Below are 54,792 nucleotides of genomic sequence, written 5' to 3' on the forward strand. Positions count from 1 at the left end.
CGCATCGGGCACATCCCGGAGGGCTGGACGCCCCCGGCCGCCGGCTGACCGGCGGCCGGACCGTCACCGGGCGGGGCAGCGCAGCCCCTCCCGGGGGACGGTGAGCGAGATCAGGTACGCGTCGACGGCCGACGTCACGCACGACGTCTGCGGGTAGGCGGTGTGCCCCTCGCCCTCCCAGGTCAGCACCCGCCCCACACCGAGCATGGACGCGAGCGCGGGCGTCTGCTCGTACGGCGTGGCCGGGTCACCGGTGGTGCCGACCACCAGGATCGGCGGCGCGCCGTTCGCCCGGCCGGTCGGGTACGGATCCCGCTCGCCCGGCCACTCCACGCAGCCCAGCATGCCCACCGCCAGGGCGGGACCGAACAGCGGATACTTCTGCCGCCACTGCGACTGCAACGAGCGGACCTGCTCGCGGGTCGGCTTCTCGGTCTCGTCGGCACAGTTGACCGCCAGATTGGCGTCGAACAGGTTGGAGTAGTGCCCGCCGGGCTCGCGGCCCGCGTACGCGTCGGCCAGCTTGAACACGCCGTCCGGGTCGCCGCCCTGCAGGTCGTCGATCGCCCGGGCCAGCTCCTGCCAGCCCTGTTCGGTGTAGAGCGACGAGATCACCGCGTAGAAGACCCACCCGGCGGTGGCCTTGCGGCCGTCCTGCGCGCGTACCGGGGAGGCCTTCGCCTTGGCGATCGCGTCCGTGACCGCACCCCGCGCGTCCGGGGCGATCGGGCAGCGGCCGGCGTTCGCCGCGCACCACCTGGTGAAGTTGTCGAACGCCCGCTCGAAGCCCTTCGCCTGGCTCTCCGACCCGGCGATCAGCTTCTGTTGCGGGTCGACCGCGCCGTCGAGCACCAGGGCGCGCACGCGCTGCGGGTAGAGCTGCGCGTAGGTGGCGCCGAGCAGCGTGCCGTAGGAGTAGCCGAGGTACGTCAGTTTGTCGTCGCCGACCGCCGCGCGGACCGCGTCCATGTCCCGCGCGGCCTGCTCGGTGCCGTAGAGCGGGAGCTGGTCGCCGTACTTCGCGCCGCACCGCTCGCCGATGCGCCGGTTGAGGCCGACGAAGCCGTCGAACGACGACTGGCTCTCCGGGTCGGGGTCGTAGCCGAAGCTGGCGTCCAGGTCGGCGTCGGAGATGCACTTGACCGGGCTGGACCGGGCCACCCCGCGCGGGTCGAAGCCGACGATGTCGAACCGGTCCGTGATCGCCGTCGGCAGGCCGCCGAACGCCGGTCCGAAGGACAGGTAGACGGCGGTGTCGACGCCGGACGCACCGGGACCACCCGGGTTGATCACCAGCGAGCCGATCCGGTCGCGCTGCTTGGTCGAGCGGGCCCGGATCAACGCGATCTCGAACGTCTCGCCGGCGCCCGGCCCGGCGGTCGCGCCGGTGGTGGCCCCGCTGCCCCAGTTACGCGGCACGGCGATCCGGGCGCAGTCGTAGCGCATGTCCGCCGCTCCCCGCCCGACCAGCTCGTCGGGCACCTCCGGGCAGGCCCGCCACTGCGGCGCGGTGCCCGGCGGGGCAGCCTCGCCCTCGCTCTCGGCGCGCGGGGCGAACGCCGGCAGCGTGCAGCCGGCGGTGAGCACCACCGCCGCGACGAACGCGGCCAGGACGGGCCGGAACCGGCGGGTCCGGTCGGGGAAGCGGGTCACGTGGGCGCCCTCCATGATCGTGTCGACCGTCAGGCTACGCCCGGCCGCGGGTGTCACCGACCGTCGCCGCCGGATCGCCGCGCAGCACCTCGTCGACGTCGTAGCGGATCGGGCGGTCGAGCTGGCCGTAGTCGCAGGAGCGGGGATCACGGTCGGGACGCCAGCGCAGGAACCGGGCGGTGTGCCGCAGCCGGTCGCCCTCCATCGCGTCGTACGCCACCTCGACCACCAGCGCCGGGCGCAGCGGCTCCCACTCCAGGTTCTTGCCGCCGGTCCACCGGCTCACCCCGCCCGGGATGCGCTGACCCCGCTCGTGGTCGCCGTGCACCCACGGGTGCTCGCCGCCGACGTCGCGGTAGGGCTCCAGCTCGTCGAGCAGCTCCTTGCGGCGGGCCATGGTGAACGAGGAGCTGACGCCGATGTGGTGCAGCACGCCGTCGTCGTCGTAGAGGCCGAGCAGCAGCGAGCCGACCACCGGACCGGACTTGTGCCAGCGGAAACCGGCCACCACCGCGTCCATCGTGCGCGCGTGCTTGACCTTGAACATGAGCCGCTTGCCCGGCTCGTACGGCAGGTCGGCCGGCTTGACGATGAGCCCGTCCAGCCCGGCGCCCTCGAACACGTCGAACCAGCGGCGGGCCGTCTCCGGGTCGGTGGTCACCTGCGTCACGTGCACCGGCGGGCGCACCCCCGACAGCGCCTGCTCCAGCCGCTCGCGGCGCCGGGGATAGGGCTGACCGGTGAGCAGCTCGTCGTCGATCGCCAGCAGGTCGAACGCGACGAAGTCGGCCGGGGTGGTCTCGGCCAGCAGCTTCACCCGGGAGGCGGCCGGATGGATCCGCTGGGCCAGCAGCTCGAAGTCGAGCCGCGGCTGCCCGCCCGGGCCGTCCCGGCGGATCACGATCAGCTCGCCGTCGACCGCGCACCGGGGCGGGAGCTGCCGCCGGGCCTGCTCGACCACCTCGGGGAAGTAGCGCGTCATCGACTTGCCGCCCCGGCTGGCCAGCTCGACCTCGTCGCCGTCGCGGAACACGATGCAGCGGAAGCCGTCCCACTTCGGCTCGTAGGTCAGGCCGTCGTCGGTGGGCAGCTCGGCCACGCTCTTGGCCAGCATCGGCTCGACCGGAGGGTTGATCGGCAGGTCCACGGCGACCAGTCAACCAGACCCCACCGACAGTGGTGAGGCAGATCACCGCCGGTGGCCGGGCGGCGTGTCCTGCCACGGCCGCGTTCGTCACCGCCGCCCGAATGGTGAAACCGCAGGTCAGAGCTACCGTCGCGGCGTGCCGGAGTGGAGTTGCGGATGCTGCGGGCGCTGGCGGGTCAGCGTCGAGTTGATTCACGGCCGCTACCGCTACCGGCTGGCGCACCGCTACCCGCCCGAGCACGGCGGCGGCGCGAACGTCCTCGGCGAGGTCGGCTCGGTAGCCGAGCTGGAACGCCTGCTGAAGCGGTACGCCCCGGTCACCCTGGCCGACCTCCACGAAGCCGCCTGACCCACGCGCCGCCTCCGGGCCCCCCGCGGGTCGGTTGCGGCCGGACGGCGGAACACCCGGCCCTGCATCTCCGCGGCCCCGCGAGCCGCCGATCTTGGAGTTGTGGCACCTCGCAAAGGTGGCGAGCGGGACATCCTGGGCACCACAACTCCAAGATCGACGAACGCGGGCGAGCGGGCGACGGGCGACGGCGGGCGGGCGGCGGGCGAGGGACGACGGGCGGGCGCTCGGGGCGGCGGCGAGGTGAAGCTCGGGCATAGGCTGAGTGGACCGTCCACGGGGGAGGGAAAAGCCCATGCGGTTCGCCGAGTCCGTCGAGATCGCCGCCGACGTCGACCGGGTCTGGGAGGTGCAGACCGACGTGGAGCGCTGGCCGGAGTGGACGCCCTCGGTCACCGCCGCCCGCCGGCTGGAGCCCGGTCCGCTGGCGCTCGGTTCGACCGCCCGGCTGGAGCAGCCACGGCTGCGCCCGTCGGTGTGGCGGGTCACCGAGATCGAGCCGCCGTACTCGTTCGTCTGGGAGTCGGCGGGCCCCGGTGTGCGCAGCCGGGGCGAGCACCGGCTGGTGCCGCTGGAGGACGGGCGCACCCGGGCCGAGCTGGTCCTGGTGCAGACCGGTCCGCTGGCCGGGTTGATCGGGTTGCTGGCCGGCTCGATGATGCGCCGCTACCTGCGGCAGGAGGCGGACGGGCTCAGGCGTCGCTGCGAGGCCCGCTGACCGGAGCCGGAGCGGACGCTCAGGCTCCGCCGGGAGACCCGGGGGCCGTCTTCTCCAGCACGGCGAGGCGGTTGCCGTTCTCGTCCGGCCGGTGCGACACCACCCGGTAGCCGCGGCCCGCGTACAGGGACAGGTTCGCCGCGCTGTCCGCGCCGGTGAACAGCGCGAACCGGGCCACCCGGCCGGCGCAGGCGTGCTCGACGGCGTCCAGCAGCCGCCCGCCGACGCCCCGGCCCTGCTGGTCGGGCGCGACCGAGAGGCGGCCGACGTGGGCGGTGTCGCCGTCGAGGCGGGCGCGTACCGAGCCGACCAGGCGGGTGCCGCGCCGGGCGGCGAGCACCACGTCCGGGCCGGCCAGCGCCGCCCGTACCTCGTCCAGCGTCTCGGTCAGCGGGGGCAGGAACACGTCCCGGTAGCGCTGCGCCTCCACCAGGTACGCGGCACGCTGCACGGTGAGGATCTCACCGGCGTCGGCGACGTCTGCGGGGGCGATGGTCACGTCGGTCACCGGCTCAGCTCACCACAGCGCTCCCGGGCGGCCGTACGCTGGCGGGGATGTTCCCATGAGCGTGGAGGTGGCCGCCGTGCCCGAGCTGACGTACCCGGAGGTGGGCGCGACCCGCGACGGCGGCCTGCCGGCGGGTTACCACCACCTGCGCCACCGGGTCCGGCTGCCGGACGGCGGTTTCCCGGTGGCGGCGGACGCGGTGCTGGGCTGGCGGCTGCACCGCGCCGCGGGCGTGGTGATGCGCGCGGACGCGCCGCGCGCCGCCCCCGGGGTGCGGGTCACGCCGGGGGTCGGTGTCGGCCCGGTGCGGCTGTGGGGCCCGACCGAGGTGGTCTGGACGGTCGACGAGCCGGACCGGGCCGGGTTCGGCTACGGCACGCTGCCCGGGCACCCGGAGGTCGGTGAGGAGGCGTTCCTGGTGACCCGGGGCGCCGACGGCGTCTGGTTCGAGGTGACCGCGTTCAGCCGCCCGGCCCACTGGTACGTGCGGGCCGGCGGGCCGGTCGTGCTGGGCTTCCAGCGGGCGTACGCCTGGTGGCTGGGGAGGACGCTGCGGCGGCTGTGCCGGCGGCGCTGAGCGGTCAGTAGCGGGCGAAGGAGCGGATCGGGGCGCGAGGGCCGTACTTCGGCGCCTGGACGCCGGCCGCCTCCAGCAGCACGCACACCCGGCCGCGGTGCCCCCGGAACGGCTCCAGCAGCGCCAGCATCCGGGCGTCGTCGCCGCGCGGCTCCCCGGCGAGCGCCCAGGCCACGGTGTTCGGCACGTGGTAGTCGCCGACGCTGACCGCGTCCGGATCCCCGTACGCGATGCGCACCACCTCGGCGGCGGTCCACGGGCCGATCCCGGGGATCGCGGTGAGCCGCCGGGTGGCCTCCGCCGAGTCGGCGCAGCGTTCCAGCCGGTCCGCGACGGCCGCCGCGCGGCGCAGCGTGTCGGCGCGCCGCTGCTCGACCCCGAACGGGTGGAACACCCAGTACGGCGTGGCCGCCACCGCGGCGGGCTCCGGCGGCAGCAGCAGCGGTTGCAGCGGGCCGGGCGCGGGCTCGCGGAAGTGCCGCACGGTGGCGGCGTACGCCCGGTACGCCTCCTTGCCGGTGACCTTCTGCTCGAAGACGGCCCGCAGCAGCCGGGGGAAGACCTGCCCGGTCGCGGGCATCCGCAGCCCGTGGTGCGTGTGGGCGAGCCGGGCCACCAGCGGGTGCGCGGCGGCGAGGGCGGCGAACCCGGTCAGGTCGTCGCACAGCCCGGCGATCCGGTCGGCCCGGTCGACCACCCAGGCCGCACCCGGGCCGTACCCCTCGGCCAGCAGCTCGCCGGCTTCCGGGCGCAGCGCCAGCGTGGCCGGGCCGTCCGGGGTGCGGGTGGCCCACCAGAACGTGCCGGCGGCGATCCGCGCGCACGGGTCGTACGGGCTGAACGTGAGCGCCCGCACCGAGGCGGCCAGCCGGTAGCCGGCCGGCGGGCGCAGCGTACGGCGGGCGTCGGGCGAGGTCACCCGGCCACTCTGCCACGCGGCCCGGCCGTGACGCCGGGCACGCCCCGCGTGCCGGGAGGCGGGCCGATGCCGGTACGCCCCGCCTCCCGGGTCCGCGACGATGACCGGCCGCGCCCTCCCCGGCGGCGACCGGTCACCGTGTTCTGGTGCGTCAGTACGAGTAGTCCGACCCGCCGCCGGAGGAGCTGTTCGCCGCGGGCGGCGCGACCGCCTTGGGCGTGCCGGTCGGCAGGCAGGTCAGGTTCTTCTTGCCGTTCGGGTCGACCACGAACCAGGTGCCGCCGACGCCCTGGCCCTTCCACTGGCCCGGCTTCTTGTCGCCGATGTAGCGGTAGACCGGCCAGCCGCCGATGGTGAGCTGCCGGGTGCCGTCCTGGCGGGTGATGGTGCCGACCTTGTCGTCGGAGACGCCACGCAGCTGCGGGTTGCCGTCGGTGAGCGACGGCGGCCACACCTCGGCGCACTTGTCCACGCAGTTGGACTGCGGCGGGTCGGCGGAGTCCTTGTCGAACCGGTACAGCACCCAGCCGTCCTGGTCGGTGACGACGCGGCCCATCCGGGGCAGCTTCTTGCCGACCAGCTCGTCGGTGATCTTCACGTTGGCCGGGGGCGCCTTGTCCGCGACCGGCTTCTCCTCGGGAGCCGCCGACGCCTCCGGTTCGGCCGCCGCGGTGGGTTCGGCCGCGGCGACGGCGACCGGCTCGGCCGCGCCCGAGTTCGCCCCGTTGTAGCCTGCTGGGGCGCAGGCCGTAAGTGCGACCATCGCGCTCGCGACGATGACGGTCGTCCGCTTGTGGTGTGCCACGTGCCCTCCTCGTTCTTGGCAGTTCGCCGAGTAGTACGGGCGCGGCACTGTCAAGGTTGAACCCGAAACGGTGGCACATTTCACAGTGGACCGATTGAACCGTTGGGCGCCGGCGTGCGTGCGTCAGCACGAGGGGGTCCGCCGGCCGGGCACGACACGACGGCGCCGGGTGGCCCAGCCACCCGGCGCCGTCGGCACACCCGGTCAGATGTCGTCCACCGTCACCAGCGGACTCGCCACGCCGTTCGCGTCGACCGACTGCACCTGGAGCTTGTCGATGTCGCGGACCGGCGCCGAGGTGGACGCGCTCAGCTCCAGCGGAAGCTGGTTCTGGTTCGTCCCGTAGCCGCCGACCGGCACCGACCAGGTGGAGATCACCTCGCTCGTGGCGTTCTTGCGGACCACCACCAGCCGGCACGTGCGCGGCCCCGGCAAGCGGCTGAGCTGCACCGCGATCTGCGTGCCGTACTCCTTACGGGCCAGCCACATCGTGGTCTGCACCCCGGTCGCCGGGTCGGTCGCGTTGTGCTTCTCGCCCTCGATGTCCTGTGGCCCGCCGACGGCCGGGTCGTTCGGATCGCCCGGCTCGCCGCTGGGTGCCACGGACGGCGCGCCCTGCGTCGGCACCGCCTGCGGCGGCGCCGGGTCGTCGCCGAGCATCCCGGCCGCCGCCGCGCTCGCGCCGCCGAACACCACCACGGCCGCCGCCGTCGCCAGCAACTGCCGCACCCGGGTACGACGGCGGTCCCGCCGCACCGCCATCAGCGTCCGGTCCAGCAGCGCCGGATCGGTGTGCGTCTGCTCCAGAGCGGCCATCGCCTCGCCGTCGATGCCGGAGAGCAGCCCCACCACCGGGACCATCGTCTCCAGTTCCGCAGCGCAGGCCCAGCAGGTGGCCAGATGCTCCTCGAACCGCTCCGCGTCCTGCGCATCCAGCACGCCGAGCGCGTACGCGGCGACGTCCATGTGATCGGCCCGGCTCATTCGGTCACCCCCCTCTCCTGCAGAGCCGTGCGCAGCGCGCGCAGCGCGTAGTAGACCCGCGACTTGGCGGTACCGAGCGGGAGCCCCAGCTCCTCGGCCGCCTCCGGCACGGTGCGCCCCCGGAAGTACGTCGCCACCAGGATCTCCCGGTGCGACTGGCTCAGCGTACGCAGCGCGTCCGCGACGGTCATCGTGCGCAGCACACGGTCGGTGCTGTCCGACTCGGCGAACATGGTCAGATCCCGGTCGTACGTCTCGGGCGGGCGGGCCTGCTCGCTGCGGTGCTCGTCGATGGCGATCCGCCGGGCCACCGTGACCAGCCAGGGGCGCAGCGAGCCCTGGCCCTGCACGCCGAGGCGGTGCGCGTTGCGCCAGGCCCGCAGCAGCGTCTCCTGCACGATGTCCTCGGCGCGCTGCCGGTCCCCGCCGGTCAGCCGCATCACGAACATCAGCAGCGGGCCGGCGTGCTCGGCGTACAACAGGCGGATCAGCTGGTCGGAGTGGCTGGTCTCGGCGGAGGTCGCCTGGTGGCGTCCGGGAGCGGGTCGCGGCGGCACCGGGTCATTCTGGCGATCCGTGGACCGGGCGTCGACCCCCCGGCCCGAACGCGAGGCGCGCGAGTGTGGTTGTGCCCGGGCGAACATCCACTCGGGCCGCGCCACCTCGCCGTGCCAGCCGGCCGCCACCGCATGCATGCAGACCTCCGCTGTCCAATGACATCAGCCGGCCCCCCACGGGCATGGCCGCCCGGTGATACGCAGCGACCAGCCGATCGGATCAACGTTTGACCGAAAAAATTCCCGGCGGTGGGGGAGTGGAGTCGACGGCGTCCGCGTCGTGGACCACCGCCGCGCCGCCGGTGAACCGGTCCAGCTCGGCGCCGGCCAGCACCCGGCCGGGGAACCAGTCGCCCGCCGCCCGCCGGGTCAGCTCCGGCACCGGCGGCTCCACCCGGGACGCCACCAGCACCAGGTTGCCGTAGCGCCGGCCGCGCAGCACCGCCGCGTCGCCGACCAGGCAGGCCCGGGGCAGCACGGTCCGCACGGTCGCGACCTGCGCGCGGGCGTGCCGCAGCGGCGGGCCGTCGGCCACGTTCGCCAGGTAGCTGCCGCCGGGCGCGAGCACGCGGGCCACCTCGGCGGCGTACTCCACCGAGGTCAGATGCGCGGGGGTACGGGCGCCGGCGAACACGTCGGCCACGATCACGTCGTACGCGCCGTCCCGGCTCGACGTCAGCGTCGCCCGCGCGTCGGCCACCCGTACCCTCAGCCGCGGATCCGACGGCCAGGGCAGCTCCCGGCGGACCAGCTCGACGAGTGCGCCGTCCACCTCGGACACCCGCTGCGTCGAACCGGGCCGGGTGGCCTGCACGTAGCGGGGCAGGGTCAGCGCGCCGCCGCCCAGGTGCAGCACCCGCAGCGGCGTCCCGGCCGGCGCCACCAGGTCCAGCGCGGCGGCCAGCCGCCGGACGTACTCGAACTCCAGGTGCGACGGGTCGGTCAGGTCCACGTGCGACTGCGGCGCGCCGTCCAGCAGCAGCGTCCACGAGCCCGGACGGTCGACGTCCGGCACCAGCTCGGCCCGGCCGGTGTCGACGTCGGCCACCACCCGGTCGGAGTCGCGTCGCCGGCCCATCAGTGCCGCATCCCGCGCGCCGCGGCGGTGAGCCTCCGGTGCAGCAGCCGCGCGTCGCCGAGCATCCCGCGCAGCCGCCGTTCCAGCCCGGCGATCGGCACCAGGTTCTGCGGGGCGCGCGGATCCTTGTACGGGGTGGAGGCGAACCGGGGCAGCGTCACCAGCGACAGGTCGGCCAGCGCGATCGCCTCCGGCACGGTCAGGTCGGCCGAGCACTCCACACGTACGATGCCCGCCCACGGCGCGCCGGCGCGCACCGGGAGCCGCAGATACCACGACCAGCCGCCCCAGGCCGTGCCCAGCCGGAACACCGGGCACCGCTCACCCGGCGCCAGCCCGGTCACCACGGCGGTCAGCCGGGCGTCCAGGTATTGGCTGTGCTGCGTCTTGATGTACCCGAGCGTGCGCGGCAGGTTCCGCCGGCTGCGCAGCGGGCCGTCCACCACCAGCAGGTCGCCGTCGGTGCGTACCGCGTCGGAGACGGCCACCTCCAGCGCGGTCAGCGGGGCCTGCACCGCGGCCGGCAGCTTGCTCAGCTCACCGGTGCCGCTCACCCGGTGCACCGGATAGCGGACCGTACCGGCCACCACGTCCTGCGCCGACGGGCTCGCCGTGAACAGGCCCCGGCCCACCCGGGCGCCGGCCATCTCGGCGGCGCCCCGGTCGAGGTCGCAGCGCACCACACCGGCCGCGTACGAGGCGGCGATGCCGGGGAACGAGCCGCCGTCCTCCTCGGCCGTCCAGACGCTGGCGTCGATCCGGCGTACCCCGTCGACGAGCAGCACCACGTCCGGCGCCCGCACGCCCGCGCGGGGGCCGATCGCCCGCCAGTCGGTGGCCGGCAGCTCGACGTCGGCGTCGACCTGGGCGCTGCTCGGCGCGGCCGGCCCGGACCCGCCCGCCGCCTCGAACGACGCGCCGTACGCCGGATCCCAGGCGTCGACGAAGAACGCCGGCGACGGCCCGGTCACGCGGCGCTCCGCCGGGAAGCGCCGGTCACAGGCCGGTCCGTTCCACGCGGGCCGTCCGCGCGTCCTTGCGGACCTCGAACCGGACCGGGATGCGCTCGGCCAGCGCCGGCACGTGGGTGACCACGCCGACCATCCGGTCGCCCCGGGCGGCCAGGTTCTCCAGCGTCGCCGCAACCGTGTCCAGCGTCGCCGCGTCGAGCGTGCCGAAGCCCTCGTCCAGCACGATCGACTCCAGGCTCGCGGCGGTGGTGGACATGCCGGCGAGCTGCTCGGACAGCGCCAGCGCGAGCGCCAGCGACGCCTGGAACGTCTCCCCGCCGGACAACGTGCGCACCCCGCGCCGCAGCCCCGCGTCGTGGTGGTCGACCACGAAGAACTCACCCTTGTCGTGCACCAGGTCGTACTGCCCGCCGGACAGCTCCCGCAGGATCCGCGACGCGCCGTCGACCAGCAGGTCCAGCGCCTCGGTGAGCAGCCAGCGCTCGAAGTTGTTGGCCCGCAGGTGCGAGGCGAGCGCCCGCGCCACCCGCGCCTCGTGCTCGTGCCCGGCCCGCTGCTCCCGCAGCCCCGCGGCCTGCTCGCGGCGCTCGTCGAGGCGGCGCAACTCCGCCTCGGCCCGCTCCACCGCCACTGCCACGTCGCGCGGCGCGTCCTGCGGCGCGTCCAGCCCGGCGGCGGTGAACAACGCGGCGATCCCGTCGGCGACCTCGGCCGCGGCCCGCTGCGCCGCCTCCACCGAGGCGGCCAGGCCGTCCCGCTCCGCACGTCGCGCCTGCGCCTGCTCGCCCGCCCAGCCGGCCAGCGCCGCCCACGCGGCCGCGACGTCGTCCCGGTCGGCGGCCGGTGGGCCGAACCGGGCCAGCCCGTCGCGTACCGCGTCGAAGTCACGCCAGGCCCGGCGCAGCCGCTCCTGCGCGGCATCCAGCGTGCCCCGCGCCCGCCGGGCCGCCTCCCGGCCGGCCCGCACCGCGCCGGCCGCCTCCTCCAGCGCGGTGCGCAGCCGCGCGTGCTCGGCCAGCGACTCGCGCAGCCGCTCCGGCGCGGGCGCGTCCGCGAGCTGCTCGTCCAGCTCGGCCAGGCGCGCGCCGAGCTGGTCGTGCTGGGTCCGGGCGCGCAGCAGCACCCGGTCCAGGTCACGCGCCGCAACGTCGCGTTCCTGCACCACCCGCTTGGCCGTCTCGCTCGCCGCCCGCGCCGCCTTGCCCGCCTCGATCGCCCGGCTCACCGCCGAACCCTTCGGTACCGCCGGCACGGAGGTGACAGTCTGCTCGCACACCGGGCACGGCGCGCCGTCGACCAGGTGCGCCCGCAGCGCCACCGCCTGGTCGGCGGCCTTCGCCTCCTCGTGCGCGCGGAACGCCGACTCCAGCTCCACCTCGGCCCGCTGCGCGTCCGCCCGCGCCGACGCCAGCGCCGCCACCGCCGCGTCGTGCTCGGTGCGCGCCGCGTCCACCGCGGCGCGGACCGTCGCCGCCTCCGCGGTCAGCCGGTCCCGGTCCGCGTACGCCTTCAGGTGCAGCCGGAGCGCGCTCTCGTCACCGGCGGCGGCCAGCTCCCCGCGCAGCTTCTCCTCGCGCTCCTCGGCCAGCCCGACAGCGGCCGCCGCCTCGTCGGCGGCGACCCGGGCCTGAGCCACCGCCCGCGCCAGCTCGGCGGTGCCGTCCGGCGGCCGGACCCCGGCCAGCACACCCAGCTCGGCGTCGAGGGCGGCCAGCGCCGCGGCCCGCTCACCCGCAGTGGCCCGGGCCCGCTCCCATTCGGGTACGGCGGCAGCGACCGCGGCGGCCAGCTCCCGCATCTCGTCCACGCGCTCCCGGGCGGCGGCCAGGCTCTCGTCGTCGACGTCGGCGAGCCCGCCGAGCATCTTGTCGACCGTCTCCAGCTTCGCCTCGGCCTGCGCGGCCCGCTCGACCGCCTTCTTCTGCACGTCCTCGTAGACGCCCAGCCCGAGCAGGTTCACCAGGATCTGCTGGCGGGTGGCCGGCTTGGCGTGCAGGAAGTCGGCGAACTGCCCCTGCGGCAGCACCACGCAGGAGGTGAACTGCTCGTACGGCAGCCCCACCGCGTCGAGCACCGCCTGTTCCATCTCGGCCGGGGTGCCCGCCACCACCTCGCCCAGATCCTCCGGGCTGAGCCCGGTGTCGAGCTTGGTGACGTCGAACCCCGGCGGCATGAGCTGGAGACCGGCGTTCGCGGTCTTCACAGTGCCCCGGCCGTCGCGGCGCACCACCCGGGTCGCCACGTAGCGGTCCCCGGCGGACTCGAAGACCAGCCGGACCCGCGCCTCGGTGGCCGACGGCGCCAGCGCGTTCGCCAGCCCTCGCGTGCCGCCCCAGCGCGGCACCGTGCCGTAGAGCGCGAAGCAGATCGCGTCGAGCACCGTCGACTTGCCCGAACCGGTCGGCCCGACCAGCGCGAAGAAGTCGGCGTCGGTGAAGTCGACAGTGGTCTCGTCGCGGAACACCGTGAACCCGGCCATGTCCAGTCGCATCGGCCGCATCAGTGCTCCACCTCCTCGAGCAGCTCGTCGAAGAGTTCCCGGACACCCTCGTCGGCGTGCCCGCGGCTGTCCAGGTAGTCGCCGAACAACTCGCCCGGCGACCGGCCGGCCCGCTGGGCCGTCCGGGTCCCGCTGCCCGGCGCGGGCACCATCTCCGGGTCGATCCGGATCTCCAGCGCCCGGGGCAGCAGCTCCTGCACCTCCTCGCGCAACCCGGCCCGGGGCTGCTCCCGGACGTAGACGCGCAGCCAGCCCTCCGGCGGCTCGATCTCGGCGAGCTGCGCGAGCGTGCCGCGTACCGTGCGCAGCGGCACCGCGCCCGGCACCGGCACCTCGCGGATGCGGGCGGCCGTGGTGGCGGTCACCTCCACGACCGTCACCGAGCTGACGTTCTCCTGCTCGCCGAAGTCCACGGCGAGCGGGCTGCCGCTGTAGCGGATCGGGCACGGGCCGATGACCCGCTGCGAGCGGTGCAGGTGACCCAGCGCCACGTAGTGCGCGTTGCCGGGGAAGACGGTGGCCGGCACGGCGTATCCGAGCACCGTGTGCGCGTCCCGCTCGCCGCCGCCGGTGCTCGCCCCGACCACTGTGAGGTGCGCGGTCACCAGGTGCACACGATCCGGCTCGGTGAACCCCTCGGCGAGCCGCTCCAGCACCCGGCCCAGGTGGTCGGCGTACGTCTGGTTGGCCTCGGCCGGGGTGAGCGTGTACATCTCCACCGCGCGCACCGCGTACCGCTGGGACAGGAACGGCAGCGCGGCGACCCGCCAGCGCTCCCCGCCGGCGGTGACCCCGTCGACGACGTGTTCGTCCGGGTTCTCCCGGACGCTGCCGCGCAGCGTGATCCCGGCGGCCTCGGCCCACGGGCGCAGCGCGTCCAGCGCCGCGCCGTTGTCGTGGTTGCCGCCGATGGCCACCACGTCGGCCCCGGTACGCCGCAGCGCGGTGAGCGCCCGGGTGACCAGCCGGGTCGCCTCCGGTGTGGGCGCGGCGGTGTCGTACAGGTCACCGGCGACGATCACCAGGTCGGGCCGTTCGCGCTGGGCGATCTCGATCACCTGGGCGAGGACCTGCTTGTGCTCCTCGGCCCGGGACTGCCCCTTGAGGACCTTGCCGACGTGCCAGTCGGAGGTGTGCAGGATCTTCATGTGGGTGCCGCCTAGAACGGGATGTCGTCGTCGGAGGAGCCGGAGCCGACCACCGCGAACGGATCGGCGGCCTGGGTGATCGACCGTAGCGTCTCCGAGGGCGCGCGGCCCGCCTCCGAGACCCGGGTGGCCCACGCCGGGAACGGGAACTCCAGGCAGAGCGGCACCGGGATGTCCGGCTGGTTGACGAACATCGTGCCCGGCTTGGCCAGCAGCGCCCGCTGCCGCTGGGCGGGCGGCAGGAAGCCGTACTCCGGGCGGGACGCCTCGGCCGGATCGAGCCGGCCCACCACCCGGATCGCCGAGTTGGTGACGATCCGCCGTTCCACCTCGCTGGCGGTCTGCTGCGCGCCGACCAGGATCACGCCCAGCGAGCGGCCCCGCTCGGCGATGTCGAGCAGCACCTCCTTGATCGGCGACGAGCCCTCCCGCGGCGCGTACTTGTTCAGCTCGTCCAGCACGACGAACAGCAGCGGCTTGGCGGTGCCGGCCTTCTCCTTGCGCTCGAACTCGCTCTTGAGCGTCACGCCGACCACGAACCGCTGCGCGCGATCCGGCAGGTTGTGCAGGTCGACCACCGTGACCTGGGCGCTCTCCGCCGTGTTGATCGAGTGCGGGCGGCGGGTCGCCAGATCGCCCCGGATCAGCCGGCCCAGGTCCTTCTTGCTGCCGATGAGCCGGCGGGCGAACGCGTTCACGGTGCCCAGCCCGACCGCGCTGCCGGCCCACTCGCCGCGCGTCTCGTCGTCGTTCAGCTGCTCGACCACGTGGTCGACCAGGTCGGCGTACGAGCCGAGCCGCACCCCGTCGATGCTCACCCCGCCGTCGGCGGGCTGGGCGTAGCGGGCCAGGTGGGCGGCGACCGAGTGGACCACCATCGTGTACTGCTGGCGCTCGTCGTCGGCGTCGGCGAACACGTACGGCAGGAGCCGGTCGGCGCAGAACTCGGACAGCGTCCAGTAGAAGCTGTCGACACCGGTGAGCCGGCTGCTCACATCGGGCGTGCCGGAGGAGTCGCCGACCCGTGGCGGGGCGTACACCCGCACGTCCGGGAACGCGCCCGCGTCCAGGCCCAGCTTCGCATACGCCGCCCGGGTCGGGTCGTCGAGCCGGCTGTTCGGGTGGTCGAGGAAGAGCAGGTCCTCGCCCTTGACGTTGAAGATCAGCGCCTTGGCGTTGACCGCGTCGCCGCCCAGCACGCCGGAGCGGAACACCGAGTAGAGCAGGAACGTGGCGAAGCTCGTCTTGGTGGCGACACCGGAGATGCCGGAGATCGACACGTGCGCGCCCCGGGTGCCGTCGAGGAAGTCGGCGTTGAGGTAGACCGGCACGCCGTCGCGGCCCATCCCCATCGGGATCCGCCGCTCCATCCGGTCGAAGTGCAGGGCCCGTGCCCGCGCGTCGCCCTCGGCCCGGTGCACCACGGCGCCCGGGGTGGGCGGCACGTAGAACTCCGGGTCGACCCGCGTGGTGGTCACCTCGGCGGCCTCCTGCACCTGCGCCGGCAGCGTGCCGTCGGCGATGGCGAAGACGTCGGAGTCGAACTGCGCCCCCTCGTGCCGGGCGCGCACCTGGGTCACCACCCCGGCGATCGTCACCGGCTCACGGTCGGGCAGGTCGCGGCGGGTCACCACCACGTCGTCGAGTTGCAGGTAGCTGCCCGGGGCGACCGCGGTCCAGAAGGTGAGCGGGGTGGCGTCGGCGGTGCCGAGCACCCGGCCGACACCCTCGCCGGGCCCGTCGAGCTGGTCGTCGGTCATCGGCGGTCTCCGGTCGGCTGGTCGTACCGTTGGCGGTGCACGTCGTGCATCCTGCCCGAGGGATGCGACAGGTTGCCACGCGACGCGGCGGACGCCACGTCACCGGTGCGCCGAACGGTAGCCACCCGGATCCGCCCGATCACGATGCGTGCGTTTCCTCCACGTTCGCCCGCCCGCCGCCCTCCGCCCTCCGCCCTCCGCCGTGCGCCGCCCTCCGCCGCCCGCCGCCCGCCCGCAGCGCCGGCACCGCCGGCTCCCGGGCGGCCCCGCCCGATGGCCGCCAGCGGTGCCGTCGGGCGGTCCGAGATGCTGTCCGGCGCGGCGCGGCGCGGCGAGGCGCGGCGAGGCGAGGCGCGGTGCTGTCCGGCCCGGCCCGGTCGCTCGGTGGAACACCACGGGTGTCTCGGCGGGCCTATGACACCCATGGAGTTCCACCCGTCGCCTGCCCACCCGGGATTCGCCGCTTCCGATACGTACCGTCCCGAGCAGCAGGAGTCGTGTCCCGCGTGTCAGGACGATGCGGAGATCTTGGTACGAAAGGGCCCCTATGGGGGCCGTCTGCTACCAAGATCTCGCGTGCCTGGGGTCGGGGGCCCGAGGGGCGGGAGCGAGAGTGGGTCAGGCGGCGGGGGCGGAACCGGCGGGCGGGGTCTCGGCGGGCTCGCGGGCGTAGCGCAGCATCAGCACGCCGTCGTCGGCGGCCAGCACGTGCCGCAGCGGCAGGTGACGCGGGACGCTGGTGTCCCCGGCGGTGATCCGGCCCGGACCGGCGCCGGCGAGCAGCGGCGCCACGGTCAGGCACAGCTCGTCGACCAGGTCGGCTGCGGTGAGCGCGCCGAACAGGTGCGGACCGCCCTCGCAGAGCAGTTGGTCGAGTCCGCGCCGACGCAACTCGGCCAAGCCGGCGACGAGATCGACCCGTCCGCTGCGGTCGACGCGGCCGGTCCCGTCGGCCCGTCCGCTGCCGTCGACCGGCCCGGTGGCGTCGGCCTGCTCGCTGCCGTCGGGCGACGCGGTGCCGCAGCGGACCACGTCGGCGACGTCGGTCAGCCCGGGCGGCGGTACGGCGTCGGCGTGGGTGAGCACGATCGGCCGGACCGGGGCGTCGGCGAACGCGGCCTGCGCCGGGTCGAGGTCGAGCGAACCGGAGACGACCACCAGCGTCGGGAACTCGGCCAGCCCCTGCTCGCGCCGCCAGGCCCGGCGCTCCGGGCTCAGCCGCACCGCCCGGTAGCCCTCGTGCCGCAGCGTGCCGGCGGCCACCACGAGACCGTCGCAGAGCATCCGCAGCAGCCCGAAGACCCGCTTGTCCGGCTCGCCGGAGAGCCCGGCGGAGTAGCCGTCCAGAGTGACCGCGCCGTCGGCGCTGGCGACGAAGTTGACCCGCAGGTGAGGGCGGGCCGCCCGGCCGTAGAGCGCGGTGAGCTGCGGATCGGTGAGCGCACCGGTGACGGGTGCGGGCCAGATCCGTTCGATCGGGGTTCCGACGGTCATTCGCCGGCCGGACCGGTGACCGGAGGGGTGGGTTCGGGGGTACGGTGCTGGCAGTCGCACCACTTCCGGCCAGGACAGTCGTCGTGCCGCCGTTCCCGGCAGGCTCGGCAGATCATGCAGGCAGCCTATGCCCAGGAAGGATGGGACGTCGTGTCGCGTCAGATCTTCCAGCTCATGGTGTCGCTGGCCGGCGTCCGGCCGACGGTGTGGCGGCGGGTGCTGGTGCCCGGCGGCTACACGCTGGACCGGCTGCACCGGGTGATTCAGCACGCGATGGGCTGGCGCGACTGCCACCTGCACTCGTTCGACGTCGACGGCCGGCAGTACGGCGAGCCCGACCCGGGCGGCGAACTGGCGTTGCGCGACGAGCTGGACGTCCGGCTGGACGCGCTCGTCGGCAAGGGCGACCGCTTCCGCTACACCTACGACTTCGGCGACTGGTGGGAGCACGACCTGGTGGTGGAGGACTGCTGCGCCGCCGACCCGGACGAGCGCTACCCGCTGTGCCTGGACGGGGAGCGGGCCTGCCCGCCGGAGGACGTGGGCGGTCCGGCCGGGTACGCGGTCCTGCTGGCCGCGCTCGCCGACCCCGAGCATCCGGAGCATCCGACCATGCGGGAGTGGGCCGGCCCGGCGTTCGATCCGGCCGTGTTCGACAGCGACCGCGCCACCGTCCTGCTGCGCCGCTGCTGCTGACCGGGCGACCGCCGCGCTGCTGCTGATCGAGCGACCGCTGCGCTGCTGACGGGAGCGACGCCGCACTGCTGATCGCGCGGCCCGGGGGAGGGGTCGCGCGCCCGCGCGGTAACGAAATGGGAACGCTCCCAACGGTCTATTGACACCCCTGTCACCTCCCGGCAACCTCATGGGAGCGCTCCCGGGAGTGGCGCGGATCTCGTTCCTGCCCGCTCCGGCCCGCGCGACACGCACCCCCCACCACACAGCAGATATCGCCTCACCACCGAAAGAGGGGTCTCGGATGAGCGTCCCAATCCGTCGTCGGCGCTTCGCGGCCATCGCGCTCGCGTCCGTCGTCGTGCTCGGCACCACCGCCGCCTGCGGCGACGACTCGGACAGCGGCGACAGCGGCAGCGGCGGCGGCCCGATCACCCTGGTCGTCGACGTCTTCGGCGACCAGGGCTTCGGCTACGAAGAGCTGTACAAGCAGTACGAAGCGGAGCACACGAACGTCAAGATCCAGGAGCGGGGCAAGGGCCTCGGCCTCGGTGACTACAACACCCGCCTGACCCAGCAGATCACCGCCGGCTCGGGCGCCGGCGACGTGGTGGCCCTGGAAGAGGGCACCATCGTCCAGTTCTACGCCCAGGCCGACAAGTTCGTGAACCTCGCCGACCACGGCGCGAACGACCTCAAGGGCAACTTCCTGCCGTGGAAGTGGGAGCAGGGCACCACCCCCGACGGCAAGGTGCTGGGCCTCGGCACCGACGTCGGCTCGATGGCGCTGTGCTACCGCAGCGACCTGTTCAAGGCCGCCGGGCTGCCCACCGACCGCGAGCAGGTCGGCGCGCTCTGGCCGACCTGGGACGAGTTCATCGCCACCGGCCAGAAGTTCGCCGCCGCCGACAAGAAGCACAAGTTCGTCGACTCGGCGACCAACTTCTACAACGTCGTGCTGATGCAGATCGCGGGCCAGGGCACCGGCTACACCTACTACGACAAGAGCAACAAGCTGGTCATCGACCAGAACCCGGACGTGCAGGCCGCGTACCAGCTCACCACCAAGATGATCTCGGCCGGGCTGTCGAACAACCTCCAGTCGTTCTCCAACGAGTGGAACGCCGGCTTCAAGAACGGCACCTTCGCCACCATCGCCTGCCCCGCCTGGATGACCGGTGTCATCAAGGGCCAGGCCGGTGACGCGGCGACCGGCAAGTGGGACATCGCCAAGGCGCCGGGCGCCGGTGGCAACTGGGGCGGCTCCTTCCTCGGCGTGCCGAAGTCGAGCAAGCACCAGAAGGAGGCCGCGGAGCTGGCCAAGTTCCTGACCAGCGCCAAGGGTCAGATCGGCGCGTACAAGGCGGTCGGCAACCTGCCCTCGAACCCGCAGGCGCTCACCGACCCGGCCGTGGCCGACTCGACCAACGACTACTTCAGCAAGGCCCCGGTCGGCAAGATCTTCGCCGCCGGCGCCACCGACCTGAAGCCGGTCTACCTCGGCCCGAAGAACAACGCGGTCCGCACCGCCGTGGAGAACACGCTGCGCGCCGTGGAGCAGGGCAAGTCGGCCGACGAGCAGTGGCAGGCGGCCCTGAAGAACGGTGCGGCCGCCGGTAAGTGACCGGTTGAGCCGCCCGCGGGTGGCGTCGGCAGCCCCGGCTGCCGGCGCCACCCGCGGTGCCCGCAGAGTCCGGCGTCGCCCGTGTGGCGGGTGACGCTGGCCGAGGAGAAGGACTCCCCATGAGCCTCGACCTGCACGCCGCGGCGCCGCCCGAACCCGGCCCGCCGCGCGCCGCCCGTCACACGCGCCGCCGTGCCGCCTCACTGACGCGCCTGGACCTGAAGTACTCGCCGTATCTGTACGTCCTGCCGTTCTTCGCGATCTTCGCCGTGTTCGGCGTGTACCCGATCGCGTACACGGTCTGGATCGCGCTGACCGACCGGTCGCCGCTGAACCCGACGATCTCCTTCGTCGGGATGGACAACTTCGTCGAACTGATCACCGAGGATCCGCAGTTCTGGAACGCGGTGGTCAACACGTTCGGCATGTTCCTGCTCTCCACAGTGCCCCAGTTGCTGCTGGCGCTGATGCTCGCCAACGCGCTCAACCGGAAGCTGCGCGCGCAGACGTTCTTCCGGATGGCCATCGCGATGCCGATCATCACCTCGACCGCCGTGGTCGCGCTGATCTTCTCGATGATCTACGCCAAGGACTTCGGCCTGGTCAACTGGCTGCTCGACAGCGTCGGCCTGGACCCGATCGACTGGCGGGCGAATCGTTTCGCCTCCTGGTTCGCCATCTCCACCATGGTCGACTGGCGCTGGGTCGGCTACAACGCGTTGATCTACCTGGCCGCCATGCAGTCGATCAGCAAGGACATGTACGAGGCCGCGGCGCTGGACGGCGCCTCCCGGCGGCGTCAGTTCTGGTCCATCACGGTCCCGCAGCTGCGTCCCACGATCATCTTCACGCTGATCATCTCCACCATCGGCGGCCTCCAGCTGTTCACCGAGCCCCTGCTGTTCACCAGCGGCTCGGGTGGCCTCTCCGGCGGTTCGGAGGGCCAGTTCCAGACCATCACGATGTACCTGCTCGACGTGATGAACCAGCGTTTCCGGTGGGGGTACGCCGGAGCGGTCGCGCTCGTGCTCTTCGTGCTCATCGCGCTGATGTCGGTGATCAACTATCTGCTCGCCCGCCGCATCAGCTCCGACAAGTGAGGTGACGAGATGACGACCACCGCGGTTCGCCCGCCCACCCGGCACAGCACGCCGGTGAAGACCACCCACCGGGCCGAGCGGCTCTGGAAGGCCAGCCCGCTCACCATGATCGGCCTGATCTTCGGCGTGCTCCTGTCCCTGTTCCCGTTCTACTGGATGATCGTGATCGCCAGCCGGACGAACGACGCGGCCAACTCCTGGCCGCCGCCGTTCCTGCCCGGCGGCAAGCTCGGCGAGAACATCGAGCGGGTGCTCGCCAACAGCGACGCCAACATCGTCAAGGGTCTGATGAACTCGTTCCTGGTCTCCGGGACGATCACCATCGCGACGGTGTTCTTCGGCTCGCTCGCCGGCTTCGCGTTCGCCAAGCTCCGCTTCCGGGGCAAGAACGCGCTGCTGCTGATCATCCTCGCCTCGATGATGGTGCCGATCCAGCTCGGCGTGCTGCCGCTGTACATCCTGATGGCCAAGCTCGACTGGCTGAACACCATGCCGTCGGTGACGGTTCCGTTCCTGATCGGCGGCTTCGGCATCTTCATGATGCGCCAGTACGCAGAACAGGCGGTACCGAACGAGTTGATCGAGGCCGCCCGGGTGGACGGCTGCTCCACCTGGCGGGTGTACTGGCACGTGGTGGCACCCGCGCTGCGTCCGGCCGCCGCCGTGCTGGGGCTGCTGACCTTCATGGAGCAGTGGAACCAGTTCTTCTGGCCGTTCGTGGTGCTGGCGGACCCGTCCAACCCGACCGTCCAGATCTCGCTGCGCAGCCTCAACACCGCCTACTTCGCCGACAACTCGCAGATCTTCGCCGGTACGTTGATCGCGACCCTGCCCCTGTTCATCGTGTTCGTTCTGTTCGGCCGCCAGATCATCGGCGGCATCATGGAAGGCGCCGTCAAGTCGTGAGCAACCCAGCAAGCCCGCCCGCCGTCGGCGTCCTCGACGCCGGTCCGGCCCTCACCTTCCCGCCCGACTTCCTCTGGGGCGCGGCCACGGCCGCGTACCAGATCGAAGGTGCGGCGACGGAGGGCGGCCGTGCCCCGTCGATCTGGGACATCTTCAGCCACACCGAGGGCCGGACGGTGGCCGGGCACACCGGCGACGTGGCGTGCGACCACTACCACCGGATGCCGGACGACGTGCGGCTGATGGCCGACCTGGGCCTGCGGTCGTACCGCTTCTCGGTGAGCTGGCCGCGGGTGCAGCCGGGCGGCACCGGCGGGGTCAACCAGGAGGGCATGGACTTCTACCGCCGGCTGATCGACGAGCTGCTCGGCCACGGCATCGAGCCCTGGCTGACGCTCTACCACTGGGACCTGCCGCAGCCGCTGGAGGACGCGGGCGGCTGGCCGGCCCGGGACACCGCCGCCCGCTTCGCCGAGTACTCGCACCTGGTCGCCGAGGCGCTCGGTGACCGGGTGAAGTACTTCACCACGCTGAACGAGCCGTGGTGCTCGGCGTTCCTCGGTTACGGCTCCGGCGTGCACGCGCCGGGCCGCAGGGACGGCGCGGACGCGGTCCGGGCCGGGCACCACCTGATGCTCGGTCACGGCCTGGCCGTGCAGGCGGTACGGGCGGCCCGCCCGGAGGCGCAGCTCGGCATCACCGTCAACCTGTACCCGGTGACCCCGGCGAGCGGGTCGGCGGCGGACGCCGACGCCGCCCGCCGGATCGACGCGCTGGCGAACCGGTTCTTCCTGGACCCGGTGCTGCGCGGCGCGTACCCGGCGGATCTCGTCGCGGACCTGCGTCAGGTCACCGACATGGGGCACGTGCGCGACGGTGACCTGGCGACCATCTCGACGCCGCTGGACATGGTCGGGGTCAACTACTACAGCCGGCACGTGGTGGCCGCGCCGGTCGAGGGCGCGGAGCCGGAGCCCTACTGGCGGGCGCCGTCCTGCTGGCCGGGCAGCGAGGACGTCCGGTTCGTCACCCGGGGTGTCCCGGTGACGGACATGGACTGGGAGATCGACGCTCCGGGCCTGGTGGAGACGCTGGAGCGGGTCCACCGGGAGTACACCGACCTGCCGCTCTACGTCACCGAGAACGGCTCGGCGTTCGTCGACGAACTCGTCGACGGCCGGGTGGACGACCCGGACCGGCTGGCCTACTTCGCCGCGCACCTGCGCGCGGCGCACGCCGCGATCGAGGCCGGAGTGCCGCTGAAGGGCTACTTCGCCTGGTCGCTGTTGGACAACTTCGAGTGGGCCTGGGGCTACACGAAGCGGTTCGGCATGGTCTATGTCGACTACGACAGCCAGGCCCGGATCGCGAAGTCCAGCGCCAGGTGGTACGCCGACGTGATCCGACGCAACGGCCTGCCCGCACAATAAGCTGGGCCAGCCAGTAACGGGCGGCCCGGCGCCGACGCCTCAATCGGTGCCGGGTCCGCCCGACCGTCGGAGGAGCAACAGACGATGACAACGCAGCGCACCCGCTCGCTCGGGCGTCCGACCCTCGACGCGGTCGCGGCCCGCGCCGGCGTCGGGCGTGGCACGGTCTCCCGCGTGGTCAACGGCTCGCCGCAGGTCAGCCCGGAGGCCCGGGCCGCCGTCCAGCAGGCCATCGCCGAACTGGGGTACGTGCCGAACCGCGCCGCCCGTGCGCTGGTCACCCAGCGGACCGACTCGGTGGCCCTGGTCGTCTCCGAGTCGGGGGAGCGGGTCTTCACCGAGCCGTTCTTCGCGGCCATCGTCCGGGGCGTCAGCTCCGGGCTGGTGGAGACGCCCATGCAGCTCTGGCTGGCCATGGTGCAGTCGCCGATCGAGCGGGAACGGGTCGAGCACCACCTGACCAACCAGCACGTGGACGGCGTACTCCTGCTCTCCCTGCACGACGCCGACCCGCTGCCCACGCTGCTGGAGGAGCGCGGCCTGCCGACCGTGCTCGGCGGCCGGCCGGCTCGGATGCTGCACCCGAACGCGCAGCCGGCCTGGTTCGTCGACATGGACAACGTCGGCGGCGCGCGCCAGGCGGTGGAGCACCTGTTCCGTCAGGGGCGCCGGCGGGTGGCGACCATCGCCGGCCCGCAGGACATGGGCGCCGGCCTGGCCCGGCTCTCCGGCTACCAGGAGGCCGTGCGCGCGTCGGGCGGCCGGGTCGACCCGGGCCTGATCGCGTACGGGGACTTCAGCGAGGGCAGCGGCACCGCCGCCATGCGCCGGCTGCTCGACATCTGCCCGGAACTGGACGCGGTGTTCGTCGCCTCCGACCTGATGGCCTTCGGCGCGCTGCGCGCGTTGCGCGAGGCCGGCCGCCGGGTGCCCGAGGACGTGGCGGTGATCGGCTTCGACGACGCCCCGATCGCGCGCCAGGCCGAGCCGCCGCTGACCACCGTGTTCCAGCCGGTGGAGGAGATGGGCCGGCAGATGGCCCGGCTGCTGGTCTCCCGCATCCGCGGCGAGGAGGTCCCCTCGCCGCACGTGCTGCTGGACACCGAACTCGTCCACCGGGCCTCCGCCTGATCCGTCCGGCGCGGGAGCCGCTCAGGAGTGGCGGCGCAGCTCCCGGCGGGCCAGCGAGGCCCGGTGGACCTCGTCCGGGCCGTCGGCCAGGCGCAGCGTGCGGGCCTGCGCCCACAGCTCGGCCAGCGGGGTGTCCTGGCTGACCCCGGCCCCGCCGTACGCCTGGATGGCCTTGTCGATCACCCACTCGGCCATCAGCGGCGTGGCGATCTTGATGGCCTGGATCTCGGTGTGCGCGCCCTTGTTGCCGACGGTGTCCATCAGCCACGCGGTCTTGAGCACCAGTAGGCGGGCCTGCTCGATCCGGACCCGCGACTCGGCGATCCACTCGCGTACCACGCCCTGCTCGGCCAGCGGGCGGCCGAACGCGACCCGGTCGAGCACACGCCGGCAGAGCAGCTCCAGGGCCCGCTCGGCCATGCCGACCAGGCGCATGCAGTGGTGGATCCGGCCGGGGCCGAGCCGGGCCTGGGCGATGGCGAACCCGGTGCCCTCGTCGCCGACGAGGTTGTCCACCGGCACCCGCACGTCGGTGAAGTCGATCTCGGCGTGCCCGCCGTGCGAGGCGTCGCTGTAGCCGAAGACCCGCATCCCGCGGCGTACCGTCACGCCGGGGGTGTCCCGGGGGACCAGGATCATGCTCTGCTGGCGGTGCCGGTCGGCGTCCGGGTCGGTCTTGCCCATCACGATGAAGATCTCGCAGCGCGGGTCCATCGCCCCGGACGACCACCACTTGCGGCCGTTGATCACGTAGTGGTCGCCGTCGCGGGTGATCCGGGTGGCGATGTTCGTCGCGTCCGAGGACGCCACCTCCGGCTCGGTCATGCAGAACGCGGACCGGATCTCACCGGCGAGCAGCGGCGTGAGCCACTGTTTCCGCTGCGCCTCGGAGCCGAACTCGGCCAGCAGCTCCATGTTGCCGGTGTCCGGCGCGGCGCAGTTGAGCGCCTCGGGCGCCAGGTGCGGGCTGCGGCCGGTCAGCTCGGCCAGCGGCGCGTACTGGAGGTTGGTCAGGCCGGCGCCGTAGCGGGCGTCGGGCAGGAACAGGTTCCACAGTCCGCGCTCCCGCGCCTGTGCCTTCAGCTCCTCCATCACCGGCGGGCGGGCCCACGGGTCGCCGGCCGCGAGCACCTGCTCGTGGTGCACCGGCTCGGCCGGGTACACGCACTCGGTGAGGAACGCCTCCAGCCGCTGACGCAGCTCGACCGTCCGGTCGTCGTACGCGAACTCCATCTAGTTCTCCCTCACCGCGCGCAGCCCGTGTGCCACGAGCGGCGTCACCATGTCGCCGATCCGGTCGAAACCCTCGCCCAGCGTCTGCCCGAGCGTGTGCCGGTAGTGGATGCCCTCGCAGATCACCGCGAGCTTGAAACAGCCGAGTGCCACGTGCCAGTGCAGCGGGCCGACGTCGACGTCGCTGCGCCCGGCGTACCGCTCGATCAGCTCGGCGCCGGTGGGGAAACCGGCGCGCGGCCCGATGCCGTCGGCCACCGGGTTGCCCTCGCCGTGGTCGCTGTCGCCGAGCACGTCCCAGTACGTCAGCAGCAGCCCGAGGTCGGCCAGCGGGTCGCCGAGCGTGGCCATCTCCCAGTCGAGCACGGCCCGCACCGCCACCGGGTCGACGGTGGCGAGGAGGTTGTCCAGCCGGTAGTCGCCGTGCACGATCCGGCCCGCGTTCGCGCCCTCGGGCACGCTTGCGGCCAGCGCGTCGCGCAGCTCGTCGATGCCGGGCAGCGGCCGGCTGCGGGACCGGTCGAGCTGGCCGGCCCACCGGCGTACCTGCCGGGCCAGGTAGCCCTCCGGGCGGCCGAAGTCGGCCAGGCCCACCTCGGCCGGCTCGACCCGGTGCAGGGTGACGAGCGTGTCCATCATCGCCATCGCGAGGTCGCGACGTTGCGCGGAGGTGAGCGCGTCGGTCTGCTCCCGCCGCCGGTAGACCTCGCCCTCGACCTTCGCCATCAGGTAGAACGGCGCGCCGATGACGCTCTCGTCGGCGCAGAGCAGCAGCGCCTCCGGCACCGGTACGCCGGTCGGGGCGAGCGCCGAGATCACCCGGTGCTCCCGCGTCATGTCGTGCGCGGTGGCCAGCACGTGCCCCAGTGGCGGCCGGCGCAGCACCACCTGGCGGTCGCCGGCGCGCAGCAGGTAGGTGAGGTTGGACTTGCCGCCGGCGATCAGCCGCGCCGACAGCGGCCCGCTCAGGTCCGGCCGGTGGACGGCCAGGTGGGCGGCGAGCCGGTCGAGGTCGAGCCCGCGCGGGGCCGGACCGGTCGAGGGCGCGGCGACATCGGCGGCCGGATCGGTCATCCGATTAGTTGATGGCAGCTCAGCTTTGTTGTCAAGGTCGGGTTTTCCCGGCGGGACATGCCCTTGCAACAGGGGCGAAATGGTCAACCGGCAGGCTGGGCCCCAGCCTGCCGGCCGCTCGGCCGGCCCGCCGAGCGGAGGGGATCAGACATGCTGCTGAGAGTTCGGGTGACCCTGCCGGACCGTCCGGGCACGCTCGGCCAGGTGGCCCGGACACTCGGCGTCTCCGGCGCGGACATCGTGCAGGTGGTGGTGCTGGAACGGCTCGGCGGCCGGGCGGTGGACGACTTCACCGTGGTGTGGCCTGGTGCGGCGCGGGTGGAGCGGATGCTCGCCGGGCTGGCCGCGATCCCCGGCGTCCGGGTGGACGGCGTGTGGCGGGCGATCGGCGCGCCCACCACCACCGGCCAGGACGCGGAACTGCTCGCCCAGGTGGCGGCGAACCCGGTCGACGGGGTGGCCACGCTCGTCGACGCGGTGCCCGGGCTGCTCGCCGCGGACTGGGCGGTGGCCGCCGTCGTACCCCTGGACTGGGCCTCGCGCAGCGGCGAGGCCGGCGTCGCCGCGATCGGGCACGCGAGCTGGCGGGCGCCGTCGCCGCCCCGGCTGCCCGAGGTGACCCCGCTGCGGGCACGGGCCATCACCAGCCCGGAGGGGCACCACTACGCGGTCGCGCCGTTCGGCCGGGCCGGCCTGGTGCTGGTGGTCGCCCGCGACCACAGCGAGCCACTGTCGGCGGCCGGGTTCCACTCCACCGAGGTGGACCGGCTCGCCCAGCTCGTCCGCGCCGGCGCGGTGATCCTCGGCGACCGGCTTGACCTGGTCGGCACGCCACCAGTGACCACCGTCACCTGACCGGACGGCCCGCGTCACCCCGGGGCAACGGGCCCGCAACAGGCGGACGGCATGGTCGGTGCTGAGGAAGGGAGACAACCATGACGCTGTGGCGGATCCGAGCCACCGTGGACGACCGGCCGGGCTACCTGTCGGTGCTCACGGCGAGCCTCGCGTTGCGCGGGGTCAACATCCTCAGCGTGCAGGTGCACACCACCGAGGCCGGCGCGGTCGACGACTTCCTGGTGGACGCGCCCGAGCAGGTGACCGAGGCGGAGCTGCGGGCCGCCGTGGAGCGGGGCCGGGGCCGGGACTGCTGGGTCGCGCGCAGCGGGGCGCGCGGGCTGGCCGACGAGCCGACCCGGCTGCTCGGGCTGGCCGGGCGGCTGGTCCGCGACCCGGAGGCGACCGGCGAGGTGCTGCGGACGCTGCTCGGCGCCGATACGGTGACCTGGCGTCCGACATCCGCCACCGGGCCGGGTGGGGTGGGCGGCACCACGATGGTGCTCGCCGACCCGGCCGGCGGCGCACACGAACTGCACCGCCGGGAGCCCAGCTTCACCCCGGCCGAGTACGCCCGCGCGCAGGCCCTGGTCGAGCTGGCGGCGACGCTCGCCCGGCGGGACGCCGACCGGATCACGCTGGTGCTGCCGGACGGCGGTGAGGTGTCGGTGCGGGCCGCGACCGCCGAGGACGTCCCCGGCGTACGCGACCTGCACGCCGCCTGCTCGGCACGCAGCCGGCAGCGGCGCTACCTGAGCGGGGCGGCGGACCCGGCGCCGGCACGGCTGCGCCGGCTGCTGGAGCCGGCCCGGGGCGTGACCCTGCTCGCCACGGCGGGCTCCGGCGGGGCGGCGGAGCCGGTCGTGGCGATGGCGAACCTGCTCGGCGAGGGCGACGAGGCCGAGGTGGCGCTGCTGGTCCGCGACGACTGGCAGCGCCGGGGCCTCGGTTCGGCGCTGCTGCGCCGCCTGGTGGGCCACGCCGACCGGGCCGGGTACGCCGCCGTGCTGCTGCACGTGCAGTCCGAGAACACGCCGATGCTGCGGACGCTGCGCCGGCTGGACCGGCCGGTGGCGATGGAACGCGACGGCGGCGTGCTGACCGCGACGCTGCCGCTGGCCCCACGGCCGGCGGTCGAGCCGGCCGCGCGGGCCGAGGTGACGGTGCCCGCGCAGCGGTCGAGTTGAGCTGACGGCCGACCGGCCGGGCCCCGGAGGTGCGCCGCAACGGCGCGGCACACCCGAGAGGTCCGGACGGGCGGCCGGAACCGGCGCGGTCACGCGCCACAGGGGCCGACCTCCGATACGGAGGACGGTGACACGGCGGGGCTCCCGATGCGGGGGCCCCGCCCGTCTGTCCGCGATCAGGTGGCCGGGTAGCTGCTGTAGTCGGGGAAGTTGCCGTAGAGCCGGCCGTCGCCGCCCACCGTGACCGCCTGTACGAGCAGGTCGCCGCCGACGAACGCGCCCTTCCACGACGCGCCCCGGCCGCCGAACGGCTCGTCCCGGTCGCCCCGGGACCGCGGCTTGTTGATGCCGACCTTGAACGCCTGGAGGTCCACCGCCAGCTTGCCGGCCAGCTCCTCGTCGTCGCACGCGAGCGACGCGACGAGCGCGCCGTTGGAGGCGTTCATCTGGGCCAGCAGCTCGTCGGTGGTGTCCACCACGACGATCGTGTCCACCGGGCCGAACGGCTCGGCGTGCATGAGGCGGGACCGGCCGGGCGGGGCCAGCAGCACGGCCGGGGCGACGTACGCGGACGTGTCCTGCCCGTCCAGGAACGGCGCGCCGTCCAGCTTGCCGCGGTGCAGCGGCACGGCGCCGCCGCGTACCGCCTCGTCGACCTTGCGCCGCAGCTCGTCGGCCTTGGCGGCGCTGATCAGCGGCCCGAAGTCCAGCTCCGGCAGCGGGTCGCCGGCGGACCAGTCGTCACCGACGGCGAGCGGGTGGCCGAACCGGATCGAGCGGACGACCGGCAGGTACATGTCGAGGAACTCGTCGACCAGGTCCCGCTGGACCACGAACCGGGGGTACGCGGTGCAGCGCTGCTTGCCGTACTCGAAGCCCTTGCGCAGGTGTGCGGCGAGGGAGTCCCACTGGGAGAAGTTCCAGATGCCCCAGGCGTTCAGGCCCTCCTGCTCGATGAAGTGCCGCTTGTCGCAGTCGAGCAGCGCGGCGGCGACCTTGCCGCCGTTGGAGCGCCCGCCGACGAACGCCACCGCGCCGATCTCCGGTGCGCGGACGAGCACCTCGGACAGTTCCTCGCCGCTGCCGGACAGCAGCGTGGCGGGGAGCCCGGCGCGGCGCATCAGCGCGTGCGCGACGGTGAGGCAGACCGCGCCGCCCTGCGACGGCGTCTTGGCGATGACCGCGTTGCCGGCCAGCAACTGCACCAGCTCGGCGTGCACCAGCACGCTCATCGGGTAGTTCCAGGAGGCGATGTTGCTGACCGGGCCGGGCAGCGGTTCCCGGCCGTCGGCGAGCATCCGCTCGATCTCCTGCACGTACCAGCGCACGCCGTCCAGCGCGCGGTCCACGTCGGCGCAGGCCAGCCGCCACGGCTTGCCGATCTCCCAGACCAGCAGCAGGGCGAGCAGGTCGCGGTGCGCGGTGAGCGCGTCCAGCGCGTCGGTGACCCGGGCGACGCGCTCGGCCAGCGGGGTCCGCGCCCACTCCCGGTGCGCCGTCGCGGCGTGGGCGACGGCGGCGCGGGCCGTGTCGGCGTCGAGCCGGGCCAGGTGTACGAGGACGGTGTCGTCCACCGGGGTACGCACGGCGGTGGGGGTGCCGAGCGCGCGCCAGCCGCCCTGGACGAGGTTGTGCAGGGTGACGGTTCCGTCGGGGCCGGTGCCGAACGCCTCGGGCGCGGCGGCCACCGCACGGGCGAGCGTGTCGGACCAGGAGGTGCCCTCGGCGAGTCGTAGAGCCATCGCGATCTCCTCAGTGTCGTCCGGGGAGCGGCGGCGTCGATGGCACCGCAGGTGAGGCGACTGTCCCGCGGGGCCGAGCGGCCGGGCAACCGTACGTTCGTATGCCAGGACGGCCGAGCCGTCGCCGGGGCCCTCGCGGATGCGTCCGCCGCCGCGACGATGCCGCTGAGCTGGGACTGAACGCGCTCTATATCGAGATCTATCGATGGTGTGATCCCGCTCCCGATGGTTACCCGTGAGTACGCCCGGGCGTCCCGGATCAGCGTGGTCTTCCCCTGTGATGAACGGCGCATTACATTGTCGGTTGTCCATGGGAGCGCTCCCGAACCTCTCGTGGACACCCACCACCACCGCCACGCGGCAGCCGGAGCCCTGCGAACCCGTCCCCGCTCCGGCTGCCGCCCGGCGCCAGCCACAGGAGCTCGCCATGCCCCGTCCGATTCCGCCACCGGGAGGCCGGTCCCGGCTCCGTCGGCTGTTCGCCACCGGCGCCGCGCTGGCCGTCGGCCTGGCCACCGCCGTCGCCGCCCCGCCACCCGCGTCCGCCTCCGCCGCGCAGGCCGCACCCGCGTTCAACTACGCCGAGGCGTTGCAGAAGTCGCTGTTCTTCTACGAGGCGCAGCAGTCGGGCCGCAAGCCCTCCTGGAACCGGGTCTCCTGGCGGGGCGACTCGGCGCTCACCGACGGCGCCGACGTGGGCGTCGACCTCACCGGCGGCTGGTACGACGCCGGCGACCACGTGAAGTTCGGCTTCCCGATGGCGTTCAGCGCCACCATGCTGGCGTGGGGCGCGGTCGAGTACCGCGACGGGTACGCCGCCTCCGGCCAGCTCACCCACCTGCTCGACAACCTGCGTTTCGTCAACGACTACTTCGTCAAGGCGCACCCCGCCCCGAACGTCCTCTACGGACAGGTCGGCAAGGGCGACGACGACCACAAGTGGTGGGGCCCGGCCGAGGTGATGCCGATGGCGCGGCCCGCGTACAAGATCGACGCGAGCTGTGGCGGCGCGGACCTGGCGGGGGAGACGGCGGCCGCGATGGCCGCCTCGTCCATGGTCTTCCGGTCCACCGACGCGGCCTACGCGGACAAGCTGCTCGGCCACGCCAAGCAGCTCTACACGTTCGCCGACAACGTGCGGAAGAGCTACCACGAGTGCATCACCGACGCGACGAGCTTCTACAAGTCGTGGAGCGGTTACCAGGACGAACTGGTCTGGGGCGCGATCTGGCTCTACCGGGCCACCGGCGACGCCACCTACCTGGCCAAGGCGGAGAGCGAGTACGACAAGCTCGGCACCGAGCCGCAGTCCACCACCCGCTCCTACAAGTGGACCATCGCCTGGGACAACAAGCAGTTCGGCGCGTACGTGCTGCTGGCGAACCTGACCGGCAAGCAGAAGTACGTCGACGACGCCAACCGGTGGCTGGACTACTGGACGGTGGGCGTCAACGGGCAGCGGGTGCCGTACTCACCCGGCGGGATGGCGGTGCTCGACTCGTGGGGCGCGCTGCGGTACGCCTCCAACACCGCGTTCGCCGCGCTGGTCTACAGCGACAAGACCACCGACACCACGCGCAAGGCGCGCTATCACGACTTCGCCGTCCGGCAGATCAACTACGCGCTCGGCGACAACCCGCGCAACTCCAGCTACCAGATCGGCTACGGCGCGAACTCGCCGCGCAACCCGCACCACCGCACCGCGCACGGCTCCTGGTGGGACAGCCAGACCGTACCCACCGAGACCCGGCACGTGCTCTACGGCGCGCTCGTCGGCGGCCCGTCCTCGGCGAACGACGCGTACACCGACAGCCGGTCGGACTACGTGATGAACGAGGTCGCGACCGACTACAACGCCGGCTTCACCTCCGCGCTGGCCCGGCTCGCCAACGAGTACGGCGGCAGCCCGCTCGCCGGCTTCCCGGTCGCCGAGACGCCCGACCTGGACGAGCTGACGGTGGAGACCACTGTGATGCAGGCCGAGCCGCGCGCCACCGGGCTCAAGGCGATCGTCTACAACAAGTCCGCGTTCCCGGCCCGCGCGCTGACCACCGGTAAGTTCCGGTACTTCTTCCGGCCCGACGGCACCGGACCGGTGACCGTCACGCCCGGCTACACCCAGGGCTGCCCGTCCCCGTCGACGGCGAAGCAGTTCTCCGGCGACATCTGGTACGTCGAGGTCGACTGCACCGGCTACACCATCGCGCCGGCCGGCCAGTCGCAGCACCGGATGGAGGTGCAGTTCAAGATCGGGGTGCCGGAGGGCGGCACCTGGGATCCGACGAACGACCCGTCGTACCAGGCCACGGCCGGGCCGAACCGTAAGGTGCCGCTCTACTCCGGCGGCGTACGCGTCTGGGGCGAGGAGCCCGGACCGGCCACCCCGGACACCACCGCGCCGACGGTGCCCGGCACGCCCGTCGCGTCCGCCGTCACGTCGAGCGGGCTCACGCTGACCTGGGCCGCGTCCACCGACACCGGCGGCAGCGGCCTGGCCGGCTACGAGATCACCCAGTCGCAGACCGGCAGTGACGCGCTGGTGCTGCGCACCGCCACCACCAACACGCTCGCGGTGACCGGGCTGGCGCCGGAGCGGACGTACCAGTTCACCGTGCGGGCGCTCGACGGCGCCGGCAACCGGTCCGCGTCGTCGTCGGCGGTCAGCGTCACCACGCCGGCCGGCCCGGCGCCGGACACCACCCCGCCGACCGCACCCGGCACGCCCACCGCCTCGGCGGTCGGCGCCACCGGCCTGACGCTGACCTGGGGCCCGTCCACCGACGCGGTGGGCGTCACCGGCTACCGCGTCTACCGGGGCGGGAACGTCCTGGTCGGCTCGTCCACCGGCACCACGCTGGCGGTGACCGGGCTGACCGCCTCCACCACGTACACCTTCACGGTGGTGGCGGTGGACGCGGCCGGAAACGTCTCACCGGCGTCGCCCGGCGTCACTGTCACCACCACGGCCCCGCCTGCCGGCGGTGCCTGCGCGGTGACCTGGACGGCGAACTCCTGGGACACCGGGTTCACCGCGAACGTCACCGTCGCCAACACCGGTACCACGGCGATCAACGGCTGGACGCTGGCGTTCACCTTCGGCAACGCCGGGCAGAAGGTCGGGCAGGCCTGGTCGGCGAACGTGACCCAGACCGGCACGGCGGTGACCGCATCGAACCTGTCCTACAACGGGACGCTGGCACCGGGGGCGTCGACGAGCTTCGGCTTCAACGGCACCCACACCGGTGCCAACCCGAGGCCCACCGCCTTCACGCTGAACGGCTCCGCCTGCACCGTCTCCTGACCGTCGAGGCGGCGTGGCGTGGCCGGTGCCGCACCCCGGGTGACCGGTCACGCCACGCCACGCCCCGCGCGGCCAAAAACGTTCCGAAACTTTTCCGAAACACCATTGTCCCCGCCGATGCGCGATGGAAGCATCGACGGAGCTAGATCCCCTATCGAGACGTCCAGTCGTCCCGCCCCGACGGCCTGGGTGTTGGCCAGTAAGGAGGCCAAGATGGCAATGAGCCCATCAGTTCATCGCGGCGGGAGTCGGCGACGGCGATCGCCCGCGGTCAGAGCGTTGCTCGCCGGCGCGGTCAGCGCCGTGACGGTGGCCGCCGTCGCGGTGATGATGCCGTCGGCGAACGCCGCCGCGAGCACGCTGGGCGCGGCCGCCGCGCAGTCGGGCCGGTACTTCGGCACGGCGATCGCGGCGGGCCGGCTCGGTGACTCGACGTACAGCACCATCGCCGGGCGCGAGTTCAACATGATCACCGCCGAGAACGAGATGAAGCCGGACGCGACGCAGCCCCAGCGGGGGCAGTTCAACTTCAACTCCGGTGACCAGATCTACAACTGGGCGACCCAGCGCGGCCTGAAGGTCCGCGGCCACACGCTGGCGTGGCACGCGCAGCAGCCGGGCTGGATGCAGAGTCTGAGCGGCAGCAACCTGCGTCAGGCGATGATCGACCACATCAACGGCGTGATGGCCCACTACCGGGGCAAGCTCGCCGCGTGGGACGTGGTGAACGAGGCGTTCAACGAGGACGGCAGCCGCCGCAGCTCCAACCTCCAGGGCACCGGCAACGACTGGATCGAGGTCGCGTTCCGCACCGCGCGGGCGGCCGACCCGTCGACCAAGCTCTGCTACAACGACTACAACATCGAGAACTGGTCGTACGGCAAGACGCAGGGCGTCTACAACATGATCCGGGACTTCAAGTCGCGCGGCGTCCCGATCGACTGCGTCGGGTTGCAGACCCACTTCACCGGCGGCAGCTCGCTGCCGAGCAACTTCCAGACCACGCTGTCCAGCTTCGCGGCGCTCGGCGTGGACGTGGCGCTGACCGAGGCGGACGTCACCAATGCCTCGACCAGCCAGTACGCCGGGCTGACCCAGGCGTGCCTGAACGTCCCGCGCTGCATCGGCATCACCGTGTGGGGCGTGCGCGACAGCGACTCGTGGCGCTCGAACGAGAACCCGCTGCTGTTCGACGGCGGCGGCAACAAGAAGGCCGCGTACAACTCGGTCCTCAACGCGCTCAACGCGGCCACCCCGACCTCGGGGCCGACCACGACCCCGACCACGGGACCGCCGCCGAGCGGCGGCGCCGGCCAGATCATCGGAGCGCAGTCGGGCCGGTGCGTCGACGTACCGAACGCCACCCAGACCAACGGCACCCGCGTCCAGCTCTGGGACTGCAACAGTCAGTCGAACCAGCAGTGGACGTACACCGCCAACAAGCAGTTGATGGTCTACGGCAGCAAGTGCCTCGACGCGAACGGCGCGGCCACCGCGAACGGCACCGGAATCATCATCTGGGACTGCAACGGCCAGTCGAACCAGCAGTGGAACATCAACTCCAACGGCACCATCAGCGGTGTGCAGTCCGGCCGCTGCCTGGACGTCTGGGGCACCGCCAACGGCCAGCAGATCCAGCTGTACGACTGCCACGGGCAGACCAACCAGCAGTGGCGGACCAACTTCGGTGGCGGCACCACGCCGCCCCCGACCACGCCGCCCCCGACCACGACGCCCCCGCCGGGCGGCTGCTCGCTCCCGTCGACCTACCGGTGGTCGTCGACCGGCGCGCTGGCCAACCCGCAGAACGGCTGGGTCTCGCTCAAGGACTTCACCAACGTGGTCTACAACGGCAAGCACCTGGTCTACGGGTCGTACGTCAACAGCAGCGGCCAGTACAGCTCGATGAACTTCAGCCCGTTCACGAACTGGTCCGACATGGCCTCGGCCGGGCAGAACGGAATGAGCCAGGGCACCGTGGCGCCCACGCTGCTGTACTTCGCGCCGAAGAACATCTGGGTGCTGGCGTACCAGTGGGGACCGACCTCGTTCAGCTACAAGACGTCGAGCGACCCGACGAACGCCAACGGCTGGTCCTCGGCGCAGACGCTGTCCACCGCCACCCTGCCCGACGCCCCGTACGGCGTCATCGACCAGACCCTGATCGGTGACGACCAGAACATGTACCTGTTCTTCGCCGGGGACAACGGCAAGATCTACCGGTCGAGCATGCCGCTCGGGAACTTCCCGGGCAGCTTCGGCTCGAGCTACACGACGATCATGACCGACTCGACGAACAACCTGTTCGAGGGCGTCGAGGTCTACAAGGTGGCGGGCCAGAACCAGTACCTCATGATCGTCGAGGCGATCGGAAGCCAGGGACGCTACTTCCGGTCCTTCACGTCCAACAGCCTCGGCGGCTCGTGGACCCCGCAGGCCGCCACGGAGAGCAACCCCTTCGCGGGCAAGGCCAACAGCGGCGCGACGTGGACCAACGACATCAGCCACGGTGACCTGGTCCGCACCAACCCCGACCAGACCAAGACCGTCGACGCCTGCAACCTGCAGCTCCTGTACCAGGGCAAGAACCCCAGTGCGGGAGGCGACTACAACCTGCTGCCGTGGCGGCCGGGTGTGCTGACCCTCCAGCGCTGACCGTCACACAGTTACCGGAAAGCGTGCCCGGCACCCGCGTGGTGCCGGGCACGCTTCCCGGTAGGGCCGGCCCGGCCGGCGGGCGGACGGCGGCGAGCCGGGGCAAGCTGGGGCGGTGGAGCGCGAGCTGCTGACCGTCGGACACGGGGCCGCCCGCCGCGACCAGCTCGGGGACCTGCTGGCCGGCGCGGCTGTCGCCCTGGTCGTCGACGTGCGCCGCTACCCGGCCAGCCGGACCAACCCGGACGTCCGCCGCGAGGCGATGGAACGCTGGCTGCCCGAACGAGGCATCGGCTACCGCTGGGAGCCGCGCCTCGGCGGCCGCCGGCACGTCCCCGCCGGTGAGCCGGAACCGGACACCTGGTGGACGGTCGCGGCCTTCCGGGCGTACGCCGCGTACACCCGCACTCCCGACTTCGACGCCGCACTGGACGAGGTGCTGGCCGACGCCGCGCTGCGGAGAACCGCTGTGGTGTGCAGCGAGAGCGTCTGGTGGCGCTGCCACCGGCGGCTGATCGCCGACGTCGCCGTGCTCGGCCGAGGCGTGCCGGTGTCGCACCTCATGCCGGACGGCCGGCTCAGCCCGCACCGGCCCGCCGAGGGCGCCCGCCGGCTGCCCGACGGGCACCTGCTCTGGGCCGGCTGACTCAGCCCGCCAGATCCTCGGCGAGCAGGTCCATCAGCAGCGCGTCGTGCCAGCGCCCGTCCGGCCCGCGCTCGTAGCGGCGCATGATGCCCACCGGGCGGAAACCCACCTTCGCGTACGCGCGGATCGCCGCCGTGTTCGCCGCCGCCGGGTCGATGGTGAACCGGTGGTGGCCGTACTCGTCGATCAGGTGCCGGACCAGCGTGCGGATCGCGTCGCCGCCCAGCCCCGAGCCGCGTACCGCCGGGTCGAGGAAGACGTCGAGGCTGGCGTGGCGGTAGTCCGGGTCGGTCTCGGCGTACCACTGGATCGCGCCGACCAGCCTGCCGTCGTGCTCGACGACGTAGACGGTCACCGAGTCGTCGGCCAGGTCGGCGCGCACCGAAGCGGCCAGGTCGTCGCCGCCGCGCCACCAGCGGCGCACCTCGGGGGTGGCCCGGATCGCGGCCAGGGCGGGCACGTCGGCGTCGGTCACCGGTCGCAGCGTCACCGCCCGCCCCCGCAGCACGCCTCAGCCCCGCCGCTCGCCGTGCTCGACGCAGACCGCCGACCAGCCCGTCGGTACGACCTGCACCTTCATCCGCCGCCGGCAGGACGCGCACCAGCGCGGTGGCTCCCACGCCCGGGCCGCCTCACACGCCGGGTGCGGCCCGGCCGCCACCGACTCGCCGCACCTGTCGCACCAGAGCGCGGCGGGGAGGGCCGCCGTGGCGGGGGAGGATTCGGTCACCGCTGCCTCACAGGGTCGCCGAGAGCGCCTTCACCGGCATCTTCAGGTCTTCCAGCAGCTTCAGGTCGGCCGTCGCCGGCCGGCCCAGCGTGGTCAGGTAGTTGCCGACGATCACCGCGTTGATGCCGCCGAGTAGACCGTCACGGGTGCCCAGGTCACCGAGGGTGAGTTCGCGGCCGCCCGCGTACCGCAGGATGGTGCGCGGCATGGCCAGCCGGAACGCGGCGATGGCGCGCAGCGCGTCCTTGCCCTCCACCACCGGGCGGTCGCCGAGCGGCGTGCCGGGGCGCGGGTTGAGGAAGTTCAGCGGCACCTCGTGCGGGTCCAGCTCGGCGAGCTGGGCGGCGAACTCGGCGCGCTGCTCGACCGTCTCGCCGAGCCCGAGGATGCCACCGCAGCAGACCTCCATGCCGGACTCGCGGACCATCCGCAGGGTCTCCCAGCGCTCCTCCCAGGAGTGCGTGGTGACCACGTTCGGGAAGTAGGAGCGGCAGGTCTCCAGGTTGTGGTTGTAGCGGTGCACGCCCATCTCGACCAGCTCGTCGACCTGCTCCTTGGTGAGCATGCCGAGCGAGGCGGCGACCTGGATGTCGACAGCGGCGCGGATGGCGGCGACGCCCTCGCGCATCTGCTTCATCAGCCGGGCGTCCGGGCCGCGCACGGCGGCGACGATGCAGAACTCGGTCGCCCCGGTCGCGGCGGTCTGCTTCGCGGCCTCGACCAGCGCCGGGATGTCCAGCCAGACCGAGCGCACCGGCGAGGTGAACAGGCCGGACTGCGAGCAGAAGTGGCAGTCCTCCGGGCAGCCGCCGGTCTTCAGCGAGATGATGCCCTCGACCTCGACCTCCGGGCCGCACCAGCGCATCCGGACCTCGTGGGCGAGCTGGAGCGCGGCGGGCAGGTGCTCGTCGGGAAGGTTCAGCACCGCGAGGACACCGGCCTCGTCGAGGCCGACGCCGTTGCCCAGCACCCGCTCCCGGGCCTGGTCGAGGATCTCTGGCATGGCTCGTAACCTAACAGGCCACCGTGAGCGCGGGAAACCACCGCCGCAGGCCCTCCGGCGAGCCGGGACCGCGCCACGCCGGGGCCCTCGGCGCGGGTGGTAACTTCGCCCCGCGGAAGCGTCCGGCGGGGGCGGGGAGTCGGCGGGAGGGGACGGCACGGTGGCGGACTGGCTGGCGGCCCTGGACCGCCGCGCCGAGCTGCGGGCCCGGGCGGGGCTGACCCGCACGCTGCGCCCCCGGGCCGCCGACGACGCCGTGGTCGACCTGGCTGGCAACGACTACCTCGGCCTGGCCGCCCATCCCGAGGTCACCGCCGCCGCCGCGACGGCCCTGTCCGCGTACGGGCTGGGCGCCACCGGGTCGCGTCTGGTGCGCGGGTCCACCGACGCGCACCACGCGCTCGAGGACGACCTGGCCGGCTGGCTCGGCGTCGACCGGGCGCTGGTGTTCTCCTCCGGCTACCTGGCCAACCTCGCCGCCGTCCGAGGGCTGACGCAGCCGCGTACGCTGCTCGTCTCCGACGCCCACAACCACGCCTCGCTGATCGACGGCTGCCGGATCTCCGGCGCCGAGACGCTCGTGACGCCGCACGCGGACGTCGCAGCGGTGGCCGCGGCGCTCGCCGCCGCGCCGGGCCGCCCGGCGGTGGTGGTGACCGAGTCGGTCTTCTCCGTCGACGGCGACCTGGCCCCGCTGGCGGAGCTGCACGCGGTGGCCCGCCGGCACGGCGCGCTGCTGCTCGTCGACGACGCGCACGCGCTCGGCGTCACCGGCCCGGCCGGCGCGGGCGGGGTGGCCGCCGCCGGGTTGGCCGGCGCGCCCGACGTGGTGGTCACCGCGACGCTGTCCAAGGCGCTCGGCGGGGCGGGCGGCGTGGTCGCCGGGCCGGCCGAGTTCGTCCGCCACCTGGTGGAGACCGGCCGCACGTTCATCTTCGACACCGCGCCGCCGCCCGCCGTGGTGGCCGGGGTCCGCGCCGCAGTGCGCCTGGCCCGCACCGGTGACGCGCTGCGCGCCGAGCTGGCCGACCGGGTCGCGGCGGCGGTGCGCCGGCTCGGCGGGGCCGGGCTGGCCGTGTCCGCCCCGGACGGCGCCGTGATCTCGGTGACCGCGCCCGGCCCGCAGGAGGCGACCGCGTGGGCCGCCGCCTGCCGGGACCGGGGCGTGGCGGTCGGCTGCTTCCGTCCCCCGTCCACGCCGGACAGCCGCTCCCGGCTGCGGCTCACCGTCAGCGCCGGGGTGGACCGGTCCGACTTCGACCGGGCCCTGGACGTGATCGTGGAGTGTGCGCCATGAGCTTCGGCGACGCCTGGACCGGGCCGGTGCTGGTGACCGGCACGGACACCGAGGTCGGCAAGACAGTGGTGACCGCCGCCGTCGCCGCCGCCGCGCAGGCGGCCGGCCTGCGGGTCGCCGTGGTCAAGCCCGGCCAGACGGGCACGGCGACAGGCGAGCCCGGCGACGTCGACTCGGTGACCCGGCTGGCCGCCCCGCTGACCGGCCGGACGCTGGCCAGCTACCCCGATCCGCTGGCCCCGCTGGCCGCGGCCCGGGTGGCGGAGCTGCCGCCGCTGGAGCTGTACAACGCGGTCGACGCCGTCCGCGAGGAGGCGGACAAGCACGACCTGGTGCTCGTCGAGGGCGCGGGCGGGCTGCTCGTACCGATGGGGTTGCGCCCGTCCGGCGAGCCGTGGACGGTGGCCGACCTGGCGGTGTCGCTCGGCGCGCCCGCGGTGGTGGTGGCGCGGGCCGGGCTCGGCACGCTCAACCACACCGCGCTCACGCTGGAGGCGCTGGAACGGCGGGCCGTCCCGGCCGGTGTGGTGATCGGCGCCTGGCCGACCGAACCGGAGCTGGTGCACTGGCTCAACCTGTCCGAGCTGCTGCCGAACCTGCTCGGCGCGGTGCCGGCCGGCGCGGGCGGGATGGACCCGGGCGTGTTCCGCCGGTCCGCGCCCGGCTGGCTCACCCCCGCCCTGTACGGCGTGCTGGACGACTGGCGGGCCTGGGCCGAGGAGACCTGACTTTCGTCGGTGCCCGGCCCGGCCGGACGTGGGTAGCGTGACCGCCGTGGAACCCCGCGAACACCAGCGCCGGGCCGGTGACCTGCTGCTCTGGGCCGTGCTCGCGGCACCCGTCGCGTACGGCCGGTTCACCCCGCCGCAGATCGGCGAGCTGCCGCCGCTGGCCGCCGCGCTGGCGCTGCTCGGCATGGCGGTGTGGATCGGGCGCCGGTGGCCGCTGGTCGCGGTGCTCGCGGTGGTGGCCGGCTCGCTCGTCGACGGCAACGTGGTGTTCGCCATCCCGGTCTTCGGCTACCTGGCCGGGCGGCGCAGTGACCGGGCCGCGCCGGCCGCTGCCGTCTTCGCCGCCATCGCGCTCACCGGCTCGGTGCTCAACCTCGGGCTGCTCGGCACCGAGCCGTCCACCTGGTTCCTGCTCTCCTCGGTGCTGCTGTTCGCCGGGGTGTTCCCCTGGCTGCTGGGCCGGCTGCGGCGGCAGCACCGCGCGCTCGCCGACGCCGGGCTGCGGCACGCGCAGGCCGAGCGCCGGGCCGAGGTCGAGCGGGTACGCCTGCGCGAGCGGGCCCGCATCGCCCAGGACATGCACGACTCGCTCGGCCACGACCTGAGCCTCATCGCGCTGCGGGCGGGCGCGCTGGAACTGGCGCCGGACCTGTCCCCGGCACACCGGGCGGCGGCCGGGGAGCTGCGGGCGAGCGTCGCCGCCGCCACCGAACGCCTGCACGACGTGATCGGCGTACTGCGCGAGGAACGCAGCCTGCGGCCGCCGGGGGAGACCGTCGCCGACGTGGTCGACGGCGCGCGCGACGCCGGGATGACAGTCGACCTGCGTACCGACGAGGCGGACCTGCCGCCGCTGCCCGCGCACGCCGTGCACCGGGTGGTCCGCGAGGCGCTCACCAACGCCGCCCGCTACGCCCCGGGCGCCCCGGTCACCGTCGAGGTGTCACACGACACCGATGCGGTGACCGTCGCGGTGGTGAACGCGCCGCCGCCGGCCGGTCCGCTGCCCGGACCGCCGTCGCACGGCTCCGGGTTGCTGGCGCTGCGCGAGCGGGTACGCCTCGCCGGCGGCGCCCTGGACGCCGGCCCGCGCGACGGCGGCTGGGCGGTCACCGCACGCGTCCCGCTGGACGGGCCGGACGCCGGGCTGCCCGCCACCGGCCTGCTCGACGGGGCGCGTGTCCCGCCCGGCCGGGCTGACGCCGGGGCGCCGGTCACCGGCCCGGCCGACGGAGCCGGTGACGGTGACGACGTCGCGGACGCCGACCCGCTCGCCGGTGCCGGCGTACCCCGGCGGGGTGAGCCCGGGGACGCGGCCCGGCGGCTGCGGGAGGCCCGGCGGCGGGTGCGGCGCAGCCTGCTCGTCGCGATCGGCGCGCCCGCCGGGCTCGCACTGGTGCTGGCGCTCGTCTACTACCCGCTCGCCACGGCCGGCGCCGTCCTGGACCGGGCCGGCTACGAACGGCTGCGGCTGGGTGAGCCGCGTGACGCGCTCGGGCTGCCCCGCCGCCAGGCCGACCCGCCCGCGACCGGCGCCGTGCCGGGCTGCGAGTTCTACACCGACGGCAACTTCCCGTTCGCCCAGGCGACCTGGCGGCTCTGCTTCGCCGACGGGCGGCTGGTCAGCAAGGAGCAGATCGCACCATGAGCGACGACCACGACCGTCCGCTGCGGGTGGTGCTCGCCGACGACGAGGCCCTGGTCCGGGCCGGGGTCCGGGCGATCCTGGCCGCCGACCCCGGCATCGAGGTGGTCGGCGAGGCGGGCGACGGCCTCGCGGCGGTGGAACTGGTCCGCGCGCACCGGCCCCGGGTGGCGCTGCTGGACATCCGGATGCCCCGCTGCGACGGGCTCAGCGCCGCCGCGCAGATCCGCCGGCTGGTGCCGGAGACGGCGGCGGTCATGCTCACCACGTTCGGCGACGACGACCTGATCGCCCGCGCGCTCGGCCACGGCGCCTCCGGGTTCCTGCTCAAGTCCGGTGACCCGCGCGAACTGCTGGCCGGGGTGCGGGCGGTGGCCGACGGCGGGGCGTACCTGTCGCCGCGGGTGGCCCGCCGGGTGATCGAGCTGAGCGGGGGCAAGCTCGCCCGGGGCCCGTACGCGCGGGACCGGCTGGCCGGGCTGACCGACCGGGAACGCGACGTGCTGGCGCTGGTCGGGGCGGGACTGTCCAACGCCGAGATCGCCCGCCGGCTGTACTTGGTCGAGGGCACCGTGAAGAGCTACCTGACCAGCATCTTCACCCGGCTGGACGTGCGCAACCGGGTGCAGGCGGCGATCCTCGCGTACGAGGCGGGGCTGGTCCCGCCCGCCGGCTGACCAGCCCCGCCCCGCTCAGGCGTCGCGTCGCGCCAGTGCCCACCGGCCCAGCGCCAGCGCGGCGGCGGTCCAGGCGGCGAGCACCAGAAGCCCCGCCGCCGCCGGGTACGGCTCGGTGTCCCCGGCCAGGAAGTGGTTGCCCGCCACGCCGGGGAACGCGTCGGCGATCCGGGTGAGCACCGTGATGTCCGGCTCCTGCAACGACAGCGGCACGATCATCAGTAGCGCGAACAGCACGGTCAGGGCCAGCACCGCGCCGCGCAGCGCCGCCGCCAGGCCGAGCGCCAGCACACCGATCAGCGCCAGGTACGCCGCGGCGGCGACCACGTCGGCCACCGTGCCGCCCAGCGGGGCGCGGCCCCACTCGCCCAGCACCGGCCGGGCCGTCACCGCGCCGACAGTGCCGAGCAGCAGCCCGAGGCCGAACGTCACCGCGCCCACCACCACCGCCTTGGCCGCCAGCACCCGCCCCCGCGACGGGGTGCACCGCAGCGTGGTGCGGATCGTGCCGGTGGTGAACTCGCTGGTGATCGCGAACAGGCCGAGCGCCAGCACCACGTACTGGGTCAGCTCCAGCGACCCGGCCACGATCTCGCCGACACCCACCACGCCCGGGTTGTTCGCCGGGTCGTCGTCGGTGTTGGCGTTGCGCGCGTAGATGGCGAGCTGGGCGCTGGTGGCCGCCATGGTCAGCACCGCCGCGAGCAGCGTCCACCAGGTGGAGCGCACCGACCAGAGTTTCGTCCACTCGGCGGCCACCGCCCCGGCGAGCGGATGTCCGGCAGGGCGGGCCGGGCGGTCCGCCGGGCCGGGTCGAGCGTGGACTGTGCGGTCATCGGGTTCCACCTCCGGTCGCGCCGGCGGCGTACTCCACGCTGTCGGCGGTCAGCTCCAGGAACGCCTCCTCCAGGGAGGGGGCGACGGGGGCCAGCTCGTGCAGGCGTACCCCCATCTCGTGCGCCAGGTCGCCGACCCGGCCGGCGGTGCTGCCGGCGACGGACATCCCGCCCCCGTCGGTGGTGACAGTCGCGCCCTCGGCGGCGAGCCGGTCGCCGAGCGCGGCGAGCGCGGCCGGCTCGGGCCCGCGTATCCGGACCGACGCGGCGGGCCGGGCGGCGATCAGCTCGGCCAGCGGCGCGTCGGCCACCAGTCGGCCGCGCCCCATCACCACGACCCGGTCGGCGGTCTGCTGCATCTCGCTCATCAGGTGGCTGGAGACGAGGACGGTGCGTCCCTCGTCGGCGAGGCGGCGGGTGAACCCGCGGATCCACCGCACCCCGTCCGGGTCGAGTCCGTTGACCGGCTCGTCGAGCAGCAGCACCGGCGGGTCGCCGAGCAGCGCGCCGGCGATGCCGAGCCGCTGACCCATGCCCAGCGACAGCGCCCGGCCCGGCTTGCCGGCGGCGCGGGCGTCCAGGCCGACCAGGTCGAGCACCTCGGTCACCCGCCGGGCCGGTACGCCGTTGCTGCGCGCCATCGCCCGCAGGTGCGCCACGCCGGAGCGGGCCGGGTGCACGCCTGTCGCGTCGAGCAGCGCGCCGACCTCGTGCAGCGGGTGTCGCAGCGTGCGGTAGTCCCGCCCGTTGACCAGGGACTGCCCGGCGGTGGGCCGGTCCAGGCCGAGCACCATCCGCATGGTGGTGGACTTGCCGGCGCCGTTCGGGCCGAGGAACCCGGTGACCTGCCCGGGGCGGATCTCGACGGTCAGGTCGTCGACGGCTGTCACGTCGCCGAACCGTTTCGTCAACGCGCGAATTGTGATCATGCGGCGACGCTATGGGCCGGCGGGGGTGCCGCACCGCCGTCGAACGGCAGCGGCCGACACTGACTTTCGTCAGGTGCGACGGACCACGAACGCGTCCGGCATCCGGAAGGTGAGGTTGTCCGGGCACCACGGTGGACGCACCACCGTCACGCCGTCGAGCAGCGCGGTGGCCTCGGCGACCACCACGGCGGCCTCCATCCGGGCCAGCTGCGCGCCGACGCAGCGGTGCGGCCCGGCGCCGAACGCCAGGTGCCGCCGCGAGCCGGGCTGCCCGGGACGGAACTCGCCCGGCGCGTCGACCACGGCCGGGTCGCGCCCGGCACGGGCCAGCCACGCGACCACGCTGGTGCCCGCCGGTACGGGCACCTCGCCGAGCGTCGTGTCGACGGCTGCCACCCGCCGCCAGGTGACGATCGGCGGCTCCAGCCGCAGCCCTTCCTCGACCACGTCGTCCACGCCGATCTCACCGGCGCGCAGCCCGGCCCGTACCGCCGGTTCGCCGGACAGCCGGTGCAGCAGCAGGGTGAGGAACTGCGAGGTGGTCTCCTGACCGGCGATCAGCAGGAAGAACAGCGCCCCGACGACCACGTCGGGGGAGTGCCCGGCCTCGCGCAGCCGCGCGGCGAGCCCGCCCCCGGTCGCGGCGAACTCGCGCAGCACGGTGTGGAACCGGCCCACCTCGGCGGCGAGCGCCAGTTGCCGGGCGGAGTCGAGCGGCGCCCAGAACAGCTCCAGCGCGGCGCGGGCGAAGTCCTTCACCGCGCCGACCGGCGCGTCCGGCAGCTCGACCAGCCGGGCCAGCACCAGCAGCGGCAGGTCGGCGGCGAGACCCGCGTACAGGTCGACCGGGCGGCCCGCGTCCAGCGCCGCCGCCAGCCCGGCCACCCGCTCCCGGATCAGCCCGGTCAGCCACTGCCGCTGGGCGGCCACCCGGTGCGGGTGCAGCGCGTCGGCGACGATGCCGCGGATCTCCGGGTGGCCGGCGCCGCCGTTGTTCGCCAGCGTGGGCGGCAGCCGGAACCGGTGCCCGGCGAGCACCCGCAGCGCCGCCACCGGGATCGGGGTGACCGCGTCGAGCGCGTTGTCCGGCCGGAACGTCACCGGGTCGGTGAGGATCTGGCGGACGAGCGCGTGCCGGGTCACCACCAGGTGCGGCACGCCGACGTGGTCGACGACGGTGGCCGTGTCGGGCCACTGTCCGTCGACGGACTCCCCCCAGCCCCGGAACAGCACGCGGTAACGCTAGCGACGGGCGCCCGGCGGGTTCGGGTCCAGCTCCCACACGGTGGTGTGCTTCACCCGTACGCTCTCCAGCGCCTCGGACACCGGCACCTCGTACGCGGCCAGCTCGTGGAACCGTTCGCGGGGCAGGAACGCCCGGCCCGGGTCGCCCACCAGGACGCGGGCGCCGGCGCGGGCGGCCCGGAGCAGGAAGCGCAGCATCCGGCGGGCCATCGCCTCGCTGTAGAAGACGTCCCCGGCCAGCACCACCTCGGCGTCACCGGCGTCGGAGTCGAGGACGTCGCCGAGCTCGGCGTCGACGCGTACCCCGTTGGCCTCGGCGTTGAGCGCGACGGCGGCCACGGCCCGCTCGTCCACCTCGACCGCCCGGGCGGCGGCGGCGCCGGCGCGGGCGGCGGCGATGGCGACCAGGCCGGAGCCGGAGGCCAGGTCGAGCACCCGGCGGCCGGCGACCACCTCGGGGTGGTCGGTGACGTAGCGGGCCAGACCCTGCCCGCCGGCCCAGGCGAACGCCCAGAACGGCGGTGGCTGGGAGCTGCGGAACTCGCCCTCGGTCAGCTCCCACAGGCCGATCGGCTCGTCGGCCTGGTGCAGCAGCACCTCGGGGACGAACGCCACCGGGGCGAGGCGGGCGTGCAGCCGGACGAACGCGGCGGACAGCTCGGACACCGGAGAATTGTGTCCCACCCGGCTTCCGGGCCCGCATCCCGGGCGTGTCGCGGCGGGGCCGTGACCGGTTCACCACGCTCGGTGAAACAGCCCTCGTGTTGTGGCGTTGGATGCGAACACGCCCGTCTACCGGCGTGCCCGGTGCGCTCCTAGCGTTGCCTGTGGACACGACCGAGGGTGAGGAGGCCTGGTGAGCGGGTGGCGGCACGCGCTGCGGATCGGACTGGTGCTGACCTTCGTGGCCGGGACCGGGTACGGCGGAGCCCTGCCGGCGCGGGCGGCGGCGGCCTTCTCCACCGAGTTGAGCGGCCTGCCGGACGAGTTCACCGCCGGGAACCGGGTGGAGACGTTGTCCGCCGTGGTGTCCCGCTCCGACGGGGGCGGCTGTGTCAAGGTGCGCTGGTCGATGCTGGTGCGGGTGCAGGGCCTGCGGCTGGACCAGCTCAAGGTGGACCGGGTGGAGGACAGCGGATCGTTCCCGCTGGAGATCCGCACCGAGGGAGACACCGCCCGGCTCACCGACCGGCAACTCGACCCGGGTGTGCTCTGCCCCGGCCGTACCGTGACCGCTCGCTACCGGGTGGCGTTCGCCGAGGACGTCGGGCGCGGCCGGGTGAGTTTCGCCGCCGAGGCGTACGACCCGCAGTTGCGGCTGCTGGCCCGGCGGACCGCCTCCCGTGAGGTGGTGGGGGAGGAGGAGGCTTCGCCGACACCGGCACCCACCAGCGCGGAGCCCACCGAGACCCCGACCGGCGAGCCGTCCACCGAGGCGCCCGACGAGGAGCCCACCGACGAGCCGACCGACGCCGCGGTGGTGGAGCCTCCGGCACCGGGTGGCGTGGCCGGGCGGCCGGTGGCGGACAGCGGCGGATTCGGGCTGGTGCAGGCCGCGTTTCTGCTCGGCGGGCTGCTGCTGTTCCTCGGCGCCGGTCTGCTGCTGCGGATGCGCCGCCTGCTGCGCCCCGCCGCCGACCCCGAACTCCCGCGCTCCTTCGACCGCCCCCGTCCTCGCTGGCACTGACGCCCTGCCCCAGGGTCTTCCCCGGTGATCAAGGAGTTTGGGTCTCCGCCAGGGCCGTTCCGGGACGCAAAGTCCTTGATCAACGGCGCGAGGGCGGCCGGTGCGGACAGGGGGAGTGGATGCGGGCAGTCAGTCGAGCTGGCTGGGCTCCAGGCCCAGCTCCCTGGCGGCCACCAGGCGGATCCACTCGGCGATCTGCCGGCGGGTGATCACCCGCTCGTGCACCGCGAGCTGGACCGCCAGCCCGTCCATCACCGCGCTGATCCGCCAGGCCGCGCCGGCCGGGTCGGGGCAGTCGAACGTGCCCTCGGCGACCCCGGCGGTGATCACCGCGGCCAGGTCCTGCCGCCACCGCAGGTCGAGGCGGCGGGAGAGCTTCTCCAACTCCGGCGTACGCAGCGACTCCGCCCAGCCGTCGATCCACATCGACCAGGAGGTGGCCCGGCCGGTCGGCGCGTAGAGGCGCAGCATCCGGCGCAGCTTCGCCAGCGGCGGGGCGGAGGAGCGCAGCACCGCGTCGAGGCGGGCCAGATCCTGCTCGACCGCGTACGCGAAGGCCTGCGCGAGCAGGCGGTCCTTCGTCGCGAAGTGGTAGAAGACGAGCGCCTGGCTGACCCCGGCGGCCTCGGCCACGTCCGCGGTGCGGGTGTTGGCGAGCCCTCGCTCCGCGATCACCTCGCAGGCCGTACGCAGCAGCGCGTCCAGGCGGATCTCGGCGGCTCGTCTCGTCACGGCGTTACGGTAACCCATCCGTATGACCACGGGGAGTTACCGAGGCGGCCGGTCGGCGGCAGGACAGTCGGATGCCGGACACTCGGCTCGCCGAGCGGATTCCGCAGGTCGCGGCCCTGCCTGCCGACCCGGAGGCCAGCCACCCAGGTTCCTAGGAAACCTGTGGGGTGGGGCGGCGGCCACAGCCGGACGCGCCGGAAGGGGACCCGATTTGGCAACCGTTCCGAGCTCGGCTAAAGTTCTCATCCGTCACCGGATAACACCGGGGGCGTGCGGACGTAGCGCAGCTGGTAGCGCATCACCTTGCCAAGGTGAGGGTCGCGGGTTCGAATCCCGTCGTCCGCTCGGAGATGCCGCCACGCAGTTCGGGGGCAACCTCGGTGGAGTGGCCGAGAGGCGAGGCAACGGCCTGCAAAGCCGTGTACACGGGTTCAAATCCCGTCTCCACCTCGGCATTAGACGAGGGCGATTGGCGCAGTGGGAGCGCGCTTCCTTGACACGGAAGAGGTCACTGGTTCAAACCCAGTATCGCCCACCAGCGGAAAGGCCGTGTCGATCATTCGACACGGCCTTTCTCGTCGTCATCGATCAGTCCAGTGCCGCGCCGCTGGCCATTGCCGCGGCCGGAGCACCCCGCCCAGACTGGCCCGGTGGACGATCAGCAGACCCGAGCCCGGCAGTTCCGCGCCCTGCACCTGCCCGGTGAACCACTGATCCTGGTCAACGCCTGGGACGCGCTGAGCGCCCGGATCGTCGCCGCGGCCGGCGCCCGGGCGGTCGCGACCACGAGCGCCGGGGTCGCGTGGAGCCGAGGCGCCCCGGACGGCGACGCGCTCGCCCGGGACACCGCCGTCGACGTCATCCGCCGGGTGGCCGGCGCGGTCGGCGTACCGGTCACCGCCGACATCGAATCCGGGTACGGCGACAGCCCCGAAGAGGTCGCCGAGACGATCACCGCAGTGCTCGCGGCCGGGGCCGTCGGCGTCAACGTGGAGGACTCCCGGCACGACGGCGGAGACCCGCTGCGCCCGGTCGACGAGCAGGTCGCCCGGCTGGCCGCCGTCCGGACCGCCGCCGACCGCGCCGGCATCCCGCTGTACGTCAACGCGCGGGTGGACACCTGTCTGCGCCGGGCCGGCGGCGTACCCGAGACGGTCGCGCGCGCCGAGGCGTACCTGGCGGCCGGCGCGGACGGGATCTTCGTACCCGGAACCGTGGAACCGGAGACGGTGGCCGCGCTGGCGGCGGCGATCCCGGCGCCGCTGAACGTGCTGGCCGGGCCGGGCGCGCCGCCGATCGCCGAGCTGGCCGCGCTCGGTGTGGCCCGGGTGAGCATCGGACCGGCGGTGGCCGAGGCCGCGTACGCGGTGGCCCAGCGGGCGGCGGCGGAGGTGCTCGGCGCCGGGACGTACGGCGCGCTCGCCGGCGGGCTCGACTTCGACGCGCTGAACGAGCTGATGCGGAGCTGACCCGGACGGCGCATCGACCGCGGGGCGGGGTACCGGGTTGAATGGTCTGGTGGCCGCCGTCGCGCATCCGATCCGGGAAACCGCCGATCGGCGGCCGGGTGCCGGGTCGCCCCGGCGGGGGAGCCGCGGGTGACCGCCTCCGTCCGCCCGATGCCCGCGCTGCTGGGCCTGCCCGTCGTCACGGGGGCCACGGCGGGGGCGTGCGTCGTCGCGCTCGCCGGCCTGGGTGCGGCCGGTCACGGCGGCTTCGCGACCGAGCCGGCCGGCACTCTCGCCCTGGCCGTGGCGGCAGTGGCCGCGGCAGTCGCCGCGTCCCGGCTCGCCCGGTCGGGCCACCGCGCCGCCGGGCGGCTGGCGGCCGGGCTCGCCGCGTCGCTGCTGGCGTACCTGGGGTTCGCCGTCCTGGCGGTGGCCACCGTCGCGGCCGGGCACCGGTGGGCCGGTCCGGCCGTCGCGGCGTGGAACTCGGCGTGGATCCCGCCGCTCGCGCTCCTGCAACTGACCGCCTCGGCCGCCGTCCGCACCGGCACTGTCACCCCGAAGGCGCACCGGTACGTGGGTCTCGTCCTCGGTGCGGCCACGCTCGTCAACGCGCTGCTGACGACGGCGACCGAGCCGTTCGACGGGCTGCCGACGATCGCGGGGGAGTCCTGGCGTACCGCGTTCGCCCCGGTCGGCGCCGCCGTCACCCTGCTGGGCGTGGCGGCGTTGCTCCTGCTGCCGGTGACGCTCTGGCGGGCCGCCCTCGGCTCGCACCACACCGTGCGGGCGCGGCTCGGCGTGGCCGCCGCGGCCACCACCGCGGCGCCGTTGACTGTCGTCTTCTGCCTGCTCCTCGCGATCGCCCGCGCCCCCGGTGACGTCGAGCCGTCGCTGGGCTCGGTCGCGTTCCTGGTGGCCCTGTCCGGCACCGCCGTGTTCGCCGTGGCCTGCGCGGTCACCGCCGCGCGGGGCGCCACCGAGCCTCGCCGGGTCGGCACTGTGGTGCGCGCCACCGGCCTGGCCGCCGCGGCCCTCCTGGTCGTCGGCGTCGGCACGCTCGCCGCCGCTCCGGGCTCGTCCCTGGGCCCGACCTCGGTCGCCCTGGTCGTGTCCGCGCTGACGGTCGTGGTGGGTGGCGGGGCGTGGGCCGGCACCGGCCGGCTGGCGGCGTTACTCACCGCCGCGCCGGCAGTGTCGGTGGCAGCGCCGGTGACGCCGCGAGGCGGCGCGGAGGGTACGTCGGTAGGCGACGCGCCACCGGACGCCTCCGGTGCGGCGGTGCATGCCCCGGCGTCGGCCGGCGCGGGAGTGCCTGCCCCGGCGTCGGCCGGTGCGGTTCCGGCATCGGTCGGTCCGGTTCCGGCATCGGTCGGAGGGCTGACGGCGCGCGAGCGTGAGGTGCTCGCCGCGCTCGCCGAAGGCGCCAGCAACGCCGGGATCGCGGCGCAGCTCGTGGTCTCCGAGCGCACCGTCGACGCCCACCTGCGCGCCATCTTCGTCAAGCTCGACCTGACCCCGGGCGGCGACACGAACCGGCGGGTACGGGCGGCGCGGATCTGGCTGGAGCACGCACGACAGCGGCGCTGATCAGGGCTTTCCCGAAGATAGGTGTTGAGGCCGATGCCCGGGCCGGTGGTGTCTCGGCACGGTGGGGCGACACCCGATCGACGGAGGCTCCCACCGTGCCCGTACCGAACACCGTGCCCGTACCGAAGCTGCGCCGCGCCGCGCTCGTGGCGCTTTTCGTCCTGCTCCTGGTGGCCCTGGCCGGCCGTACCCTGTTCATGTTGTGGGAGCCGCCGTTCGACGGCGCGATCCACTACGACGACGTACGCGATCTGGGGTCCGCGTACTGGCCCATGAACATCTACCTGGGCGGGCCCGCGTACGCCGTCTCCTGGATCGCCGCGGCGGTGTTCATCGTCGGTCTCGCCCGTGGCCGCGCGGGCGTGCTGAACCTGGTGGGGGCCTTCCTGGCCGGCCTCGGCGGTGTGGTGTTCGCGCTGGCGATCACCGCGGAGGTGCTGCCGTTCGCCTACGCCGCCGACCCGGCCGTCCTGTCGGAGCAGGAGGGACGCGCGTTGTTCGACGTGTTCAACGACCAACTGGACGGACTGCTCCCGGCAATCCTCGGCAGCCAGGTGGCGATCGTCCTCGGCATGGTCCTGGCGCTCGCCGGGATCCTGATCGGCCGGACCATGCCGCGCCCGCTGGTCGTCGCCGGGCTCGTCTACGTCGTGGCGTTCGTGCTGGTCCCGCAGGACGCCGGTCGCGCGGTGGTCGTCGTGAGCTACCTGCTCCAGGTGGCGCTCGTCGCCGCGATCGGCTGGTACGGGCTGCGCGCCGCCACCGCCGACGAGCGCCCGTAGCAGAACGAGCCGGCCGGATCGGGTGATCCGGCCGGCCCGATCCGGGACCGATCAGCTCCGTCGGCCCCGGTCGCTGTCACATCGGCGGGGCGACGTCCCGGCGCTCCTCGACCCGGCGGTACTCCACCGGCTGCTCGGCGGTGGTGGTGACCACCTGGCGACGACGGCCCCACACCAGCGTGGTCATGATCAGGCCGAGGACGCCGGCCGCCATCAGGATCCAGCCGACGACGTCGAGGTCGACCCCGCCGACGCTGGCGTTGAGCGCGAACGTGAGGATCGCGCCGACCGCGATCAGGAAAATGCTCGTACCGATACCCACGACAGCCTCCTTCGGGGGGATGGTTGTGCTGTCACCGGCCTCAGTACCCCGGCGGCGTGCAGCGCAACCACACGGCCACCGGGTGCGGCGGGGGCCTGCCGCACGGCGATCTTGGCATCGGGTAGAGTTCACCCCGTCGCCGGCGCGAACCGGCGGCACGCGGACGTAGCGCAGCTGGTAGCGCATCACCTTGCCAAGGTGAGGGTCGCGGGTTCGAATCCCGTCGTCCGCTCGCGATTGCCCGGGCGATTGGCGCAGTGGGAGCGCGCTTCCTTGACACGGAAGAGGTCACTGGTTCAAACCCAGTATCGCCCACCGAGAGTCACCCTCACCGCCCGCCGGCGCCGCCGGTCGATCGGCGGACGCATCCCACCGGACGGTCCGTACCGGCCACATCGGTCACCCGGCTCCACCGTGCGGGTTATTCAGCCGCTGCCACCGCGCGTGTCACTGTGATGCCCGATGCGCAGGGAGGCGGTCACATGCACATGATCGAGCGGGGACGGTGGCGGCGGACGGCCGCCCGGTTAGGGGCGGCGACAGTCGTCGCGGCGGCCGGGGTGACGGTCTCGGCCGCGCCCGCGCAGGCCACCGCGACGCGGACGGCGGCGTTCTTCAGCATGGACGAGCCGGCGTCGTCGACGGTCCTGACCGACTACAGCGGCAACGGCCGCCACGGCACGATCGGCGGCGAGGTGGTCACCGGCGCGCTCTACGCCGGGGCGACCGGCCACCGCTTCGCCACCCACCTGCCCACCGACCAGGAGTACGTCCCGGGCCACGTCGACCTGGTGCCGCACAGCACCGACTTCAACCCGGACGCCGGGGACTTCTCGGTGACCATCCGCTACCGGACCACGTACTCCTTCGGCAACATCCTCCAGAAGGGACAGGGCAACACGGCCGGCGGCTACTGGAAGTTCGAGGCGCCGAACGGCAAGCCGAAGTGCCTGTTCCGGGGCGCGGACGGCGCCTCCCGTACCGGCTACACGGACGTGCCGATCTCCGACGGCCAGTGGCACACGGTCACCTGCAACCGCACCTCCGCGTACGTGGAGATGTACGTCGACGGCGTGCGGACCAGCCGCCTCAACGGGCCGACCGGCACCATCGCTAACACCTGGCCGCTGTCCGCCGGCGGCAAGAGCCAGTGCGACGGTACGAAGGTCACCTGCGACTACTTCGCCGGCGACATCGACTACGTGAAGATCCTGAAGGGATCGGGCGGCCCGGCCAACCAGGCGCCGGTGGCAGCGCTGACGCCGACCTGCTCCGGACTGGTGTGCACGTTCTCCGGCGCGGCCTCCACCGACGCCGACGGCGCGATCCAGGACCACAGCTGGAACTTCGGCGACGGGGACTCCACCGGCACCGCCTCCGTACCGACCACGTCGCACACGTACGCGGCCGCCGGCACCTACCCGGTCACGCTCACCGTCACCGACGACCGGGGCGCCACCGGCACCGCGACCGTCGACGTGACAGTGGCGCCCGTACCGGAGCGGATCTCGTTCGTCGGCCAGGCCACCGCGAACGCCAACTGGACCAGCCACACGGTCACCGTCCCGGCGGGCGTGCAGGCCGGTGACACGCTGCTGCTCCTGCTCAGCCAGAACACGCACACCGGCACCGGCGAGCCGACCGGGGTGAGCGGCTGGACCAGGCTCGACCGGCTCGACGGCGGCTTCGCCACCACCACCGCATGGTGGAAGACGGCGAGTGCGGGTGACGCCGGAACGGCGGTCCGGGTGACACTGGACAGTCAGGCGAAGGGCAACCTGGTGCTGGCCGCGTACCGGGGGGTCGCCCCGGTCGCGCCCGTCTTCGCCAGGGCCACCGACCCGGCGAGCACCGCCACCCGGATCACCCCGTACGCGCCGGTGACCGCCGCACAGAGCTGGGCCGTGTCGTACTGGCTGCACGGCGACAGCACCTCCACCGCGCTCACCCCGCCGTCCGGCGTGGCGGTGCGCAGCAACACCTCGCAGACCGGCGGCGGCCGGGTGACCGGCCTGCTCGCCGACTCGGCGAGCAGCGTGCCGACCGGCAGCTACGGCGGACTCACCGCCACCGGCGCCGCGGCCAGCACGACCACCACCACGTGGACGTTCGTCCTGCCCCCGGCCTGACCCATCGGGTACGCGAGAAGGCCGGCACCCCGGGTTCGGGGTGCCGGCCTTTCACTGTCTTGCTTACTTGTTCCAGTGCTGGGCGACGAGGTCGGCGGCCTGCTGCTCCCACTGGGCGTAGTGGTCCGGGTAGGCCGAGACCTGGACGGTCTGGGCGGCCTTGGTCAGCGGCATGTCCTGCCAGCCGTCGACCTGCTTCAGACCCTTCAGAAACGCCGTGGTCGAGTACTCGGGGTCGGTGATCTGCTCCACCGTGCCCCACCCGCTGGACGGACGCTGCTGGAACAGGCCCTGCGAGTC

The 54,792-nt window shown here is 73.8% G+C and carries 49 protein-coding genes, 5 tRNA genes and 1 pseudogene (1 of these 55 only partly in view); 29 read left to right on the plus strand and 26 right to left on the minus strand.

Annotated features, from left to right (window positions below; genetic code table 11):
- A protein-coding gene (locus GA0070562_RS12495; protein ID WP_091420049.1) for a YncE family protein crosses the window boundary here: on the plus strand, positions 1-48 show its 3' end. Its footprint begins 1,227 nt before the window's first position; the window shows 48 of its 1,275 coding nt (coding positions 1,228-1,275); its start codon lies beyond the left edge, outside the window; the stop codon is at positions 46-48.
- 15 nt (positions 49-63) lie between these two features.
- Here GA0070562_RS12495 and GA0070562_RS12500 read toward each other — a convergent pair whose 3' ends face one another.
- Complete coding sequence (locus GA0070562_RS12500; RefSeq protein ID WP_091420280.1) at positions 64-1,653, minus strand: alpha/beta hydrolase; 1,590 nt, start codon at positions 1,651-1,653, stop codon at positions 64-66.
- Between the two features lie 34 nt (positions 1,654-1,687).
- Complete coding sequence (locus GA0070562_RS12505) at positions 1,688-2,800, minus strand: ATP-dependent DNA ligase (RefSeq protein ID WP_091420051.1); 1,113 nt, start codon at positions 2,798-2,800, stop codon at positions 1,688-1,690.
- A gap of 136 nt (positions 2,801-2,936) precedes the next feature.
- Between GA0070562_RS12505 and GA0070562_RS12510 the strand changes: the two genes are divergently transcribed.
- Together GA0070562_RS12510 and GA0070562_RS12515 are read left to right on the plus strand one after the other, a co-directional pair.
- A complete protein-coding gene (locus GA0070562_RS12510; protein WP_091420054.1) occupies positions 2,937-3,149 on the plus strand; it encodes a hypothetical protein in 213 nt (70 codons plus the stop codon).
- A 295-nt stretch (positions 3,150-3,444) separates the two neighbouring features.
- Positions 3,445-3,867, plus strand: a complete 423-nt coding sequence (locus tag GA0070562_RS12515) for an SRPBCC family protein (protein WP_091420057.1) — start codon at positions 3,445-3,447, stop codon at positions 3,865-3,867.
- A 19-nt stretch (positions 3,868-3,886) separates the two neighbouring features.
- Here the strand turns inward: GA0070562_RS12515 and GA0070562_RS12520 are convergent, their stop codons facing one another.
- The gene (locus GA0070562_RS12520; protein ID WP_091420060.1) at positions 3,887-4,375 is read right to left on the minus strand and encodes a GNAT family N-acetyltransferase; all 489 of its coding nucleotides are present in this window, start codon (positions 4,373-4,375) and stop codon (positions 3,887-3,889) included.
- 55 nt (positions 4,376-4,430) lie between these two features.
- Here GA0070562_RS12520 and GA0070562_RS12525 point away from each other — a divergent pair, with 55 nt between their 5' ends.
- Positions 4,431-4,952, plus strand: coding sequence for a DUF1990 family protein (locus tag GA0070562_RS12525; RefSeq protein ID WP_091420062.1), 522 nt, complete (start codon positions 4,431-4,433; stop codon positions 4,950-4,952).
- Positions 4,953-4,956: 4 nt separating this feature from the next.
- Here GA0070562_RS12525 and GA0070562_RS12530 read toward each other — a convergent pair whose 3' ends face one another.
- The 10 genes from GA0070562_RS12530 to GA0070562_RS12575 form a co-directional block, all read right to left on the minus strand.
- The gene (locus GA0070562_RS12530) at positions 4,957-5,871 is read right to left on the minus strand and encodes a DNA-3-methyladenine glycosylase family protein (protein WP_091420065.1); all 915 of its coding nucleotides are present in this window, start codon (positions 5,869-5,871) and stop codon (positions 4,957-4,959) included.
- A 151-nt stretch (positions 5,872-6,022) separates the two neighbouring features.
- On the minus strand, positions 6,023-6,676 hold the full coding sequence (locus GA0070562_RS12535) for a COG4315 family predicted lipoprotein (RefSeq protein ID WP_091420068.1): 654 nt from the start codon (positions 6,674-6,676) through the stop codon (positions 6,023-6,025).
- Between the two features lie 204 nt (positions 6,677-6,880).
- Complete coding sequence (locus GA0070562_RS12540; RefSeq protein ID WP_091420070.1) at positions 6,881-7,660, minus strand: anti-sigma factor family protein; 780 nt, start codon at positions 7,658-7,660, stop codon at positions 6,881-6,883.
- A complete protein-coding gene (locus tag GA0070562_RS12545) occupies positions 7,657-8,355 on the minus strand; it encodes a sigma-70 family RNA polymerase sigma factor (protein ID WP_091420072.1) in 699 nt (232 codons plus the stop codon). The genes GA0070562_RS12540 and GA0070562_RS12545 overlap by 4 nt, the downstream gene beginning before the upstream one ends.
- An 82-nt stretch (positions 8,356-8,437) precedes the next feature.
- Positions 8,438-9,295 carry a spermidine synthase gene (locus GA0070562_RS12550; protein ID WP_091420074.1) on the minus strand — a complete coding sequence of 286 codons (858 nt, stop codon included), beginning with the start codon at positions 9,293-9,295 and terminating at the stop codon, positions 8,438-8,440.
- On the minus strand, positions 9,295-10,266 hold the full coding sequence (locus GA0070562_RS12555; RefSeq protein ID WP_091420076.1) for a hypothetical protein: 972 nt from the start codon (positions 10,264-10,266) through the stop codon (positions 9,295-9,297). The genes GA0070562_RS12550 and GA0070562_RS12555 overlap by 1 nt, the downstream gene beginning before the upstream one ends.
- A gap of 25 nt (positions 10,267-10,291) precedes the next feature.
- Positions 10,292-12,766, minus strand: a complete 2,475-nt coding sequence (locus GA0070562_RS12560) for an AAA family ATPase (protein WP_091420079.1) — start codon at positions 12,764-12,766, stop codon at positions 10,292-10,294.
- Positions 12,766-13,914 (minus strand): exonuclease SbcCD subunit D, encoded by a 1,149-nt coding sequence (locus GA0070562_RS12565; protein ID WP_091420081.1) that lies wholly within the window; start codon positions 13,912-13,914, stop codon positions 12,766-12,768. Before GA0070562_RS12565 ends, GA0070562_RS12560 begins: the two co-directional genes overlap by 1 nt.
- Positions 13,915-13,925: 11 nt before the next feature.
- Positions 13,926-15,674, minus strand: coding sequence for an ATP-binding protein (locus tag GA0070562_RS12570; protein WP_043325613.1), 1,749 nt, complete (start codon positions 15,672-15,674; stop codon positions 13,926-13,928).
- A gap of 618 nt (positions 15,675-16,292) precedes the next feature.
- Positions 16,293-17,168, minus strand: a complete 876-nt coding sequence (locus tag GA0070562_RS12575) for a pyrimidine reductase family protein (RefSeq protein WP_091420084.1) — start codon at positions 17,166-17,168, stop codon at positions 16,293-16,295.
- 150 nt (positions 17,169-17,318) lie between these two features.
- On the opposite strand from GA0070562_RS12575, the gene GA0070562_RS12580 reads away from it, so the two are divergent.
- The 6 genes from GA0070562_RS12580 (at position 17,319) to GA0070562_RS12605 (ending at position 24,034) form a co-directional block, all read left to right on the plus strand.
- Positions 17,319-17,864, plus strand: a complete 546-nt coding sequence (locus GA0070562_RS12580) for a plasmid pRiA4b ORF-3 family protein (RefSeq protein WP_175438710.1) — start codon at positions 17,319-17,321, stop codon at positions 17,862-17,864.
- 283 nt (positions 17,865-18,147) lie between these two features.
- On the plus strand, positions 18,148-19,467 hold the full coding sequence (locus GA0070562_RS12585; protein WP_091420088.1) for an ABC transporter substrate-binding protein: 1,320 nt from the start codon (positions 18,148-18,150) through the stop codon (positions 19,465-19,467).
- Positions 19,468-19,586: 119 nt separating this feature from the next.
- Complete coding sequence (locus tag GA0070562_RS12590; RefSeq protein ID WP_091420091.1) at positions 19,587-20,567, plus strand: carbohydrate ABC transporter permease; 981 nt, start codon at positions 19,587-19,589, stop codon at positions 20,565-20,567.
- Positions 20,568-20,672: 105 nt separating this feature from the next.
- Positions 20,673-21,473: a carbohydrate ABC transporter permease gene (locus GA0070562_RS12595; protein WP_217493425.1), complete on the plus strand. Its 801-nt coding sequence runs from the start codon at positions 20,673-20,675 to the stop codon at positions 21,471-21,473.
- Positions 21,470-22,903: a GH1 family beta-glucosidase gene (locus GA0070562_RS12600; protein WP_091420095.1), complete on the plus strand. Its 1,434-nt coding sequence runs from the start codon at positions 21,470-21,472 to the stop codon at positions 22,901-22,903. Before GA0070562_RS12595 ends, GA0070562_RS12600 begins: the two co-directional genes overlap by 4 nt.
- Before the next feature lie 84 nt (positions 22,904-22,987).
- Complete coding sequence (locus GA0070562_RS12605; RefSeq protein ID WP_091420098.1) at positions 22,988-24,034, plus strand: LacI family DNA-binding transcriptional regulator; 1,047 nt, start codon at positions 22,988-22,990, stop codon at positions 24,032-24,034.
- Positions 24,035-24,055: 21 nt separating this feature from the next.
- Here GA0070562_RS12605 and GA0070562_RS12610 read toward each other — a convergent pair whose 3' ends face one another.
- Positions 24,056-25,267, minus strand: a complete 1,212-nt coding sequence (locus tag GA0070562_RS12610) for an acyl-CoA dehydrogenase family protein (protein ID WP_091420100.1) — start codon at positions 25,265-25,267, stop codon at positions 24,056-24,058.
- On the minus strand, positions 25,268-26,341 hold the full coding sequence (locus GA0070562_RS12615; protein WP_091420103.1) for a phosphotransferase family protein: 1,074 nt from the start codon (positions 26,339-26,341) through the stop codon (positions 25,268-25,270).
- A 150-nt stretch (positions 26,342-26,491) separates the two neighbouring features.
- On the opposite strand from GA0070562_RS12615, the gene GA0070562_RS12620 reads away from it, so the two are divergent.
- Together GA0070562_RS12620 and GA0070562_RS12625 are read left to right on the plus strand one after the other, a co-directional pair.
- Positions 26,492-27,196: an ACT domain-containing protein gene (locus GA0070562_RS12620; RefSeq protein ID WP_091420105.1), complete on the plus strand. Its 705-nt coding sequence runs from the start codon at positions 26,492-26,494 to the stop codon at positions 27,194-27,196.
- Between the two features lie 80 nt (positions 27,197-27,276).
- Positions 27,277-28,365, plus strand: a complete 1,089-nt coding sequence (locus GA0070562_RS12625) for a GNAT family N-acetyltransferase (protein WP_091420107.1) — start codon at positions 27,277-27,279, stop codon at positions 28,363-28,365.
- Positions 28,366-28,541: 176 nt separating this feature from the next.
- Here GA0070562_RS12625 and GA0070562_RS12630 read toward each other — a convergent pair whose 3' ends face one another.
- Positions 28,542-30,107: an aldehyde dehydrogenase family protein gene (locus GA0070562_RS12630; protein WP_091420110.1), complete on the minus strand. Its 1,566-nt coding sequence runs from the start codon at positions 30,105-30,107 to the stop codon at positions 28,542-28,544.
- Between the two features lie 427 nt (positions 30,108-30,534).
- On the opposite strand from GA0070562_RS12630, the gene GA0070562_RS12635 reads away from it, so the two are divergent.
- From GA0070562_RS12635 to GA0070562_RS12645, 3 genes are all read left to right on the plus strand, one after another.
- The gene (locus GA0070562_RS12635) at positions 30,535-33,408 is read left to right on the plus strand and encodes a glycoside hydrolase family 9 protein (protein WP_091420112.1); all 2,874 of its coding nucleotides are present in this window, start codon (positions 30,535-30,537) and stop codon (positions 33,406-33,408) included.
- Positions 33,409-33,621: 213 nt separating this feature from the next.
- Positions 33,622-36,063 (plus strand): non-reducing end alpha-L-arabinofuranosidase family hydrolase, encoded by a 2,442-nt coding sequence (locus GA0070562_RS12640; protein WP_091420115.1) that lies wholly within the window; start codon positions 33,622-33,624, stop codon positions 36,061-36,063.
- A 115-nt stretch (positions 36,064-36,178) separates the two neighbouring features.
- A complete protein-coding gene (locus tag GA0070562_RS12645; RefSeq protein ID WP_091420117.1) occupies positions 36,179-36,709 on the plus strand; it encodes a DUF488 domain-containing protein in 531 nt (176 codons plus the stop codon).
- Between the two features lies 1 nt (position 36,710).
- Here the strand turns inward: GA0070562_RS12645 and GA0070562_RS12650 are convergent, their stop codons facing one another.
- From GA0070562_RS12650 to bioB, 3 genes are read right to left on the minus strand one after another with little or no spacing between them, the layout of a single operon-like run.
- A complete protein-coding gene (locus GA0070562_RS12650; protein ID WP_091420120.1) occupies positions 36,711-37,217 on the minus strand; it encodes a GNAT family N-acetyltransferase in 507 nt (168 codons plus the stop codon).
- Between the two features lie 3 nt (positions 37,218-37,220).
- Positions 37,221-37,439, minus strand: a complete 219-nt coding sequence (bsaP, locus tag GA0070562_RS12655) for a biotin synthase auxiliary protein BsaP (RefSeq protein WP_091420122.1) — start codon at positions 37,437-37,439, stop codon at positions 37,221-37,223.
- Between the two features lie 7 nt (positions 37,440-37,446).
- The gene (bioB, locus tag GA0070562_RS12660) at positions 37,447-38,442 is read right to left on the minus strand and encodes a biotin synthase BioB (protein ID WP_091420125.1); all 996 of its coding nucleotides are present in this window, start codon (positions 38,440-38,442) and stop codon (positions 37,447-37,449) included.
- Between the two features lie 160 nt (positions 38,443-38,602).
- On the opposite strand from bioB, the gene GA0070562_RS12665 reads away from it, so the two are divergent.
- Genes GA0070562_RS12665 through GA0070562_RS12680 form a run of 4 tightly spaced genes read left to right on the plus strand, consistent with a single transcriptional unit; the run spans position 38,603 to position 42,792 of the window.
- Complete coding sequence (locus tag GA0070562_RS12665; RefSeq protein ID WP_091420128.1) at positions 38,603-39,739, plus strand: 8-amino-7-oxononanoate synthase; 1,137 nt, start codon at positions 38,603-38,605, stop codon at positions 39,737-39,739.
- The gene (gene bioD / locus GA0070562_RS12670; protein ID WP_091420131.1) at positions 39,736-40,467 is read left to right on the plus strand and encodes a dethiobiotin synthase; all 732 of its coding nucleotides are present in this window, start codon (positions 39,736-39,738) and stop codon (positions 40,465-40,467) included. The genes GA0070562_RS12665 and bioD overlap by 4 nt, the downstream gene beginning before the upstream one ends.
- Positions 40,468-40,513: 46 nt before the next feature.
- Positions 40,514-42,118: a sensor histidine kinase gene (locus tag GA0070562_RS12675; RefSeq protein WP_254663782.1), complete on the plus strand. Its 1,605-nt coding sequence runs from the start codon at positions 40,514-40,516 to the stop codon at positions 42,116-42,118.
- The gene (locus GA0070562_RS12680) at positions 42,115-42,792 is read left to right on the plus strand and encodes a response regulator transcription factor (RefSeq protein WP_091420133.1); all 678 of its coding nucleotides are present in this window, start codon (positions 42,115-42,117) and stop codon (positions 42,790-42,792) included. Before GA0070562_RS12675 ends, GA0070562_RS12680 begins: the two co-directional genes overlap by 4 nt.
- A gap of 15 nt (positions 42,793-42,807) precedes the next feature.
- On the opposite strand, the gene GA0070562_RS12685 is transcribed toward GA0070562_RS12680, so the two are convergent.
- The 4 genes from GA0070562_RS12685 to GA0070562_RS12700 form a co-directional block, all read right to left on the minus strand.
- Positions 42,808-43,521 carry an ABC transporter permease subunit gene (locus tag GA0070562_RS12685; protein ID WP_217493422.1) on the minus strand — a complete coding sequence of 238 codons (714 nt, stop codon included), beginning with the start codon at positions 43,519-43,521 and terminating at the stop codon, positions 42,808-42,810.
- Positions 43,522-43,624: 103 nt separating this feature from the next.
- The gene (locus GA0070562_RS12690) at positions 43,625-44,557 is read right to left on the minus strand and encodes an ABC transporter ATP-binding protein (protein ID WP_091420138.1); all 933 of its coding nucleotides are present in this window, start codon (positions 44,555-44,557) and stop codon (positions 43,625-43,627) included.
- A gap of 69 nt (positions 44,558-44,626) precedes the next feature.
- The gene (locus tag GA0070562_RS12695; protein WP_091420141.1) at positions 44,627-45,790 is read right to left on the minus strand and encodes a cytochrome P450; all 1,164 of its coding nucleotides are present in this window, start codon (positions 45,788-45,790) and stop codon (positions 44,627-44,629) included.
- A 9-nt stretch (positions 45,791-45,799) separates the two neighbouring features.
- On the minus strand, positions 45,800-46,468 hold the full coding sequence (locus GA0070562_RS12700; protein ID WP_091420143.1) for a class I SAM-dependent methyltransferase: 669 nt from the start codon (positions 46,466-46,468) through the stop codon (positions 45,800-45,802).
- 190 nt (positions 46,469-46,658) lie between these two features.
- Between GA0070562_RS12700 and GA0070562_RS12705 the strand changes: the two genes are divergently transcribed.
- Complete coding sequence (locus tag GA0070562_RS12705) at positions 46,659-47,489, plus strand: hypothetical protein (protein ID WP_091420146.1); 831 nt, start codon at positions 46,659-46,661, stop codon at positions 47,487-47,489.
- 129 nt (positions 47,490-47,618) lie between these two features.
- On the opposite strand, the gene GA0070562_RS12710 is transcribed toward GA0070562_RS12705, so the two are convergent.
- Positions 47,619-48,221, minus strand: a complete 603-nt coding sequence (locus GA0070562_RS12710; RefSeq protein ID WP_091420285.1) for a TetR/AcrR family transcriptional regulator — start codon at positions 48,219-48,221, stop codon at positions 47,619-47,621.
- Between the two features lie 272 nt (positions 48,222-48,493).
- Here GA0070562_RS12710 and GA0070562_RS12715 point away from each other — a divergent pair.
- The 6 genes from GA0070562_RS12715 to GA0070562_RS12740 all read left to right on the plus strand — a co-directional run bounded on the left by GA0070562_RS12715 (position 48,494) and on the right by GA0070562_RS12740 (position 52,041).
- Positions 48,494-48,566 (plus strand) — tRNA-Gly (locus tag GA0070562_RS12715).
- 34 nt (positions 48,567-48,600) lie between these two features.
- Positions 48,601-48,671, plus strand: a tRNA-Cys gene (locus tag GA0070562_RS12720).
- Between the two features lie 13 nt (positions 48,672-48,684).
- Positions 48,685-48,759, plus strand: a tRNA-Val gene (locus GA0070562_RS12725).
- 112 nt (positions 48,760-48,871) lie between these two features.
- On the plus strand, positions 48,872-49,690 hold the full coding sequence (locus GA0070562_RS12730) for an isocitrate lyase/PEP mutase family protein (RefSeq protein ID WP_091420148.1): 819 nt from the start codon (positions 48,872-48,874) through the stop codon (positions 49,688-49,690).
- Between the two features lie 129 nt (positions 49,691-49,819).
- Complete coding sequence (locus GA0070562_RS12735; RefSeq protein WP_091420151.1) at positions 49,820-51,259, plus strand: helix-turn-helix transcriptional regulator; 1,440 nt, start codon at positions 49,820-49,822, stop codon at positions 51,257-51,259.
- Between the two features lie 95 nt (positions 51,260-51,354).
- Positions 51,355-52,041 carry a hypothetical protein gene (locus GA0070562_RS12740; RefSeq protein ID WP_091420153.1) on the plus strand — a complete coding sequence of 229 codons (687 nt, stop codon included), beginning with the start codon at positions 51,355-51,357 and terminating at the stop codon, positions 52,039-52,041.
- A 76-nt stretch (positions 52,042-52,117) separates the two neighbouring features.
- Here GA0070562_RS12740 and GA0070562_RS12745 read toward each other — a convergent pair whose 3' ends face one another.
- Positions 52,118-52,363 carry a DUF6458 family protein gene (locus GA0070562_RS12745; protein WP_013284878.1) on the minus strand — a complete coding sequence of 82 codons (246 nt, stop codon included), beginning with the start codon at positions 52,361-52,363 and terminating at the stop codon, positions 52,118-52,120.
- A 159-nt stretch (positions 52,364-52,522) separates the two neighbouring features.
- On the opposite strand from GA0070562_RS12745, the gene GA0070562_RS12750 reads away from it, so the two are divergent.
- From GA0070562_RS12750 to GA0070562_RS12760, 3 genes are all read left to right on the plus strand, one after another.
- A tRNA-Gly gene (locus GA0070562_RS12750) sits at positions 52,523-52,595 on the plus strand.
- 11 nt (positions 52,596-52,606) lie between these two features.
- Positions 52,607-52,678: transfer RNA gene (locus GA0070562_RS12755), tRNA-Val, on the plus strand.
- 167 nt (positions 52,679-52,845) lie between these two features.
- Positions 52,846-54,492: a PKD domain-containing protein gene (locus tag GA0070562_RS12760; protein ID WP_175438711.1), complete on the plus strand. Its 1,647-nt coding sequence runs from the start codon at positions 52,846-52,848 to the stop codon at positions 54,490-54,492.
- 63 nt (positions 54,493-54,555) lie between these two features.
- On the opposite strand, the pseudogene GA0070562_RS12765 reads toward GA0070562_RS12760, so the two are convergent.
- Positions 54,556-54,792: pseudogene (locus tag GA0070562_RS12765) on the minus strand (hypothetical protein); the annotation flags it as partial.

The sequence above is a fragment of the Micromonospora tulbaghiae genome, from assembly GCF_900091605.1.
GTDB classification, from domain to species: domain Bacteria; phylum Actinomycetota; class Actinomycetes; order Mycobacteriales; family Micromonosporaceae; genus Micromonospora; species Micromonospora tulbaghiae.

Excerpts from the sequence above, each read along its gene's own strand:
- GA0070562_RS12620 (WP_091420105.1), top strand. The coding sequence starts at position 26,492 with ATGCTGCTGAGAGTTCGGGTGACCCTGCCGGACCGTCCGGGCACGCTC.
- GA0070562_RS12525 (WP_091420062.1), top strand. The coding sequence starts at position 4,431 with ATGAGCGTGGAGGTGGCCGCCGTGCCCGAGCTGACGTACCCGGAGGTG.
- bioB (WP_091420125.1), bottom strand. The coding sequence starts at position 38,442 with ATGCCAGAGATCCTCGACCAGGCCCGGGAGCGGGTGCTGGGCAACGGC.
- GA0070562_RS12615 (WP_091420103.1), bottom strand. The coding sequence starts at position 26,341 with ATGACCGATCCGGCCGCCGATGTCGCCGCGCCCTCGACCGGTCCGGCC.
- GA0070562_RS12585 (WP_091420088.1), top strand. The coding sequence starts at position 18,148 with ATGAGCGTCCCAATCCGTCGTCGGCGCTTCGCGGCCATCGCGCTCGCG.
- GA0070562_RS12515 (WP_091420057.1), top strand. The coding sequence starts at position 3,445 with ATGCGGTTCGCCGAGTCCGTCGAGATCGCCGCCGACGTCGACCGGGTC.
- GA0070562_RS12610 (WP_091420100.1), bottom strand. The coding sequence starts at position 25,267 with ATGGAGTTCGCGTACGACGACCGGACGGTCGAGCTGCGTCAGCGGCTG.
- GA0070562_RS12545 (WP_091420072.1), bottom strand. The coding sequence starts at position 8,355 with ATGCATGCGGTGGCGGCCGGCTGGCACGGCGAGGTGGCGCGGCCCGAG.
- GA0070562_RS12565 (WP_091420081.1), bottom strand. The coding sequence starts at position 13,914 with ATGAAGATCCTGCACACCTCCGACTGGCACGTCGGCAAGGTCCTCAAG.
- GA0070562_RS12570 (WP_043325613.1), bottom strand. The coding sequence starts at position 15,674 with ATGACCGACGACCAGCTCGACGGGCCCGGCGAGGGTGTCGGCCGGGTG.
- GA0070562_RS12630 (WP_091420110.1), bottom strand. The coding sequence starts at position 30,107 with ATGGCTCTACGACTCGCCGAGGGCACCTCCTGGTCCGACACGCTCGCC.
- GA0070562_RS12560 (WP_091420079.1), bottom strand. The coding sequence starts at position 12,766 with ATGCGGCCGATGCGACTGGACATGGCCGGGTTCACGGTGTTCCGCGAC.
- GA0070562_RS12625 (WP_091420107.1), top strand. The coding sequence starts at position 27,277 with ATGACGCTGTGGCGGATCCGAGCCACCGTGGACGACCGGCCGGGCTAC.
- GA0070562_RS12635 (WP_091420112.1), top strand. The coding sequence starts at position 30,535 with ATGCCCCGTCCGATTCCGCCACCGGGAGGCCGGTCCCGGCTCCGTCGG.
- bioD (WP_091420131.1), top strand. The coding sequence starts at position 39,736 with ATGAGCTTCGGCGACGCCTGGACCGGGCCGGTGCTGGTGACCGGCACG.
- GA0070562_RS12590 (WP_091420091.1), top strand. The coding sequence starts at position 19,587 with ATGAGCCTCGACCTGCACGCCGCGGCGCCGCCCGAACCCGGCCCGCCG.
- GA0070562_RS12540 (WP_091420070.1), bottom strand. The coding sequence starts at position 7,660 with ATGAGCCGGGCCGATCACATGGACGTCGCCGCGTACGCGCTCGGCGTG.
- GA0070562_RS12595 (WP_217493425.1), top strand. The coding sequence starts at position 20,673 with ATGATCGGCCTGATCTTCGGCGTGCTCCTGTCCCTGTTCCCGTTCTAC.
- GA0070562_RS12605 (WP_091420098.1), top strand. The coding sequence starts at position 22,988 with ATGACAACGCAGCGCACCCGCTCGCTCGGGCGTCCGACCCTCGACGCG.
- GA0070562_RS12760 (WP_175438711.1), top strand. The coding sequence starts at position 52,846 with ATGCACATGATCGAGCGGGGACGGTGGCGGCGGACGGCCGCCCGGTTA.
- GA0070562_RS12690 (WP_091420138.1), bottom strand. The coding sequence starts at position 44,557 with ATGATCACAATTCGCGCGTTGACGAAACGGTTCGGCGACGTGACAGCC.
- GA0070562_RS12640 (WP_091420115.1), top strand. The coding sequence starts at position 33,622 with ATGGCAATGAGCCCATCAGTTCATCGCGGCGGGAGTCGGCGACGGCGA.
- GA0070562_RS12680 (WP_091420133.1), top strand. The coding sequence starts at position 42,115 with ATGAGCGACGACCACGACCGTCCGCTGCGGGTGGTGCTCGCCGACGAC.
- GA0070562_RS12575 (WP_091420084.1), bottom strand. The coding sequence starts at position 17,168 with ATGACCGTCGGAACCCCGATCGAACGGATCTGGCCCGCACCCGTCACC.
- GA0070562_RS12550 (WP_091420074.1), bottom strand. The coding sequence starts at position 9,295 with ATGGGCCGGCGACGCGACTCCGACCGGGTGGTGGCCGACGTCGACACC.